This window comes from Erythrobacter sp. JB1-15 (assembly GCF_057365035.1).
The window spans coordinates 2,967,074-3,024,744 of sequence record NZ_CP200295.1 but is presented as its reverse complement, the minus strand read 5'-3'; the positions used below and the strand labels follow the sequence as shown (position 1 = coordinate 3,024,744).

Sequence of the window (57,671 nt, the reverse complement as noted above, 5' to 3'; positions counted from 1 at the left end):
CAGTGCTGCAAGTGGATTTCAAACGGACCGCGAATTACGAAGCGGTGATCGATATGATCCGCGCCGCCGGCATGGCTGATGCGGTGATCCTGATCGCTTACACCACCGAAGCGGCGCAAAAACTGCATGCGCTTGCCCCTGAAATGCTGATCTCTTTTTCGATCAGCGATGCCGATGATCTGGCCGCTGCCGCATCTGCTGGCATTCCCGCAAACCGCATTGTCGCTTTTACCGGCACACGCACGCCGAAACCCGATTTATACCGGGCCTTGGACGAGGCAGATGTTGAGGTGATCTTTGGCACTTTGGGCCGCTCGCCTGCGTCCATCGACAATGTGATCGGCCGCTTCGGAACCGATGAACGTTACGCAGAATTGGGCGAGGGCGGGGTCGATATCCTCGCCACGGACCGCCCGCGCGCAGCAGCCAAAGCGCTCGAGGCAGCCAAACGATTGCCAGTATCAGGGCGATGCGGGGTCAGCCGGTAAGACCGCCCCTGTAAACCACCGCCTTTTACGCAGCCTGTTTTTCGGTCCGTTCGGCTTCTTCGCTGGTTGCCGGACGATCGAGGAATTCGCGCATCGCGGCCACGCATTCTTCCTTGTGGCTCAGCAGGAACAGATGTCCGCCGCCTTCCATCACCACCAATTCTGAATTGGGGATCAGCATGTCGAGGAATTTGCCATTAGCGAGCGGCACAATCGCATCATCATCGCCCATCATGATGAGCGTGTCCTGTTTCATCAAAAACGGCAAAGCAGGCGCGCTTGACCAGCCCAGCATGCAGAGCAGCTGATACATATAACCGCGCGGGCTTGGGGGTTTCAGCCGCGACATATGCCCGCCTTTGCCCGAAGATTTGCCAAGCCCTTCGCCATACAGCGTTTCGAAATTGGCGATCATGAAATCGGGATCGATATAGCGGCGCGGATTGGCCATTTTGGTGAGAGCTTTGGGACTGCCCGGCATCATCAGCATGCCTGCGCTGGTCGCGATCAGCACCACGCGGCGTGTGCGGCCCGAATGCTGCATGGCAAAGTGCTGCGCCATGCCTCCGCCCCAGCTGATGCCCATGACATCAACCGTGCCAACGCCCAGTTGATCGAGCAATTGCGCCGCCGTCCAGCTCATCGTGAAGGGATTATACGGCATCAGCGGATCGGGCGATTCGCCAACGCCGGGCATGTCAAACATGATAAAGGCGCGTTCGGGCAAAGCGTCTGCCAGCGGAGCCACCGCTTCGATATTGGCGCCGATCCCGTTGAAGAACAAAATAGGCGGATGATCGCTAGATTGATCGAGCCGCCACGTAGCAGTCCGTAGCGTCCGCCCGCCAACCTCGCGCATGCTGACATGCGCATTTTTCATACCGTCTGACACGTATTCCCGTCCTTTTTCAGCGTCCCCAGCACCCCTGGCGATCCCTGCCATAAGGCCCCTTTGGGGTTGGAGAGCACCCTCGATGATCCCTAACGAGGATGCTCTCCACAAGCTGCAAACGCGTTAATCTGAGCCGGTTATATCAGACTTCTTCGACGACGTAGAGTCCCGGCGCACTTTCGAGCGGGGGATGCGCTTTGCTGCCAACAGTTTTGGGAGCGGCTTTTTTGGTGCCAGAGCGTTTCTGGATCCATTCCATCCATAACGGCCACCAGCTGCCTTTAACCTCTTCGGTGCCCTGCAGCCATTCATCAGCGGTTTCCGGCAATTTGCCGCGCTTTTTCTGGACGAAATATTTCGCCTTGGGATTGGTTGGCGGGTTCAAGATCGCCTGCATGTGGCCCGATTGGCTGAGCACATAGGTCACATCTTTTGAACCGAACAGCTGGGTTGACCGATATGTCGCTTTCCACGGCGTGATATGATCGGTCACTCCGCCAAGGATGAACAGATCTGCGGTCACATTGGTAAGGTCAATCTTGTGATCGGCCATTTCGGTGTTGCCGGGCGTGGAAAAGGCCAATTCCTCATACAACGTCAGAAAATCGCCCATCAGGCTGGCGGACAGATTGGTCGCATCCGCATTCCAGAACAACACATCGAAGGCTGGCGGGTCCATACCCAGCAGGTAGTTGTTGATGACATAATTCCAGATGAGATCATTGGGCCGCAGCCAGGCAAAGCCGCGCGCCAGATCATCGGCTTTGATAACGCCTTTCTTCGCCGCACGCTGCTTGGCGAGCTGAATGCCGTTCTGGCTGACCAGCGATCCGGCCTCGATATCGGTGGCCTTGGGATGCAGCACGCACACCATCAAAGTCAGCGTGCCCAGGATGTCGTTACCGGTCGCCGCCAGCTTGGAGGCAAGCACCGATGCGGTCTGTCCGCCCGAACACCCGGCAGATACGTTGACTGTCTTTGAACCGGTAATTTCGGACACGATCTCCAAGGCCTCTTCGCAAGAAGCGATGTAGTCGGCCATATCCCATTTGCCTTGTTCCTTGGACGGGTTGCGCCAGGAAATGACAAAGGTTTGAATGCCGTTATCAACTTGCCATTTCACCACCGATTTTTCCGGCGACAGATCGTTGATATACATCTTGTTGATCTGCGGCGGGATGGTGAGCTGCGGGGTGGCGTAAACCTCATCGGTGGTCGGTGCATAATGCACGAGCTCGTACATTTCAGTGCGGTGGACGACATTGCCTTTGGATGTCGCGATGTTTTCGCCCAGCTTAAACGGGCGCTTGTCCACCTGGCTCACCATGCCTTTGTTATGGACGATATCGTTATAGGCGTTTTGCAGACCCTTTATCAGCGACAAGCCGCCTGAATTGATGATCTGTTTTTGCGCAATTGGATTGCCTGCCAGCGTGTTGGTGGGGGCAAGGCTGTCGATTATGATGTTTGAGATGAAATTGGCGCGGTTGCGTTCCAGATCGTCCAGTTCCAGCTCTTCGATCCAGCCGCTGATCCCCTTTTGCACGGCGAGGTAATATTGCGCGCCGGCTCTGAAAAACGGATTGAACTGCCAGGCGGGGTCCATAAAGCGTTTGTCTTTGGGATGGGGGGCAAGCTCGCTTTTGCCGGTCATGATTTTGACCATGTCCTCACCCATGGTTTGAGCATGGCGCATGATCCTGCCGGGATCCGACGCGGTCTCGCGCAATAACAACGCAACCGCGCTGACAAAATCCTCACGCGCAACGCCGACCAGCGGGCCAAGCGCATTGGTGGATTGGGCTGCTTCGTTCTCCAACTTGACTGTTTCGTGCGCCATTATGTCCCCTCTGCCATTACAGGCCTGTGCGGGTGGTGATCTGTGTCACTCGCCCTTAGTTTTTATCGTGCTTGTTCTACGCAAACATCTTCTTTGTGTTCCTTGTGCCGCCCAATGCGGGCCATTTCAACCCGGTCGCTCACGGCGCACCCGCCAGCGCAGGCATGCCGATAACAGATATGCGGATAAAAGGTTCGGTCAGGATTACCGTTTCTAAATCCTTCCCCGTTATCGCTCCTCCGGCAATATTGAGTGTTACTCCTGATCAAGGCATTAGTGAACAATGGCGAGCCTGCTTTCGCGTCTTACCAAAGGATCTGAGCCGCCGGCCGAGACGGCGGACGAACCAGCTGCGTTCAACCCTATTGCGCTGAAGGATCAGGCGCGCCGTGTTGCTTTGCTTGACAGTCTTGAGACATCCGGGCTCGGGTGGTTTTGGGCGAGCGATGCCGAAGGCCGCATCACGTACATGACTCCAGCTGCGCTGGAGAAACTGGAGCTCGACGAAGACGATGTGCTTGGCCAGCAGGCCTCAGATTTGTTCGAGGAGGATAACGAGGCAGAGCGCGACGAGGCGCAGCGACCTTTGCGGTTCCTGTTTGCAGCGCGCAATTCCATTGCATCAAGCGCGGTTAAACTGACATCGGGCGACAAGGAGGCCTGGTGGGAGATATCGGGCAAACCGCATTTCGACAGCGAAGGCGAATTTGCCGGCTATCGCGGCAGCGCCAAGGATATCAGTCACGCGCACCAGAACCGGGTTGATGCCGAACGCTTGTCACAATTCGATTCGCTGACAGGCCTGTCAAACCGTCACCGCATGGCGCGCAATCTGACGTCCACTTTGACCGCGTTCAAATTGGCCAAACGCAGCTGTGCTTTGATGATGCTTGATCTGGACCGGTTCAAGCAGGTGAACGACACTTTGGGCCATCCAGCAGGCGATGAACTGCTGAAACAGGTTGCAGCCCGGATCAAACGGATCATCGGAGACAAAGGCGAAATTGGGCGTCTGGGCGGCGATGAATTTCAGATTATCCTGCATGACATGGATGATCGCGGGGATCTGGGCGATTTGGGCCAGCGGCTGATCCAGATGATTTCGCAGCCTTATTCGATCGATGGCAGCCGCGCGGTGATCGGTTCATCGGTGGGTATCGCGGTTGCGCCCTATGACGGGATTGAAACCGAAGAGCTTGTCAAAGCGGCTGACCTTGCGCTGTATGCTGCCAAAGGCGGCGGGCGCGGCCAGCACCGGTTCTACACTTCTGACTTGCAGGACAAAGCCAGCCACCGCCACCAGATCGAGGCTGATCTGCGCGATGCCACCGCAAAAGGCGAGCTGGAAATGCATTACCAGCCCATTGTCGATGCAACCACGCACGAAGTGGCGTGCATGGAAGCCCTGATGCGGTGGAATCACAGCGAGAGAGGTATGATTTCGCCTGCTGATTTCATCCCGGTTGCTGAAGAAGTGGGCCTGATCCGCGAATTGGGCGAATGGGCTCTTACCGAAGTGTGTCATCAGGTGACGATGTGGCCAAACGGGGTCAAGGCCGCAGTCAATGTCTCGGCTGTGCAATTTGCTTCGGATGATTTTGTCGAAATCGTGCGCAATGCGCTTAAAAAGACGGGCGTTAATCCGGGGCAGATCGAACTGGAAATCACCGAAAGCGTGTTTGTCGGCGATGTCGAACGCACATTGCGCGTGTTTAAGGATCTGAAAGCTTTGGGCGTGCGCCTGTCGCTTGATGATTTTGGCACAGGCTATTCCTCGCTCAGCTATCTGCGCGATGCGCCATTTGATAAAATCAAGATAGATCAGAGCTTTGTGCGCGGTTGTTCAAGCGGTTCCAACAACAATCTTGCGATCATCGCGGCGGTGGTCAGCCTTGCCAGTGTGCTCAATATGGAAACCGTTGCCGAAGGCGTGGAAACCAAGGATGAGCTGGCCGCAGTGCAAAAACAGGGTGCGACGCATTTGCAGGGCATTTTGTTTTCGCGCGCCGTGCCTCTCGAAGATGTGCTGGCGCATTTCGATAAAGGCGATCTCACCTATGTTCCGCGCGGGCCGGAACGCTACCGCGAAGAACGTCGCACCGAATTTCGCAAGATTGGCCTTATACACGGCGATCACCGCTACACCGTTTTTCTGCGCAACCTGTCGAAGACCGGCGCGAAAATCGAAGGTTTGCTTGATGTCCCGTTAGGCACAAGCGTTGTGCTTGATCTGGGCGGCGGCCAGCTGGCGGTTGCCATTGTGCGGCGTTCTGAAGGCTACAGTCAGGGCGTGGAATTTGAAAACCCGTTGATCAGCGATGGGGCGGATGGATTGTGTACCCGCCACCGGGTGTCGCCATACCAGATGGAGATGGCAGGGCGTCCGTTACAGGCGCTAAAAGACGATTCGTATTCCGGTTTGATGCATGCTCGACCGACCACGCCCAAGGCCTTTATCGAAGTGCAGCCCGCACTCAAAAAGCGGGACTGACATCAATCGTAATCACACCGCCGGGACTTTTTCGGCCTGATAGCCGGACATCCATTAAAAATCCTTGATTTAGTGCTCCGGGTTAACCGTTTTTCAAATGGGTAAGCGCCATTGACCGTGGATGACTAACCGCGCCCTTAATCCTGCCAGCGCGCCGTCCGATGACGGCGGTGTGCTTGCGCGTAAGGATGACGCGGAGATAGTGGCGAACGGTGATGGAACGCGGCCCGGTCGCCGGTCCCATGGCGATCCGTCTCAAACCAAGAATAAGTCCTCAAAAAAACGCGATTTTGGTCACCGTAAAGCCGATGACAGACGCCGCCCTGTGCGCGATCTGTCCGCGGCTTTGGACGCAAACGACCTCGATGACGGGATCGAACGCCCCGCTCACCATTTTTACCTGCCGCGCAATCCTCGCGGGATGGCGCTGTTTATCGCGCTGACCTATGTGATCGCCGCGTGCGTTACAGCAAAAGTTCCCTCGGGATTGCCGATTATTGCCGGTCTTGTGTCCGTGGGTGTGTTTGCATTCGGAGAACGTCTGGCAAGAATGGAGCGCAATGCGGGGCTTTCGCGAATGGCCCGCTTTGCTTTGCTATTTACTGGGGTGATTATCCCGCTGGTTTGTGCGGGATATGTTTTTGCAAGCTGGGTGCAATACGGGCTTGCCTGGCAATGGGCGATCGGGTCGGTCGTGTGCATCAATGCGGCATCTGCGGCTTTGTTCGGCACGCGGATTGTATCGCTGTTTTGCGCAAAGCTTGCCGTGTGGGCGGCGTTTGCCTCTGTGAGTTATACATTTGTCACGGTCACCGCATTGATCGGGGCCGCGCTGGCGCTCATTCTGGTTGCGCGGTTTGAATGGCAGGCTGCAGAAAAGCGGCGAGTGGCGATTGATGCGCGCGAACGCGTTGCCGCGCGCGCTGAAGACATTTTGCGCAGTTTTGAAGAAACCGGGCCCGGCTGGTTCTGGGAAACTGACCGGCGCGGCCTTATCAGCTATATCTCCCCGTCCGCCGCCGCCGTAATGGGCCGCACTCCTGATGAATTGCGCGGCACCCCGTTAAGCGAAATTGTCGATGCAGCCCCCGGCGCAGTGGCGGCGGAACGCAGTCTTGGCTTTCACTTGTCTGCGCGTTCTGCATTCAAGGAACTGGAACTGCGCGCCGCTGGCACGGACCGGCTGTGGGCGCTGACAGGCCGGCCCGTCTATGACAGCTTTTCAAACTTTTGCGGGTTCAGAGGGCACGGCACAGACCTCACCGAAAAACGCAGCAATGAACAAGAAGTCACCCGGCTTGCGCATTATGACAGTCTGACCGGACTGGTGAACCGCGCGCAGATGAGCGATCTGCTCGATCAGATCCTCTCCGCCCCGCAGGAACGCGAACGGGCCTGCACAGTGCTGATGCTGGATCTTGATCGGTTCAAGCAGGTCAATGATACGCTGGGCCATCCCGCAGGCGATGCTTTGCTGAAACAGGTGGCGCAGCGGCTGGAGCGGGTGCTTGATGGGATCGGGCGCTGCGGCAGACTGGGCGGCGATGAATTTCAGGTGCTGATCCCCGGCAATCAAAGCCGGGATAAACTGGGCTTTCTCGCGCGTGAAATCATCAATTCGCTATCGCAGCCATACACAATCGAAGGGCAGGGCGTGATCATTGGTGCATCGGTGGGCATCGCGCTTGCCCCTGCCGATGGCAGCACCAGCGAAGAGCTGATCCGCAATGTTGATCTGGCACTCTATGCGGCCAAGGATGCAGGGCGCGGGGTGCATCATTTTTATGACAAAACCCTGCATTCCGCTGCCGAGGAACGCGCGGAACTGGAGCAAGACCTGCGCGAGGCGATTACGCGCGGCGAATTGGAGCTGTATTACCAGCCCGTCGTCAACACATCGACCGAAAAGATCACGGGGTTTGAGGCGCTTATGCGGTGGGAGCACCCACGCCGCGGCTGGCTTTCACCTGATAAATTTATCGCCGTTGCAGAAGATGCAGGGCTGATCGATCAACTGGGTCAATGGGCGCTGCGCACGGCGTGTGAGGATCTGGCGCGCTGGCCTTCGCATATTCAATGCGCGGTCAATGTGTCGCCGCTGCAGTTTTCAAAGAAAGAACTGCCCACAATCGTCGCCAATGCGCTGGCGCATAGCGGGATATTGCCTTCGCGGCTTGAGCTTGAACTGACCGAAAGCGTGTTTCTAAACGACAGCGCAGGCACCGATGCCATGTTCAAAGCGCTCAAACGGGTCGGCGTGCGATTGGCGCTTGATGATTTTGGCACAGGCTATTCCTCGCTCGGCTATTTGAAGAAAGCGCCGTTTGATAAGATCAAGATTGACCAGAGCTTTGTGCGCGGAGCGACCGAGCCGGGCAGCCGCAATGGCGCGATCATTGCCTCGATCAACTCGTTAGCCGAAGCGCTTAACATGGACACAACGGCTGAAGGCGTTGAAACGCTTGATGAGCTGGAATTGATCCGAAAACTGGGCTGCAGCCACGTTCAGGGTTACATCTATCACAAGCCTGTCGGCATGGAGGAAGCGAGCGCACTGGTTGAGGGGACCGGCGTTGCCGCAGCCGAAGGCCCCAAATCCGCGCGCGGTCAGCGTCAGGTTCTGCTCAAACGGATATTCATCAACCACAATGGCAATCGCATGCCTGCCACTTTGCGCAATCTGTCTTCGGGCGGCGCGATGCTGGATGGCTTGTGGAATCTGCCCGAAGGCGCAACGGTGCAGATCGAATTCAGTGCCCAATCAAGCGCGCGGGCCATGGTGCGCTGGTCGGTTGAAGACCGTGCAGGAGTGGAATTCACTCTGCCGCTAAGCCGCCGCGCCGATGGGACATTTGAAGTCCTCGCAGGTGCCCGCCTCGCCGCATCCGGGTGATGGTCCCGCAAGCGCCGCCTGCCGCCCAGCAAGCGCGTTTTACGCGCGCGTAAATTTTAGTGAACACAGACGCGCCAGCATCTCGGTGTTAGCACAATAATAACCAACCGGATTTAGATATCCTTTGTCTTCGCGCCCGTGCCGGGCCGGACACACAGAAGAAGGACGTTTGCCGGTGCCCTTTAAGGGTTTCTTGTCATCCAAATCGAATGGCTCGTCATCTGGCAGCCACAAACGCGGTGGGCGCAGCAGCGCGGCCGCGCAGGATTTTGATGCGTCCAGCGTATTGTCTGACACCGAAAAACTCAGCATGCTCGATGAACTGGAACGCTCCGGCCTTGGCTGGTTCTGGGCCAGCGATGCGTCTGGTCAGCTGACATATTTGAGCGCGGCGATTGCTGAACGCATTGATGTGCCGCTATCCGATTTGCTGGGCCAAGCGATGGCGAGCACATTCGAGCCTGCCAATCGCGAAGGACGGACAAAATCGCTTCCCCTGATGCTGGGCGCGCGCAAGGCGTTTTCAGGCTTTGCTCTTCGCGCGGTCAAAAAGCCTGATGGCGCTGTGCTGCGGCTTTCGGGTCAGCCGGTTTTTGACCGGTCCGGTGAATTTGCTGGCTTTCGCGGAACAGGCGCAGACATCACCGAAGAATTCCACCGCGAAGAAGAAACCGCGCGGCTGGCAAAATTCGATTCGCTCACAGGTCTCGCCAATCGTCACCGCATGGCGCACATGATCGACACAACGCTGACGGCGTTCAAATCGGCCAAGCGCAATTGTGCGATTATGATGATGGACCTTGATCGGTTCAAACAGGTCAATGACACTCTGGGCCATGCCGCTGGTGATGAGCTGCTTAAACAGGTCGCCACCCGGCTGGGCCGCGCGATTGAGCGTGATTGCGAAATTGGCCGCTTGGGCGGTGATGAATTTCAAGTGATGATCCCCGACGTCGATGATCGCGGCGAACTGGGCGATATTGCGATGAAGATCATCGACATGCTGCGCCAGCCTTATTCGCTTGATGAAGGGCGCTGCGTCATCGGGGCCTCTGTTGGCATCGCGATTGCGCCGCATGACGGCGTGACCTGCGATGAAGTGGTCCGATCTGCCGATCTGGCGCTCTATGCGGCCAAGAATGGCGGGCGAGGGCAGTATCGTTTCTTCTCAGGCGATCTGGAAAACGAGGCATTGTTCCGCCGCCGGCTCGAAGAGGATCTGGGCGCAGCGGTGCGCGATGAGCAATTGTTTCTCGAATACCAGCCGATTGTCGACACCAAGACGCAGCAAGTGCGCACATTGGAAGCTCAGGTGGGCTGGAACCATGTGCAGCGCGGCCCGATTGTTTCCGAAGAATTCGCGCAAATCCTCGACGGGTCCAGCCAGACCACTGAGGTGGGCCTGTGGTCGATCAGAGAAGCGTGCCGCAACGCGACCAAATGGCCCGACAGCGTGCGGGTTTCGGTCAATGTAGCGCCTGCTCTCATCAATTCGCAGGACTTTGTCGAAAAAGTCGCCGATGCACTGGCGGATGCGAAATTGTCAGCCACCCGGCTTGAGCTTGAGATAAGCGAAGCGGTGTTCTTTGGCGATACCAATGCGGTTGACCGGGCGCTTGGCGCGCTGTTCAAACTGGGTGTGCGGCTGACGCTCGACGAATTCGGCAGCGGCTATTCCTCGCTCGCTTATCTGCGCCGCGCGCCGTTTGACAATATCAAGATCGATGAAGGCCTGATCGCCGAAGCCGATCGCAAAGCCGAAGATGGCCTCAAAACCGATGCCGATAATGACGGGCTTGGCCTGATCCGCGCGATTGTGGCGCTGGCGGGAGCGATGGAAATGGACACCATCGCAAACGGCATCGAAAGCGAAGCGCTGAACAAGGCGCTGGTCGAATGCGGCGTCAAATTTGTGCAAGGTCCGATTTATTCCGACCCCGTCAGCGCCAAAACGGTTGAGCGCGAACTGATCGGCGAAACCTGGAAAATCGCTCCCAGCGGCGACCGGACGAAACGCGCGCGCCGCCGCACCGTGTTCCGCAAGATTCAGGTCATTCACGATGATCACTCCTACGAAGTGACGTTGCGCAATCTGTCGCGCACCGGCGCCTTGATCGAAGGGTTGATGGATGTGCCCAAAGGCACGCAATTCGTGGTTGATCTGGGCGGCGGGCAATTGGCCGTCGCCACTGTCATCCGCACCAGCGGCGATACGCAGGGCCTCGAATTTGAACAAAGCCTTGTCGATGATGGATCAGGCGGACTTGTCACGCGCAACCGCGTCTCGCCCTATGCGCTGGCTTCTGCCGGAGCGCCCTTGGCGGCGCTGTCGCAGGGCAATTATGCTGGGATGGAAGGCGGATTGCTCGACCCATCGGCCAGCGTCCCTCAGTTTGGCTATGCCAATGCGGTGAAGACAGAAGCGGCGTAGGGTCAGGATGTATGAATCACGTGGGCGTGGTTTGAAGCAATCGGCCCTGTTGCGAGGAGCGAAAGTGCGGGAAGTGCGGCGCACTTTCTAGCTTTCGAGACGCTGCAATATGGCCGATTGGTCAAATCCCTTCAGGGACGCCAAAATGACTTCGATCTCGGCCAAAACTGCCTTTGGCAAAGGCAACCAGCCTTCCCAGCAGGCAGCTTCGCCCGATATCTTCGTCATTTTGACGCCACGCCCACGTGATTCATACATCCTGACCCTAACTCCGTATCTTCGGGGCGAGCAGACGCTGGCCCCATCCAGATCATCTGTTTTGGGTCTTGCAATATTCGCGAATGACATTGGCAATCGCCATCGCTAGATCGCAGAGCATATGACTGACCTTTCCAAAATCCGCAATTTCTCGATTATCGCGCATATCGACCACGGCAAATCCACGCTTGCTGATCGGCTGATCCAGTACACGGGCGGCCTGACCGAACGTGAGATGTCCGAACAAGTGCTCGACAATATGGACATCGAAAAAGAGCGCGGCATCACGATCAAAGCGCAAACCGTCCGCCTCAATTACACCGCGAAGGATGGCGAGACCTATCAGCTCAACCTGATGGACACGCCGGGCCATGTCGATTTCGCTTACGAGGTATCGCGCAGCCTTGCCGCGTGTGAGGGCGCTTTGCTGGTGGTCGATGCAGCGCAGGGGGTTGAGGCGCAGACGCTCGCCAATGTCTACCAATCGATCGAGCACGACCACGAAATCGTGCCCGTCATCAACAAAATCGACCTGCCTGCAGCAGAGCCCGAGCGCGTGCGCGAAGAGATTGAGGAAGTTATCGGCCTTGATGCATCCGAAGCCGTCCTGTCCTCTGCCAAATCGGGCATTGGCATCGAAGACGTGCTCGAAGCGGTCATTGCCAAAATCCCCTCTCCTACCGGTGAGCGGGACAAGCCGCTGAAAGCCTCGCTGGTCGATTCGTGGTACGATCCCTATCTCGGCGTCGTCATCCTGGTGCGCGTGATCGAAGGGGAGCTTAAAAAAGGGCTCAACATCCGGTTTATGCAGGGCGGCACGCAGCACCTTGTTGACCGGGTCGGCTGCTTCACTCCCAAGCGCACGGACCTTGATGACCTTGGGCCGGGCGAAATTGGCTTTATCACAGCGCAGATTAAAGAGGTCGAACAGGCCCGCGTCGGTGACACCATCACCACGGTGAAGGGCGGGGCGAGCGAGGCTTTGCCGGGCTATAAGGAAGTCCAGCCCGTTGTGTTCTGCGGCATGTTCCCGGTGGATGCAGCAGATTTTGAAAAACTGCGCGAAAGCATCGGCAAATTGCGCCTGAATGACGCCAGCTTCAGTTTCGAGATGGAAAGCTCAGCCGCGCTTGGTTTTGGCTTTCGCTGCGGGTTCCTTGGCCTGCTCCACCTCGAAATCATTCAGGAACGCCTGAGCCGCGAATACGATCTAGACCTGATCACCACCGCGCCGTCCGTCGTCTACCGTTTGCAGCTCAGCAAATCGAAGACGGAAGAGGCGAAGGAGATCATGCTTCACAATCCCGCCGACTGGCCCGACACCAACCGGATCGAGATGATCGAGGAGCCGTGGATCAAAGCGGTTATCTACACCCCCGATGACTATCTCGGATCGATCCTCAAACTGTGTCAGGACAGGCGCGGCATCCAGACCGACCTGACGTATGTGGGCGGGCGTGCGCAGGTGACATATGAGCTGCCTTTGAACGAGGTCGTCTTCGATTTCTACGACCGGCTGAAAAGCATCAGCCGCGGCTATGCCAGCTTTGACTATGAACAGATTGGCCTTCGCGAAGGCGATCTGGTGAAAATGAACATCCTCGTCAATGCAGAGCCCGTCGACGCGCTGTCGCTGATCGTCCATTCGGGCGTCGCGGAAGAGCGCGGCCGCGGCATGTGCGAACGGCTAAAAGACCTGATCCCGCGCCACCTCTTCAAAATCCCCGTCCAAGCCGCAATAGGCGGCAAAATCATCGCCCGAGAAACCATCGCCGCGATGCGCAAAGACGTGACCGCCAAATGCTATGGCGGCGACATTTCGCGCAAGAAAAAGCTGCTGGAGAAGCAGAAGAAGGGTAAGGCGAAGATGCGGGAATACGGAAATGTGAGTATTCCGCAAGAGGCGTTTATTGCCGCGCTGCGGATGGGGGAGGAATAAGCGAAGGCGCCTAACGCCGACGCTTTCGCAGAAAGCGACAAGTTAGAAGCCGGTGCGTGCCAGCGCATTGCGGAACGGCGTGTGGCGGCCGCGAACACGGTTTCGTTAGAATGAATGTTTCCACTCCGTGGACTATTCTGGCAAGAAGCCTAGCTCAAAAACCATCGGGCGCAGCTTTTCGGAAAGCGCGGCGTAAGCTGATTTGAATGGATCAAAATCAGTCAATTGCGTGTCGCCGTAAGCCTCGAGCGCGCGGCGAACCTGATACCAACCGGCATCGGCGCGGTTGAGTTTCAGGTCTTCGCGAATGCGGTTGGGAAAGCTGGTGGCGTGATACTTGGCCCATAGCTTGCGGCCCTCGTCGAGCACGGCCTGCGCTTCGCAAGAGAAGGGCATGCTCTCCATATAGCGCGCGAGAAAGTCGCTTTCAAACCGCGCTTTCGCGCCCACTTCGCTTTCCGTGTAGGGGATAAAGTGATTGGTGAGCGACCATGTGCGATCGTTCCACTCCAGCCCATCGGCCCCGGCTGTGAGGTTGCTGCCGTTGAACAACATCCAGACGAGGCAATCGGATTTGAACTCATCAGTGAGCGGTTCGCTGGGTTGCAGAAACTGGTCGCAATCGTTGAGCCATGTGGGTTTGATAAGCCGGCGGACCGAGAAAACGATAGCAGCCTGCCAGAGATTGTCCTCCGTTAAGTAGAGCCCCCCGCCGTTTCCTCCTGTGTAGATCGATGAGGCAACCAACGTTTCTCCTCCAGCATGCTGGAGGTCATTGTTGCTTGCATAAAGATAACCGAGTGCGCCTTCAAACTGTCGCTTCCGTCGAGGATTCTCTGATACCTTCAGCGCATTTGCGAGTGGCAGAGCACGAGGACCATTCGCTACCGGTGGATTGATCCAGACATTGAGCAGTTCTTTGTTCGGACGAGCCACATAGGTTTTCTCGCCAATGATGTTTCCTGTTTTGTCAAGAACATCAACCTCTACCTCTTCGATTGGCTCTTCGACCCTTTGATCCCAGATTAGGAAGCCAATCGGAAAATTGCCTTTCAATCCATCAAACGCTTTGCTGTGGACGACAAACCCATCAAGGAATCGCGCTTCCCAAGTCCCGCGAAACTTCTCAAAATTTGGCTTATTTATATACTTGAGCTTGCTTATCATCGCTAATTTTGAGGTCGGAAGTTCAGAATCAATTCGGACAAGAAATTGTATAAACAATTCCTTGCTCGCGTAGCCAAGGGCCATCTCTTTCATTAAGTTGTTTATGCGCGTTCGTTCGACACCTTTTTTGTTCTGGTCGCCTTTGCCTATTCCGGCTCCAGTTTCCGCATAAGGCGGATTAATCAGCACCAAGATCGGCTTCGCGCCCTTCTTCCCCTCACGCGCCGCCGCTATCGCATCCCGCAACCCCTGCGGCAGTTTGTCCGACAGGGAATAATCAATTTCGCCAAAATCGGTGATGTCGTCATTCAGATAATCGTACTGAAAAATCTCCGCACCGGCGAAAGCTGGGTTGGAGCGCATGATCGTTACGTCTTCGGGATCCAGCGTGGACATATAGACGTTGCGAAGGTTGGAGTGCTTGGCCTCCAGATTGCCCACCCCTGCGCACATATCCCACACGATGTATCGGCTCTGCCAATTCTCGCCCAAGGTCGCGGCCAGCTGGTCATAGGCTTTGTCAACGATATGCAGCGGCGTGTAATACGCGCCCTTGAACTTCTGATCGTCGATGGGAAGCAGGCTGTCGCGCCGCTCCAGCAGATAGTGCCGATATTCCTTTACCGGCGGGCGGTGGTAGATTTTCCAGAAATTGTAATAGCCACGCTCGCTGGCGAGATCGTAGGTTTCGCCGTGCAGCAGGAAGACCGGCTTTTCGCCATCATACAGTAGCCGCGCGGGCAGATTGGTCATCGCCGCGTTCTCGCCGTCGTGCATGATATCGGCGAAGAACAAAACGGCGTAATCCGCCTCGCTCGTCACGCCCAGTTCTACGCCGACCATCTCTACCCATTTATCAAACACCTGCCGCAAATTGTCGGGCGTGATTTGCGTGCGGATGATGCGGCCTTCTTTGATCGCATCCTTGGTTGCCTTGATAAATTCCTCTTCGTAACCCTCGATCTCGTAGAGGACGAAATGGCTTTCGACATAAGGCGCGATTTTGGCGGCGAGCGCTTTGTCCGCCTTGGAGCCTGATTTGGGCCAATCGATGGTCTTATCGTCCAGGATCGGCATGGCGTGCGTCGTCGCCATCAGCGCGGCTTTTTCGCGGTCAATCACGCACAAAAAGCCGGGTATCGCCTCCCCGCGCTTGCGCGCCGCGCGCACATAAACCAGCAATTGGGCAAACATCAAAAGCGGCGGGGTGGAGCCTTCTTTGGCTTCGAACCAGATTTCCGGCGTCTGGATATCAACAAGGCCTTTAAAGACGCTCTTCAGGCCGAGAGCCTTGATATAAGCGTCTTTGACGTCTTCTTCGGTTCTTGCACGTTGGAGTTCTTGATAGAGGCTCATTCCCCGTTCTATCCATGGAAGTGAATGGAATAACAAGCGACTTGAACACACAAGAACTTTAACACATTGGTCGCGATGCGTTGCGGCGCATGACCTTTGACTTGAGCTTGCTCCGCAACCGCAACCGCAACCGCAACTGCAACCGCCTGCGCTAGGCGCGGGGCTTCACTCCCAACCCTCATCCTTAAGCGAGTGCACCATCTTCGGCTCTAAAGCGGCGTCACTTTCCTCGGTGTTGACCTGCCTTTGGCGAGCGGCGTGCTATTTTCTCACGGGCAGAGCACAAAAATGAACGCCAGCCCTTCGACAAGCTCAGGGCGAGCGGGGGAGGGGTGCGGTGTGTCGTTTCGCCTTGTCTGCGAACTTGCACTCGCGCGCTCCGGCATTTTCCTACACTGCGCACAGCGTCTAAACCTGCGTGTATGCCCGCTCATCTTGCGCTCTTTAATCGCCTCAATCGATCAATCGCCGCTTTTGTGATCGATCTGATTTTTACGCTAAGACCCGTGTAACATGCGGTCCATGTGTGGCTCAGCTGCGGTGAACCGAGCCATCCGCGCAAGCGCTTGCTTGCCATCCCCGGACAAGTGCGCATCTGGCGTGCAACTTCACTTGGCGTTCACGTGCGCGCTGGCTATAGGCAAGCCATGACACGGATTACGCGCACATCGATCGCCAAAATGGCTCTTACAGGGGCCGCCATTGCCACTCTTGCTGGATGCGGGGGAGGGTCCGCGAATGAGGACGTGGCCTATGTCGCGCGGGATGTGGAATCGCTCTATGGCGAGGCTCAGCGGCGCCTAGACAAGGGCAACACGCTGGTCGCAGCCGCGCTGTTTGATGAGGTGGAACGCCAGCATCCCTATTCGCCCTGGGCCCGGCGCGCGCAGCTGATGAGCGCGTTCAGCTACTACATCGCGAGAGACTACAACAAGTCGATCCAGAACGCGCAGCGGTTCCTGTCGATACATCCGGGCAACAAGGATGCGCCCTATGCGTACTATCTGATTGCGCTGTCCTATTACGAGCAGATCTCGGATGTTAACCGCGATCAGAAGATCACAGAACAAGCGCGCACGGCTTTGCGCGAGGTGAACCGGCGCTTTCCGCAGACCGAATACGCGGCTGATGCGCGGCTGAAGCTGGACCTCGTCGCGGACCACCTGGCGGGTAAGGAGATGGAGATCGGACGGCATTACCAGCGCTCTGGCCAGTGGCTGGCCTCTGCCATCCGGTTCCGCAATGTGATCGAGAAGTTCGAGACGACCAGTCACACGCCAGAGGCTTTGTACCGGCTGACGGAGAGCAATCTGGCGCTTGGCATTCCGAATGAGGCGAAGAAATACGCTGCTGTTCTGGGGGCGAACTATCCCGGTGATGAATGGTATGAAAAAGCGTACAAGCTGGTTGAGAAGCACGCGGCAGGCGTTGAGGCAATCTGAAGGGTTACGGGGTGAGCTGGGCTCTGAGCGCTTCCACACGCTTGGCATTGGCCCCGGCATCAGAATAGCCAACCCGTGATGCGGAGCGAACTTCGACCCCTCGGCCGGATTTGCGCAATTCGAGATCATCGACGAACCCGAATGTGGGTGAGGTGAACTCGGCAGCGATGTAATCGCCTTGCTGCACAGTGATGGCGGCGCCCATGGCTTTCAAAGCTTCAGGCATGGCATCCCACGCATCAGGTGCAAAGGGATCGACTGCCTTCTCAGGCGCTGTCCCTGCCTCGCTGGAGACGCAATTGGGTTTGTCAGGGCAGGGAGCAAGCGTGCCGTCTACGAGGCCGGGGGCTGATCCGTTCTTGGAGCTTTGCCCCAGATAGATGAAACCGCCTATGCCGATTGCTACAACGATCACAGCTACAATCAGAACCGTCTTAAGCATTGTCATCCTTACCTGTAATTCTGGATATTCGCGGAAGCCAGATAGCACAAATCTGCTTCGTTGCTGAACCTTGGTCGATCACGCTTGGCGAAAACTGTGCGCAGATGCGTGACGCGGGGGAGACAAGTGGTTAGATACCATTTCTGCAATGCTCACCCGGCTTTCCATCCGCAACATCGTCCTTATCGAAGCGCTTGATCTTGATTTTGCGCGCGGGTTGGGTGTGCTTACGGGGGAAACGGGGGCGGGCAAATCCATCCTGCTTGACGCCGTGGGGCTGATCCTGGGCGACCGGGCTGAGACATCTTTGGTGCGGTCAGGCGAAGACAAGGCCTCCGTCACGGCCAGTTTCGAGTTCAGCACTCTGCCAAAACAGATCGCAGAAACTCTGGATGAGGCCGAGATTGAATGCGAGCCGGGTGAGCCTTTGCTGATCCGGCGGCAGGTCAAGGCCGATGGCGGGTCAAAAGCCTTTATCAACGACCAACCCACCAGCGCGCGCACTCTGCGCGATATCGCGCCTGCTCTGGTTGAACTGCACGGCCAGCACGATGATCGCGGGCTTGTGAACCCGCGCGGTCACCGGGTGCTGCTGGATCGGTATGCCGGTACAGATCTTGAAGGATTGTCTGCTTGCTGGGCGGCATGGGCCAAGGCCGAGGCGCAATTGTCAGAGGCGCGCCGTCAAATCGAAAAGGCGCGCGAGGACGAGGAATTGCTGCGAGCGCATCTGGCAGAGCTCGAAGCGCTTGACCCGCAAGTGGGAGAGGAACTGGAGCTAGCCGGCGCGCGCGCGGATATGCAAAAGGGCGAACGGCTCTCCGGCGATCTCGAAGAATTGCGCCATTTGTGGCAGGGTTCAGACGCGCCGCTGGCAACCTTGCGGGTGGCTGCGCGCAAGCTTGATCGCATTGCCGAAGAACACCCATTGCTTGCCGAGGCATTGGCCGCGCTTGATCGTGCTGTGATCGAAGCGGGCGAGGCAGAGGATAAGCTCCAGGACGCCGCAAGCGCGCTCCATTTTGATCCCGCGGCGCTGGATGATGCGGAAACACGCCTGTTTGAACTGCGCGCGCAGGCCCGCAAACATCGCTGCGAAGTGGATACGCTGCCCGATCTAATGGCCGAAATGCGCGGAAAACTGGATGCGATCGAAAGCGGCGGTGCTAATCTGAAAACACTCGAAGCGGCCGCTGAAAAAGCGCGCGCGGCTTATGAGGCGGCAGCGGGCAAAGCGCACAAGGCAAGGGTGAAGGGCGCCAAATTGCTCGATAAAGCGGTGGCGGCGGAACTGGCTCCGTTAAAATTGGACGCTGCGCGCTTCCTCACCGCGATTGCGCCGCTAGAGCAGGACAAATGGGGCGTAAGCGGCGCGGATGCGGTCGAATTTCTGATCTCGACCAATCCCGGCGCGGATCACGCGCCGCTTGGCAAAATCGCATCGGGGGGTGAATTGTCGCGCTTTATCCTCGCGCTTAAAGTGGCTTTGGCGGAAAAAGGCGGGGCGGCGACCATTATCTTTGATGAGATTGACCGCGGCGTGGGCGGGGCGGTGGCCTCTGCGATTGGTGAGCGGCTGGAGAGGCTTGCGGCGCAAGAAGGGCAATTGCTCGCCGTGACGCACAGTCCCCAGGTGGCCGCGCGCGGGGGGCAGCATTACCTCATTGCCAAATCGTCCAGCGGCACAGTCACCAAGACGGGCGTGGTTGAGCTCGATAGCAGCGGCAGGCAAGAAGAGATCGCCCGCATGCTATCAGGCGCTGAGGTAACACCCGAGGCGCGCGCGCAGGCGGACAGGCTGTTGGAGGGCGTTTGATGGAAATTATACTGGCTTCGCTGGCTGCATTGCTGCCTTTGGCGGCGATTGGCCTGACGACTTTGGCTGCGTTTGCTGTGATGATTGTCTTGGGCTTGCTCACGGAGATGAGCTTTAAACGGTTGTTCTTCGTGTCTTTCGGCCTGGGGTTGCTCGCGCCGATCCTGGCCGGCGCGGGGATTGCCAGCGCTATTGCCGATGGATCGTTTGACCGCGATGTGCGCGCTGATTTGGGTGACGTGATTGATCTGCCTGAGAATTTGAGCGGTGATTGGGGTGAGAAACTTTCCGAACTGCAGGACATTTCGCGTCAAGTGGAAACCGGCGATATGACCAATGAAGAAGCCAAAGCGCGCGTCGAAGAGATTTTCAGCGGGTTTGAGGACTTGCAAATCCGCTTTGATACAGACGGGAGCGATGCGGGCGATGAGGCGGCAGATGCAGGTGTGCCGCTAGAATTGCCTGAGGGCGCGGAAAGCGAAGTCGGCGGGGCGGAATGAAGGCGGGTTCTTTATCCGAAGCCGAAGCTGCCAATGAACTGATGCGTCTGGCCCGCCAGATTGCGCGGCATGACAAACTTTATCATGCGCAGGACAATCCTGAAATCACCGATCAGGAATATGACGCGCTCACTCGCCGCAATCGTGAGCTGGAAGAAGCGTTTCCGCATCTGATCCGCGATGACAGCCCGTCGCGCAAAGTGGGGCACGCTATTGCAGCTTCGCCTTTGAGCAAAGTGACGCATGAGGTTCGCATGATGAGCCTCGACAATGCCTTCAACCCAGGCGACGTGGCCGAATGGGCCGCGCGGCTCAAGCGGTTCCTCTCGCTTGCTGAGGACGCGCCTTTGGCGTTTACGGCTGAGGACAAGATTGACGGGCTTTCGTGTTCGCTGCGCTACGAAGCGGGCAAGCTTGTGCGCGCCGCCACGCGCGGGGATGGGCAGGTGGGTGAGGATGTGACGCCCAATGTGGCGCATATCGCCGATATCCCACAATCGCTCCCCGCCGGTGTGCCCGATATCTTCGAAGTGCGCGGTGAGGTGTATATGGAGCGGGGCGCTTTTGCGGCGCTCAATGAAAAAGCCGATGCGGATGAGACCAAACGCTTTGCCAATCCGCGCAATGCCGCTGCTGGATCGCTGAGGCAAAAGGATGCGAGTGTGACCGCCAAGCGCCCGCTGAGGTTCTGGGCGCACGGCTGGGGCGCTGCATCTATGGTTCCGGGGGAGACGCAGGCGCAAGTGGTAGATCAATTGGGCCGCTGGGGATTTCCGATCTCTCCCCTGTTCACCCGCGTGGAAACTGTCGAGGCGCTGATCGAGCACTACGAGGCAATCTCGGCTGTGCGGCCTGATCTTGATTACGAGATTGATGGCGTGGTGTACAAGGTCGACCGGCTCGATTGGCAGGCGCGGCTTGGCTCGGTTGGGAAAGCGCCGCGCTGGGCTATTGCGCACAAATTTCCGGCTGAACGCGCGCAAACCACTTTGGAAGCCATCGACATTCAGGTCGGGCGCACGGGCAAGCTTACCCCTGTCGGCAGGCTTTCTCCCGTGCTTGTCGGCGGGGTGACGGTTACCAATGTGACGCTGCACAATCGCGATGAGATTGAACGGCTGGGCGTGCGCCCGGGAGACCGCGTGGTGATTCAGCGCGCAGGCGATGTGATCCCGCAAGTGGTGGAAAACCTCACCCGCGATGAACCGCATGACACATACGCCTTCCCCGATGCTTGCCCCGAATGCGGCAGCGAGGCTGTGGCCGAAGAAGGCGAAGTGGATGTGCGCTGCACCGGCGGACTGATCTGTCCGGCCCAGCGCACGCAGCGGCTGGAGCATTTCGTCAGCCGCAAAGCGCTCGACATCGAAGGGTTCGGGACCAAAACCATCGCGCAATTCTTTGATCTGGGCTGGCTCGAAAGTCCGGCGGATATCTACCGTCTGAGAACGCGGCGCGAGGAGATTCTCGCGCTTGACGGGTGGCAGGATAAGTCTGTCGATAACCTGCTTGCGGCTGTGGAAGAAAAGCGTGAACCCGATGCCGCGCGCCTGCTGTTTGGCCTTGGGATCAGGCATGTCGGCGAAGTGACCGCGCGCGATTTGATGAAGCATGTCCATGAATTGCCTGCCCTTCGCATATTGGCTGAGCAGGCCTGTGCAGGCGGCGAGGATGCTTTGTCAGAGCTTACCAATATCGACGGCATCGGCCCCAGCGTGGTCACAGCTCTTGGCGATTTCTTCCATGAACCGCACAATGCCAGCGTTTGGGAAGACTTGCTGAGCGAGGTCTCTCCCCCGCGTTATGAAGTGGAAACGCTGGACTCGCCCGTCGCAGGCAAAACGGTGGTCTTCACCGGAAAGCTTGAAACCATGAGCCGCGATGAAGCCAAAGCGCAAGCCGAACGTTTGGGAGCAAAAGCAGCGGGCAGCGTGAGCGCCAAAACCGATCTGCTGGTCGCGGGGCCGGGCGCGGGGGCAAAGCTGAAGAAAGCGGCAGAGCTTGGCATTGAAACAATCGACGAGGCAGGCTGGGCCGATATTGTGAAAGCGGCGGGATGAGCCGCCGGATTGAATTCAAGCTCAAAAGCGGATTATCCGCTTACTTTGCGAAACTTGTGCACGACCTTGAATCGCCAAAACAAGTCCGGCGTTTTGGCAGTGGCTGGCTAGCTGGATTTTTCGCGTTCCTGTTTTCGATTGCGGGACTTGGGCTGGTGATTGCGCTGCGATTTCCAGAATGGTTCGCAACGCCGGAACTGGACATCGTCAAAGAATGGGCTGGCTTTCGGACTGTTGTGCACGCGGTGTTGTTGGCTAGCTATTCTCTTGCGCTGCTAAGCCTGCTTCTGCGACCGCGAAAAGTTCTGGGCGCCAGTGCTCTGGTAATAGGCATAGCTGCTGCTTTGCTAGGAGGAGCCAATGTCCAGCCCGACGAGACTCAAAGCTGGGGCGTGTTTTTCGGGCTAGATTTCTTCATCATAAACTTGCTGGTGACGGGATTTATGTTCGCACCTTTGGAACGTCTGTTTCCCCGTGACAGAAAACAGCGATTGTTTCGCCACGAATGGCGTGAGGATTTGTTCTACTTTCTCGTCAGCACAATGTTTGTGCAAATCCTTGGTTTTCTAACTCTTGCGCCCTCTAACATGATCAACGCTAACTCGAATTCATGGGATGCATTTCGTTTGTGGGTCGCTCAGCTGCCGTGGCTAGTGCAATTTGCGGTCGTACTAATTGCATCTGATTTCGCGCAATATTGGTATCATCGTCTGTTTCATAAAGTGCTGTTTTTGTGGGGCTTTCATGCGATTCATCACAGTGCCAAATCGTTGGACTGGCTTGCTGCATCGCGCATGCATTTACTCGAAGTAATCCTGCTACGAATGGTGACCAGTTTGCCACTGTTCACGCTGGGATTTAGTCCAGCGGTGATGCAGGCTTACCTGGGTTTCATTTTCGTCTGGTCATCATTGCTTCACGCCAATGTCGGCGGCAACTTTGACAGGCTGGGCCATTGGATCGCGACACCGCGTTATCATCATTGGCATCATGCGCTCGAAGACGAGGCGTTTGACAAGAACTTCGCCATCCATTTTCCCTGGATTGATAAAATGTTCGGCACGTTTTACCTCCCGAAAGGACATTGGCCGCAAGATTATGGAATTCCTGAAAATGTCCCGCGGTCCTATTTTAGCCAGCTGATCTATCCTTGGCGACGAGCGCAGAAGGACTGCGAAGATGCTTGAGCAAACTCACCCTCAAGCCTCGCGCATCGCAAGCCTCCTCCGGACGCGCGGGGAGAAAGTCGCCGTCGCCGATGGCGCAACCGGGGGGCTGATTGCAGCGAGCCTTCTCACGGTGCCCGGTGCGCTTGATTTTTTTGTGGGCGGGGGCGTGGTCTATTCGCTTCGGGCTCGCGATGTTCTGTTTGATTTGCCGCGCGGTGCTTACAAGGGGATGCGCGGGGCGAGTGAGGAATATGCGCTTCTCCAAGCGCGCGCGATCCGGGACAATTTCGGCGCTGAATGGGGGCTGGCGGAAAGCGGTTCTGTTGGCGGATCATCGCATCCCACGGGCGCTGCGGCGGGCACGAGTGTTGCGGCTTTGGCTGGGCCGAATGGCAAAGAATTCACGCAAAAACTCGAAACTCGCAGCGATGATCGTATTGCCAATATGGAGAGATTTACCCGCAATGCGCTGGGTCTGCTTGAGGCGCGGCTTTCGCCCACCTAATCCGCCTCAGGCACCCATTTCATCACTCCCCCTGATAATGGCGACCACCACCCAGTCGCAATGCCAGCTTTGGCCAATTGATCGCTGGTCCATTGGTTGCACGTATTGCCAAGGTGATAGGTGCCTTCCGCGTCGTAAAACACATCGTTGCGGTCATATCCGGCATAGGCTTTTCGCTTCTTTGCCGGTTTCATCTGCGCGGTGATTTGCGCTGCCAGCTTGCGGTATTCTGCGGGGCGCACGCGCAGCACGCGGTAATCAGGATCAGGCGCAGGGCGGACATAATGCGCAACATGTAGAACGCCATCGCCGCCGCTTAAAGCGTTGACGGCGACCGCCGGGCTCAGATCGCTCCAACTGGGGGTTTCGAGGAAGAATGCACGTTCCCCCAGCTGACGGCTACATGGGTGTAATCGCGCTCGGGATCGGCAATATCGCGTCGCGGGAAAGCGGTGCGCCAATCGTGTTCGGGCGTAACGAGCGGCATGGCGATTTCGGTGTGGATGCCATTGGTGCCGATCATGATCTCGATGCCTGTTGCTGGCTGCTCCCAATCTCCATTGCGCGGCACGGAAGATCCGATCCATGCGCTCAGAGCAAACAGGAGGGGTAAAGCGATCAATACGGCGGCTATACGTTTTGCCGCCTTTATCCCGAGCGCTCGCAATGCCTGTTCAGCCATGCACAATCCTGCGTTTTAGCCACAGGATCGCCCAATCGCCGCGCTCTAAGCGGGCCGCGGTGCGAAAGCCTGCTTTGCGATAGGCGCGGCGCACTTTGGTCTCCTGTTCGCCTGCCAGCAGACCTGCGAGCACCAAGCTGCCCTTGGGCGCGATGCTGGCGGCGAAATCAGGGGCGAGATCCACCAGGGGCCCTGCAAGGATATTGGCAATGAGCAAATCATAAGGCCCGCGCAGCGAGAGCAGCGGATCATGCATCCCATCGGCAATCACCATGGTGAGCGCGCCGGGGGCGCTGCCTATCGCGATGTCGTTAAGCGCGCTGTTCTCATGCACCACATCAGCGCAAATGGGATCGATATCGGAAGCGGTGACGCGCGCGCGGGGCCACAAATGCATTGCAGCAAAGGCAAGCAGCCCGGTGCCTGTGCCAATATCCGCGATCCTGCGTGCGGGAAGGCCAGCGCGTTTGACCGCCTCCAGCATTTCCAGACACCCTGCGGTTGTCTCGTGCTGTCCTGTGCCAAAGGCCTGCGCTGCCGGAATGGTGAAATTGATCGCATCTGCAGCAGGGGGATAATTGGGAGTATGGACGTAAAACGACCCCGCGCTGATCGGCGGCGCGCCTTGCTGGCTTAAGGTAAGCCAGTCTTCTTCTTCAAGCTTTTCCACGCCGATCCGTGGCGCTTTGCCTGCGAACAGAGCGGCGATCGCCTGTTTTTGCGCGGCGGCAGGCTTGCGCGGATAATACGCCTCCAGCACCCAGTCATCGGGTCGCTCCTCTGCAATTTCGCGGCCCGTAATCGTCAGTTCAAAATCCCATTCCTCCAGCTCGTCATGCGCTAAAAGAGCGGCCTGAACCACGCGTTTGGGTGCGTATGCGGTGAGGAGATAGGTTTGGGTCATCTGTGTTTCTCTACCGCCAATCGCTTGGAAGGGACCAGCCTATTTTCGCAGAAACGGTGGAGATGCACTCCAAATCTCACCGGACAAAGCTCGCGCCATTCGCGTCAATCACGGCGCCTGTCATGCTGGGCGGGGCATCGCAGGCGCAAAATGCGGCGATGCTCGCGATTTCTTCGGGTTCTGCCACGCGGCCAAGGGGTATATCTGATAATAGCCCATCACCGCCGCGGCTCTCCAAATAATTTCCAGCCATCGCCGTATCGGTAAAGCCTGGCGTGACAGCGAAACTCAACACGCCATCGCCAGCATAGCCGCGCGCTATTGTCTTGTGCATCGCCACCATCCCACCTTTTGCCGCAGCATAATGCCAGTGATCGGGCGAATCGCCTCGATAGGCTGCGCGGCTGCCTATATGCACCAATCGCCCGCGGACACCCTCGCCATCACGGTCTCGCGATAGCCAGTGCTTCACAGCGAAACGCGACAATTGCGCAGCAGATGTCAGATTGATGCGCAGCGTATCTTCCCACGCATCCATCCATTCAATGTCCGATCCTTTGAGCGGGTTTGCCTCAAACAGACCCGCATTGTTGATAACCGCGTCAATTTCACCGTCGGCCATCGCCAAGGCCTCTTCCCACAGGGCCTGCGCAGCAAAAGTGCTGTTGAAATCCGCCGCCAATTCCTCCGCGCCATCGCCGCGCGTGGAATGGCCGATCACCCGGCACCCGCGAGCCTCCAGCGCTTCCCTGATGGCAGCGCCGATCCCGCGGCTTGATCCGGTGACTAAAATGGCGCTCATGGCAGATCTCTATCCCCAATTTTGCAACTCGTTATCTCAATCTTTGCAAGAGAGCTATGCGCGATGCGCTTGCCTCTATCGCATGGTGCGCTAAGTGAAGAAGAAATGACAGTTACGCATTCTAAGGTTTTGACGGGATCACTATGAACAACAGACCGCTTTCGCCGCATCTTCAGATATGGCGCTGGGGGCCGCATATGCTGGTTTCCATTCTCCACCGGGCCACAGGCGATGGCATGGCGCTGGTTGGGCTGGCGCTGCTGGTGTGGTGGCTGGGCGCGATTGCGTCGGGCCCGTCGAGCTATGAATTGTTCTATGGTCTGATGACATCGCCAATGGGTTACATCGTGATGGTCGGCCTGACCTGGGCGTTTTTCACTCACATGATGAGCGGTCTGCGCCATTTCGTGCTGGATATTGGCGCGGGCTATGAATTGTCGATCAACAAGATGTGGTCGATCCTATCGCCGCTGATCGCTTTGTTCGCGACTGTTGCCGTGTGGCTCTACGTCTTTTTCGGCCAGGGGAGCTGATCCATGGGTAACGGAACCTCAATCGGGCGCGTTCGCGGGCTTGGCTCCTCTCACGAAGGCGCACATCATTGGCTGGTCCAGCGCTTTACCGCGATCAGCAATCTCGTTTTGATGAGCTGGCTTGCGGTCAGTTTTTTGATGCTGGGCGATCTGAATTACGACGCGGTGTCGGCCTGGCTTAAAAAGCCGATTGCCGCCGTGCCCATGATGCTGCTGGTTATCAGCCTTTTTTCGCATGCACGCATGGGGCTGCAAGTCCTTATCGAAGATTACGTTCACAATCCCGGCACCAAATTCGGAGCGCTCTCTGCGCTTAATCTGGCAGCCTTTGGCGGCGGCGCATTCGCACTGTTCAGCGTCGCAAGTCTCGCATTCGGAGTTCAAGGATAATGGCAAGCAAGCCGGCAAACGACGCATCAGGCCCGGACCTGAAAGGCTCTTACAAGATCATCGACCACACCTATGACGTTGTCGTCGTGGGTGCAGGCGGATCGGGCCTGCGCGCAACCATGGGCGCTGCCGAAGCAGGCCTGCGCACCGCCAACATTTCCAAGGTTTTCCCCACACGCAGCCACACAGTCGCAGCGCAAGGCGGGATCGCGGCTTCGCTTGGCAACAACACGCCCGATCACTGGACCTGGCACATGTATGACACCGTGAAAGGGTCAGACTGGCTGGGCGATCAGGACGCGATCGAATATCTCGCTCGCGAAGCGCCCCAGGCAGTTTACGAGCTGGAACATGCAGGCGTTCCGTTTTCCCGCAACGAAGATGGCACGATTTATCAGCGTCCCTTTGGCGGGCACATGCAAAATATGGGCGCAGGCCCGCCAGTGCAGCGCACCTGCGCAGCGGCTGACCGTACCGGGCATGCGATGCTTCACGCGCTCTATCAGCAGAGCCTGAAATACGATGCGGATTTCTTCATCGAATATTTCGCGCTCGACCTGATTATGGCCACTGTCGATGGCCAGCAGAAATGCGTCGGCGTGATGGCGATGTGTCTGGATGACGGGACCATCCACCGTTTCCGCGCGCAATCTGTTGTGCTGGCCACCGGCGGTTATGGCCGCTGCTACTACACCGCAACATCCGCGCACACCTGCACCGGCGATGGCGGCGGCATGGTTTTGCGCGCTGGCCTGCCCTTGCAGGATATGGAGTTCGTCCAGTTCCACCCGACCGGCATTTACGGCGCAGGCGTGCTGATTACCGAAGGCGCACGGGGCGAGGGCGGATACCTCACCAATTCCGAAGGCGAACGCTTTATGGAGCGTTACGCACCATCGGCCAAAGATCTCGCATCGCGGGACGTTGTCAGCCGCTCAATGGCGCTGGAAATGCGCGAAGGTCGCGGGCACGGGGCAGAGGGCGATCATATCCATCTGCATCTTGACCACATTGATCCCGATGTCTTGGCCGCGCGCCTGCCCGGCATTACCGAAAGCGGCAAGATTTTCGCAGGTGTTGATCTGACGCGCGAAGCTTTGCCGGTAACGCCGACGGTCCATTACAATATGGGCGGCATCCAGTGTAACTATCACGGTCAGGTTGTGACCATTGGTCCTGATGGCGATCCTGACAGCGTTGTCCCAGGCCTTTACGCCGTGGGTGAGGCGGCCTGTGTCTCTGTGCACGGCGCAAACCGTCTGGGTTCAAACTCTTTGATTGATCTGGTGGTCTTTGGCCGAGCAACTGGCCTCCACCTCAAAGAAAACACCGTCGCAGGCGCAAGCCAGCCCGAATTGCCGGGCGACAGCGCCGATTTCGCGCTAACCCGCCTCGATCACTTCCGCTATGCCAAAGGCGGTTCGCCGACGGCAGAAATCCGCTCTGATATGCAAAAAGCGATGCAGAAACACTGCGCCGTCTTCCGCGATCAGAAACTGATGGACGAAGGCGTGCAAAAGCTCGCCGATCAGAACAAGCGGATGGAAGACATCCACGTGACTGACCAATCGCTGATCTGGAATTCGGACCTGATCGAGACGCTGGAGCTCGACAATCTAATGAGCCAGGCCAATGTCACCATGGCATCTGCTGCGAACCGCAAGGAAAGTCGCGGCGCGCACGCGCATGAGGATTACCCTGACCGGAACGATGCCGAATGGATGAAGCACACCGTCGCCTGGTTCGATGGCTGGGGCGGCCGGGGTAGCAATATCCGCATGGATTACCGCCCGGTGCACGAATACACACTGACCGAAGACGCGGAATATATCGAGCCTAAGGCGCGGGTTTACTAGCGGCATATGACCCAAAGTTTTGAGAGGCTCGCCCGTTTGCCGCTAGCGCTGGTCGCTACGGCGGGAGCGGGCGTCTTTTTCTACGGGCAAACGATGCCAGCATACAGTGATGTTCACGCAGCGAGGCAATTGAAAGGCCCGGATGCCTGCGATGGTCGCGGCGTGGTCGAGGGGTGGCATGAAAGTTTGGCGGCGCTTGAGACTATGCGCAATCCGGTTATGCAGGGCGGCGCCAGTCTCGCCTTAGCAGCTATCTCTGCTTGGTTGATCTTACTGGTGTTTAGGAAAACGGATGCGAGTAAGGTCTGGACGCCCACCAACCCATTGACGTTTTTTGTTTTAGGTGCAGTTGTGCTGGCTCTCAGCTGGCAATCCTCAATGTTCAGCATCGAGCTTGACGCAGCGCGAGGTGAGTTTCCTTGGTGCGCCGATAGCATCGGCATACCGATGATGTATATGAGCACTGCTTACGTTATGCTTTTTGTCGTTTGCTCGATCGTCGCAGCCGCCATTGTATACTTCTTTCGCGATCTCCCTGTGCCATTGTTTGCGTGGGAAAAGAATCAGCGATTGCGAAGTTGGCTGATAAGCACTCCATTTTTTGTGATCGCCCTGATTATTGTTTTTCTCGCTTTGGATGGCGCGATCCTATCTACATTCTTTGGCACTCCGGCGGCGGTGCTCGCACTCTATCTAACTGAGGCGAGCCGGTCGGCACTAATCAGCAACTTGTCTTCTGATCTCGAATTCGAATGACGTACCTATCGTTCGATTTAAATTCGTCATCGCAGGTTTGGTCCCGGGCCCCGCTTTTGATGGCTTGAGCAAGACCCAACCAAAAACCTTGCACTTCGCGCCCTAACCCGCCAGCCTTGCGTCTATGATCAAAGGTGCACTTTTGGGGCTGGGCCTTGCCGCTCTGGTCGCGGTTCCTGCTATTTCGCAGTCCTCGTCAAGCAGCGATTCTGCGGATAACCCCAATCAGCCGCCTGAGCACACGGTGCCCATTCCGAATCTCGCCACGGGCAAAACGCGGTCTGAAAAGCGAAAAAGCTTTGATGCCGCCCCGCAGTTCCAGCGCGGATTTGCGGCGAAAGACCTGCTCGAACAGCGCCGCCGCCTCGACAAAGCGCTCGCTGCGATCCAGCCTCAGCGGCCCGGCGTGGTGGACGCCTATGTGGTTACCATCGCCCTCGATAGCGACCCCGTTTTTGCTCGCGAAGCGCGCGAAGCCGGGCGTGTGCTGGGCGCGCGCTTCGATGCGGGCGGGCGCACGCTGACGCTGGCAGGGCCGGATGGCACACGCGATGATCGCCCGCGCGGGTCCATCGATACGCTGCTCGTCAGCCTTGCCTCCATCGCGGAGAAAATGGACCGCGATGAAGATGTGCTGGTGATGTATACGACCAGCCATGGGCTGAAATTGGGGCTGGCTTACCATTACGGTGATGAGGGATACGGCGTGCTCAGCCCCGCCAAGCTGGCCGAGGTGCTGGCCGAATTGGGGATCGAGCGGCGCGTGCTTATCCTGTCGGCGTGTTATTCAGGCGTGTTTATTCCCGCCCTAAAAAGTGAAGACACCGCCATCCTCACCGCCTCGGCGGACACGCGCACCTCGTTTGGCTGCCGGGCGGAGAATGATTGGACATTCTTTGGCGATGCTCTGATCAATCGCGCTTTGCGCAAACCGCAGCCCCTTGGCGATGCCGCATCAGAGGCTGGGCGCACGGTGGCCGGGTGGGAGATTAGCCAGCGTCTGCTTGCATCCTTGCCCCAAACCTCGATTGGCTCTGGGGTTGCCGAGTGGCTGCCGCAGTTGGAAGAACGCATGCCGCAAACGGCCAGCGCTCCTGTCGGACGGCCCGCTGTGGGCGAATGATTACGGCGTGCTGGGCATGACTGTTTCGGCTCGCCGCGCCTCCACAATTGTGACGGGGTCCGCCAGCATCTGGCCTTTCATCCAGCCTTCGCCTTTGGCTGCATCAACCGGGCTAGCGTGAATGGCGGCCACCACATCCATTCCATCGGTGACATAGCCGAACACCGCATAGCCATGCTTCCACACTGGATCATCTGAGGCGGGCTTTGCATCAAGGCCGCTTTGATCGCCCAGCATGATGGAGAAATCACCATTGGCGGTGCCGGGTTCGCCCATCGCCATCGAAATCGCGCCTTTGGTGTGGCTGAGGCCGGTCATATTGGTTGGCTCATGCTCAATGCCGGGCAGGATGCGTTTGGGATCCCACTGCGCGCCGCCCTGGATTAAGCCATTGGGCTGGTCGCCCCATTCGATCGACATGGCGCGGTAAAAAACGACACCGTCAAATCGGTCCTCATCCACATATCGCAGGAAATTTGCGGCCGTGATGGGCGCGCGCTCGGTTTCCAGCGCGATGGTGATGTCGCCCAGCGCCGTTTCGAGCACTACCGAAGTGGTCTCGTATTGCGTCACAGGCGGCGGCGCTGTGATTGAAGGCGGGGGATTTCGTCCTGTTTGATCTCGAATTTCATCAACAGCGTGTTCTGGCAGCCATCGCGTGTTCGCTTCATGCAGTTGTTAAAATTGTCATCGGACGCGAGATAAAGATAGCGGCGGCCATTGTGTTCGCGAAAGGCGAGGCCTTCGAAATTGTCGAGCGTGAGCGGTGGTAAGAAGGTTGCGAGGTTCCGCGCTTCTTTGCCGGGCGATAATTCGACGATAGCTGCACGGTTTCCCTCACCAGATCGATAGCTGCGATAAAGCACGTAGCAGATGTCGTCGACCGAGCATGTGGCATCGACGGGCGCACCGTCATGTTCGGCCACTATATCGGGAACAGCCAGCTTGAATTGCTGTGATCCGCCCATGGATGAGAGCGAACAATTGGGGCGTTCTTCTGGTTCGCGTTCAACGCACGCAATCATGACGTCGGTGCCCACGGCCAAAGTTTCGAGGCCTGCATTCGGCCCGGCATCTTCGGTGAGCTTGATCGCAGAATTTGTGCCTGAGCGAGCATCAGTCGCCGCGGCAGGTCCATCCAGAGATGCATAGCGCCACACCCGATGATCGCGCTCGAACGCGATCAGCCACCCGCCTTCCGGATCGCGCGTTATAGCCTCTGCATCGGAGAGCTCTTTCTTCTTGAGCTCTTGGCCTTTCAGATCGCGCAGCCTTCCGATGTCTATTGCGGTGAGATCGACCAGGTCGCTGCCCGTTTCATCGGGCACAATGCGCATCCAGCGGCCATCATCGCTTACCGCCCATAGCGCGTCATCGTGCCATTCCAGCCCTGATATCCCGCCAATATCATGCTCGCCGGGATCGATTTTGATGCCGCCTTTATAGACAAGTTCGCCCACTTCCGCCGCTGCTGCATCGTCCGGGTTGAGAGGAACCTGCTCTGTCTCTGCCCAGATGTCCTGTTGCGCAAGTACATACTGGTGGGGGAGGGGTGTCAGGCAAAAGCAAAGGAAAACGAGGCTGCGGGTGATCCAGGTCATTCGGCCAAGAATATCGGCGGTTTATCGAAGAGCAAGCTTCAATCGGCCACGTTCATCCGGGCTTCATGTTTACAGACGTAGTCGGTATGACTACAGGCGTAATCAGTCAGGGGAGAGTGCTTGTGTCAAAGGCCGATCCAACTTCAAGCGCAGGCCATAATCCAGCCGGCCATATCCCGGAACGCATCAGCGAGGCTGAGCTCGCCGTGGTCGAGGTGCTCTGGGCCAAGGGCACCGCCAGCGCTGCCGATGTGTGCGCAGCGGTGTGCGAACAGCGCGGGTGGAGCCTTCCCACGGTCAAAACGCTGCTTTCCCGGCTCGTTCAGAAACAGGCGATTGAGGCAAAGCCGGATGGCCGACGCTATCTCTACACCGCGACAATCGCGCGCGAGGATTATGTTGGCGGGGAATCCAAGAAACTGGTGGACCGCCTGTTTGGCGGGAAAGCCGCGAGCCTGGTCGCCCATCTGGCAGAAACTGAAGCTCTCAGCGAAGATGATCTTACCGAGATTGAAGCTTTGCTCAAGGAGTTGAAGCAATGACCGGGTGGCTTGTAGATACGCTGGTTTGGACCGGCATTCTGATCGCCGCCGTGCTGGTCATTCGCCGCCCGGTGGCGCGCTGGTTTGGGCCGCAGATCGCCTATGCCTTGTGGGCGCTTCCGATGGCGCGATTGCTGCTGCCGCCAGTGCAATTGCCCAGCTGGCTTGCCCCTGCGCCGCCGCAAGAAAAAGGTTCGGCCATGCTGGATCAAAATGCGGCTCTGCAGGTTCTTGATAACGAAACTCGATTCCACACTCCGGTTGCGACAACTTCTGGCACTGCGGAATCGGGAGCGGCGGCGCCTGATCCTGTCACACTGATTACCCCGATTGCCGGGTTTGATGGGTCTGCGCTCATCGCCATCGCAATCGCAGTGTGGCTGATCGGTGCCGCCGCGTTCCTTTACGCCCGTTTTGCTGCCTATTTCCGCCTGCGCGCGCATCTGTTTGACGGCGCGCGCGATGTGGGGCGCGATGGCGCTGTGCGGTTCATTGAAACCCCTGCCACGCATTCGCCCGTTGCTTTTGGCGTGATCGACAAAGTGGTGGCCTTGCCCCAGGGTTTTATGGCGCAGCCTGACAGACAGGCGCGCGATCTGGCGCTGGCGCATGAACTTGCGCATCACCGCGGCCGCGATCTCAGCGTGAATATGGCGGTGCAGCTGCTGTTTGCGCTCCACTGGTTCAATCCGCTTGGCCGGTATGGCTGGCTGGCGCTGCGCCGCGATCAGGAAGCGGCGTGCGACGCGCGCGTTATGGCGCAGGCCCCGGCAGAGACCAAAGCCCATTATGCCAATGTCATTGCCAGCTTTGCCGCTGGTCCCAATGTTGCCCTCGCAGCGCCGATGGCGTGTCCTGTGCTGGGCGAAAAATCCATCATCCACCGGCTAAGGAGCCTTACTATGACCGATATGTCCCAGCGCCGCACTATTGCTGGCCGCTTTGTCTTGGGGGCTGGCGTGCTCGCTTTGCCGCTGACTGCCTCGATCAGCTATGCTGCGCCTGATGTGCCCGGTGCGCCCGGTGCGCCTGCCGTTTCGCTTGCCGAGGTCACCCCGCCAAGTGCTCCCGCAGTGTCAGTGCAGCCGCCGCAGCCGCCCATCGCTCCTGCTCCCGGTCTCGCTCCAGAGGCGCCCGCTGCTCCGATTGCACCGGATGCGCCATCCGCGACAATTCTGACGATTGATCCTGATACGGGCGAGGCGCGGGACATTTCTGCCGATGAGACGGTCACCGTCATTGTCGATGCCGCAGATGAGCAGGAGGGCGAAGGACAAGTGCACCGCACCGTCTATCGCACCAGCAATGTCAGCAGCACCCGCCGCCTGACCGATGAAGAGCGCGAGGAAATCCTCGAAGAGGTCCGCGAAAGTCTGGCTGAGGCGAAAGAGGAATTGGACGAGCTTCCCGCTGAGCTGGCTGAAACCATGGCGGAGCTTAATGAGGCCGGGCAGCATATGGGCCGCACGGTTGTAAAGATGGAATGCCATTCCTCATCGGATGATGTTGCCACAACGACTACGGATCAAAACGGGCTCACCACCACCATGATCTGTAAAAAGCGTATCATGGCAAATGCTCTCATGGGCTTAAAGGAAGCGCGCAAGGCGATCCTGAAAAGCCGCGACCTGGACAAGTCGATGCGCCGTGACATCGTGAAAGAGCTGGATAAGCAAATCCGCGAATGGGAAAATCAGTCGAGCTGACGCGGCTTATTTACACCAGTTCACATTCAATTCACTTCGTCGCTATCATTGCACGTTTCGTCTCAATTATAGGAGGACGAGGCGATGGCGTACAAAGGCGGCTCAGGCCGCAAGGAACGAAGTCCGGGTGTGAAATTGCTGTTGGCGGGATTGGTTGGCCTGGCGCTCATCATTCCGCTGGCAATGGTGTATCTGTTGGTGAGCGATCGCCAGCATCAGGCACGCATCGCGCAAAATTCGATTGAGGCGGGCTGGGCAGGCGCGCAGACGATTGCCGGGCCGATGCTGGTGGTGCCGTACACAACCACCACCCAATCATCCGAAGAGGTGGACGGCAAAACTGTCACTCGCAATTACCAGACGCGCCAGAACCTGTTCATCGCTGCACAGGCGCAGGATATCACCACCAATGTTGATCCGGAAAAGCGCAGCCGCGGGGCGATTTATGAAACGGTCGTCTATGACGCGCAAATGGCGGGCACAGCGCAGTTTGCTTTGCCCGATGATCTCGACAAGCTGGGGATTGATGCGGCCAGCCTGCTGCTGGATGAGGCTTATATCCAGCTTTCGGTAAGCGATCCCAAGGGCTTGCAAACCGATGCGCAATTGTCTGCCAATGGCGCTGCGCTTGTGCTTAATCCGGGTCTTGGCCCTGACAGCAATGGCAGCGGGGTTCACGCCTTTTTCGATTGGACAGGGGCAGAGCCGATTGCGCTTGATTTTGGCTATTCGCTGCGCGGATCAACCAATCTCAGCTTTGTCCCGCGCGGGGCGGCGACCGATTGGAATGTGACCAGCACTTGGCCGCATCCCAGCTTTACCGGCGGGTTCCTGCCGGGGGATGAAGACCGCGAGGTGAGCAAGGATGGGTTCAAAGCCAAATGGTCGGTTTCCAATCTGGCGCTGGGCCAATCGCTGGTCAGCATTGGCCAGCCCGAAGTGCCGGTTAATCCGACCTATTATGATGATGGATTTGGCAGCCGTTCCGTGCCGCCTCCGGGCGATAACATCGCCTCGATTGGCTTTATGGAGCCGGTTGACCTTTACAAACAGGTCGAGCGCGCTTTGAAATACGGGTTCCTGTTTATCGGCTTCACGTTCCTTGCGTTTTTGATGTTCGACATTGTTGCAGGCGCGCGGGTTGCTTCGGCGGAATATCTGCTGACAGGGGCAGGGCTGATCTTGTTCTTCGTCATGCTGCTCGCTTTTGCCGAGCTGGTCGGATTTGCGCTGGCCTACACGATATCAAGCGGCGCGATCATTGGCCTGCTGACCAGTTACAGCGCGGCTGTGCTGAAAAGCTGGAAGCGTGCAGGCGTGATCGGCGGAATGCTGGTGGGGCTGTATGCGGTGCTTTACGTGCTGCTCAACCTTGAAGCGTGGTCGCTGGTGATCGGTTCCATCATGCTGTTCGCAGCGCTTGCAGGGGTGATGTATGCCACGCGCAATATTGACTGGACACAGGTGCGCGCGAGCAAACCGGATGAGGAAGAGCTGGAAGCTTAACGCGGCTCATTCCGCGACAGACAAAGGGCCGGGAGCATCACCGCTTCCGGCCCTCTTTGTCATGACAGATGGGTTTAATTCTCGTCTTCGGCAGTTTCGGCTTTTGGACGTGCAGGGTATTCGCACCCGCGTTCCTGGCCCAAACCTTTCAAGAACCCGCGCCGCACCATGCCGGCCATAATCGCGGCATTCTCCTTGCGCTTGTCGCCCGCAGCACCGGACACTTCGCGCAAGATACCGCGAAATGGGATAACAGATCCGACCAGACCTTTCGCTGCTTTTCCGACAGTCAAATCGGTGTCGGCTTCTCCTGCAAGATCGTAGTCAGGTCCGAGCACTGTATCGAGCTCAGCCACTTGCGCGACAATTGCATTGCAGCTGGATAATCCTTCGGATGCATAAGGGTCTTTTGCCGCGATTAGCAGCACTTCGGGGATTTCATCAGAATTGATGTTGAGATCATTCAGCGGAGTGCGCGCAATCTCCTCGGCATCGGGATCATCGCTAACGACTTGGGCTGCCACCGGGCTGGCGAATACAGCCGCGATGGCAAATCCCACGGGGGCGACCCATCTGGGCGCATTTCTATGGTTGAAAATATACGTCGCAAGCGTTTGCATTGCCGCTCTCCATTCCGCGTTGCAGAGCCTCTCGGCGCTGTTGGCTGGTGCCATGTGTGAAACCTTCAGGATTGATCCGTTGGCCCGCATTGCGCTGCAAGGTGTCATCCCCAATCGCGCTGGCTGCGGCCAGACCTTCCTGCATATCGCCCGGCTCAATCCGGTCAGCGTTAAGGCCCGCCCACACGCCTGCATAGCAATCCGCCTGCAATTCCATGCGCACTTGAAGGCGGTTGGATTGCGAAGGGTTCTGCCGCTGCGCGCTGCGCACCTGATTGGCAAGACCGCGCACATTCTGGATATGGTGGCCATATTCATGCGCCAGCACATAAAGCCGCGCAAAATCCCCGCGCGTGCCCGACATTTGCGCCAGCTGATCGTAGAACGAGACATCGATGTAAATGCCCATATCGGCCGGGCAGTAAAACGGACCCGACGCAGATGTCGCCCCGCCGCAGCCTTGCGTCATCACCTGGCCATTGCGGTAGAGGTCTAGGAAGGGCTGTTCAAACTGCACGCCAGACCGCGCAAAGATCGGCTCCCATGTCTCGTTCAGATTGGTGAGAGCTGAGCATGCCTCCATCGCATAGGGGCCGCTATTGCAGACTTCTTCTTCGCTCAAATCGCTGCCGGCCGTGCTGACCGGGTCTGATTGCTGCTGCATCCCGCCGATTGTGCCGATGGTCTGCATCGGATCAACGCCAAACACCAAAGCAGCAATGATCGCGATGACGATTGTGCCGCAGCCAACGCCGCCCGCGCGTCCCATGCGCCTGCCGCCGCCATCAGAGGAGCGCACTTTTATCTTTGATGTATCAAACCTGTTCAGCCGCATTGTGCATCCTCCCCGCGACGCATTGATCCTTTATTGCATCGCAGTGTGCGTCAAATTCGCTGGACACACACGGCGACCCGCGCAATTGCTGTGCATCAATGGAACACGATAAGGGGGTTGGCAATGCTGCTTGAAGGCAAGAAGGCTTTGATCACGGGGTCGACCTCGGGAATTGGCTTGGCGATGGCGCGCGCGCTTAAGGCAGAAGGGGCCAGCGTCATCCTCAACGGTTTGGGCGACCGTGATGAAATTGCCGCCCTGCAGGATGAACTGGGCGCAGATTTTAACGGTGCCAACCTGATGGATAAGGCCGCGATTGAAGCGATGATGGCGGATATCGGCCCGCTTGATATCCTCATCAACAATGCCGGTATGCAGCATGTCAGCCCGGTGGAGGATTTTCCGGCAGACAAATGGGACGCAGTGATCGCGCTTAACCTGACGGCGGTGTTCCACACAACGCGGTGCGCGGTGCCGGGGATGAAAGAGAAAGGCTGGGGCCGGATCATCAACACCGCCAGCGCCCATTCACTCACCGCATCGCCGTTCAAAAGCGCGTATAACGCATCCAAACATGCGGTGGCAGGCTTTACCAAAACCATCGCGCTGGAACTGGCGCAAACGGGCGTGACTGCCAATTGCATTTCACCCGGCTATGTTTGGACCCCGCTGATCGAGGGGCAAATCCCCGATACGATGGAGGCGCGCGGTCTTAGCCGGGAAGAGGTTATCAACGATGTCCTGCTCGCCAAACAGCCGACCAAGAAATTTGTTCAACCCCATGAAGTGGGCGCGCTTGCGGTGTTTTTGTGCCGCGAGGAAGCGGGCAATGTGACAGGCGCCAATTGGAGCATTGACGGGGGCTGGACTGCCGAATGATGCACGCGCTGCGCTTGTTTGGCCTTGCAATGGCGGCCGCTGCGATGGCGGCGTGTTCCGGCGGGCCGATTGCTTCTGCTTCTTCATCAGAGCGTGCGCGCATTGCGGATGCGATGATGCGCGATATCGAAGTGCTTGCCAGCGATGATTTTGGCGGGCGCAAGCCGGGCACTTTGGGCGGTGAACGCACGGTTGCTTATATCACGCAGCAGATGGAGGCTGCGGGGCTGACATCGGGCACCAATGATCCCGGCAGCGAATGGCGCGCACCGGTCCCGCTCGTCAGTACAACGCCTTTTACCAGCAAAGTCGCGGTCCGATACGGCAATCGCGAAATCGCGTTTGACACCAAGGACGCGGTCGCTTTCACCGCGTCGCGCCGCGAATTGGTCGAACGGGCAGAGGCCGTGTTTGTCGGCCAATTGGGTTATGAAGCGCCCGCAGACATAATTGCAGGCAAAGTCGTCATTATGCTGGATGGAGTGAGCGCTGAAAATCCTGGCGGCACAGCGCGCACTGGCTCTGACAGGCGCGCAGAGCTGTTTGCCAAGGGGCCAGCGGCGATCATCACAGTGGTTGAGAACAGCGCGGAGATTGCTGGGCTGAAGACCGCGTTTGGCAATGAACGCATTGTGCTTGCGAGCGAGGAAACCCGTTCGCTAAGCGCCTATGTCACGCATGATGCACTGGGCGCTGCACTCAATCGAAAAAGCTGGGACCGGCTTGTTGGAGCGGCCATGCGGGATGATTTTGCACCCCGCATCCTGAACGCGCAGGCAACGATTGAGGCGACATCGGACAGGCGCGAATTTACAAGCTACAATGTCATCGGAAAACTGGCAGGCACAAACCCTGATGCAGGCGCGGTGCTGATGTTGGCGCATTGGGATCATCTGGGCGAATGCGGCGGCGCAGATGCTCCTGATGCTATTTGTAACGGCGCGGTGGATAACGCCAGCGGGATTGCCGCCATGCTCGAAGTATCGCGCCGTCTGGCTGCCACTGGCCCGCATGACCGCGATATCTATGTGCTGGCGACCAGCGCGGAAGAAGCCGGATTGCTGGGCGCGAAATCCTTTGCTGAAACACCGCCTGTGCCGCTTTCCTCGATCCTAGCCGCGTTTAATTTTGACACCACCGCGCTTGCGCCTCAGGGCAGCCCGGTTGGCTTTATTGGCGATGGGCGAACCGTGATTGATCGCCCGGTTAAAGATATTCTGCGCCAAGCGGGGCGAAAGCTGGGCGATCCCGAAGTGGCGAACCAGTTTGTCCAGCGCCAGGATGGCTGGGCGCTGCTGAAAAAGGACGTGCCCGCAGTGCTGATATCAACCACATTCGGTTCGCGCGCGATCCTGGGGCCGTATCTGGACGGCGATTACCATGCTCCCTCAGATGAAATTGCAGGGTTAGAGCTGGGCGGGGCAGTGGATGATGTGCTGCTGCATGCCGAATTGCTGCGCCATTTTGCCGATACGCGCGGTTATCAACCCTAGCGCGGCGATGAACATTGCAGGACGGGGCAGTCCATCGTAAGCGGAGGCGCACGATTCGCCTCTCCCACAGAAAGCCCCGTGCACATGGAAATCCCTCTCGGCCTTACCTTTGATGATGTTCTGCTTCGCCCTGCGGAAAGCAACGTCCTGCCATCCATGGCCAATACAAGGACGCAGCTGACGCGTTCTATCGCGCTCAATATCCCCGTCCTATCATCGGCAATGGATACAGTGACAGAGGCCGATATGGGCATTGTTATGGCGCAATTGGGCGGCATTGGCGTGCTTCACCGCAATCTGGACGTGCCCGAACAATGCGCCGCGGTGCGCGCGGTCAAACGGTTTGAAAGCGGGATGGTGGTCAATCCGATCACTATCGGCCCCGAAGCGGTTCTGGGCGAGGCGCAGGCATTGATGGATCAGCACAAGATCAGCGGCATTCCCGTCACAGATAAAGGCGGCAAGCTGGTTGGTATCCTCACCAATCGCGATGTCCGCTTTGCAGAAAATCCCGCGCAGCCCGTGCGCGAATTGATGACGACGGATAATCTGGCCACTGTGCCTTTGGGCACCAGTCAGGAAGATGCGCGCCGCTTGCTGCATGGCCGGCGGATTGAAAAGCTGCTGGTGGTGGATGATGATTACAAATGCATCGGACTCATCACAGTGAAAGACATCGAAAAGGCGGTCAATTACCCGCATGCGACCAAGGATGAGGCAGGCCGTTTGCGCGTGGCTGCAGCAACGACTGTGGGCGATAAAGGTTTTGAGCGGACCGAGGCGCTTATCGATGCCGAGGTGGATGTCGTCATCATCGACACCGCGCATGGCCATAATGCTGACGTGTCCAAAGCAGTTGAGCGGGCCAAATCCCTTTCCAATTCGGTTCAGGTGATCGCCGGCAATGTCGCCACCGCAGAAGCAACCCGGGCGCTGATTGATGCAGGCGCGGATGCGATCAAAGTGGGCATTGGCCCCGGCTCCATTTGCACCACGCGCGTCGTCGCAGGCGTCGGCGTGCCTCAGCTCACCGCCGTCATGGAAAGCGCCGAGGAAGCGGCGAAATCGGGCGTTCCGGTGATCGCAGATGGCGGGCTTCGCACATCGGGTGATGCGGCCAAGGCGCTTGCCGCGGGCGCATCGAGCGTCATGGTCGGATCGATGCTCGCAGGCACGGCGGAAAGCCCCGGTGAGGTATTCCTTTATCAAGGACGCTCGTACAAATCCTATCGCGGCATGGGCAGCGTAGGCGCGATGGCGCGCGGCAGCGCGGACCGGTATTTCCAGCAGGATGTCTCCGCCATGAAACTGGTGCCCGAAGGGATCGAGGGACAAGTGCCTTTCAAAGGGCCTGCCGCCGATGTCATCCACCAGCTTGTCGGCGGGGTGAAAGCCGCGATGGGTTATACCGGATCTGCGACCATTGCCGATTTGCAGCAACGCGCAAAGTTTGTTCGCATCACCAATGCCGGGCTGTCGGAAAGCCATGTGCACGATGTGGCGATCACGCGCGAAGCGCCGAATTATCCGACGCGCTGATGAAACCTGCAGCCCGCGTGCAGGCGGCGATTGAACTGCTCGACCAAATCATCGCAGCCGCCGAAACCAAAGGCGCGCCTGCAGACCGGCTGATCGCGCAATATTTCAAAGAGCGCCGCTATGCAGGCTCCAAGGATCGCCGGGCGGTGCGCGAACTTGTCTACCGCGCGGTCCGCCTGTGCGGTCCGGTGCCGCAAACGGGGCGCACAGCAATGCTGGCGGTCGCAGGCGAGGATGAGGTGGTTGCCGCCCTGTTTGATGGATCACCCTATGGCCCCGCAGCGATAGGCGAGCATGAAACGCCCGCGCGCACCGGGCTTGCCCCGCAATGGCAGGCGGAAGCTTTGGCCAAATCGGATATGAAGGATGACGCGGCGCTCGCTTTGCTGGACCGCGCTCCGCTCGACATCCGCGTGAACGCGCTGAAAGCGGACCGGGAAACTCTCGAACTGCCGGTCACGGGCGAACCGCTCGCCGCGCCGCAGGGTGTGCGCTTTCCCTTTGGCACGCAGGTGGAGCAATGGGACGCGTACAAATCAGGCGCGATAGAGATACAGGACCACGCCAGCCAGCTTGTGTGCGAAGCTGTGCCAGCTCAGGCCGGAGACACCGTGCTTGATCTGTGCGCAGGGGCAGGGGGCAAAACGCTGGGTCTCGCCGCGCGGTTTGGCAATGCGATCAGTTTGATTGCAGCCGATACGGACAAGCGCCGTCTGGGCAATCTTGCCCCGCGAAGCGCGAAAGCAGGCGCGGGAGTGGATCACACCGTGCTGCTCGATCCGGGTAAGGAGATGGCGGCGCTTGAAGCATTTGTGGGCGCTCCCGATCATGTGCTGGTTGATGCGCCGTGTTCGGGCACGGGCACTTGGCGGCGCAATCCGGAAAGCCGCTGGCGGCTTACTCCGAATGAGCTTTCCCGCTTGAACACCTTGCAGGCCCATGTGCTTGATCTGGCGGCGGCATGTGTAAAGCCGGGCGGCGCGATCACTTATGCAGTGTGCTCTGTGCTCGATGCAGAAGGCGCTGATCAGATCGCCGCGTTTCTTAAACGGCACGAAGGTTGGCGCAGCGAAGCGGTCAGCCTGCCGCTTGGCACCAAACGCGGCGAAGGATTGCGCCTTGATCCGTTCCGCGACGGCACGGATGGGTTTTTTATCGCCATTTTACGAGGGCCATGTTAGCCATTCATGGTATGGATGATGTGCCCCCATCCCGGTCCAATGAATTGAAGGATATCCTGATGCGTTTTGCGCCCGCTGCTGCCGCTTTGTCTTTGTGTTTTGCTGTCACCGCCAGTGTGACAGCAGCGCAGGATAACGAACCGGATGCGCGCGCGCTTGCACTGGTGGCGCAGGGTCAGGCTTTGCTAAAAGCGGGCGATACTCAGGCCGCGATTGACGCATACGAGGCCGCTTTGGCGGTTGATCCGGGATACACGCCGATCTTCCTCGAACTCGCAGAAGCCGCGCGCTCTGATGGCCTTCAGGGCAAAGCGATCACCTATTACCGCGAGGCACTGGCCCGCGATCCGGGCAATTTTGCCGCGATTTCGGGTGAGGGGGAAGCCTTGGTCGAAAAAGGCGCGGTGGACAAAGCGCGGCGCAATCTGGCGCAATTGCAAAGCCTGTGCGGCGATACATGCCCCGAAACCCGCGCGCTCGAAAACACTATCGCCAAAGGACCGCCGGCCCGTCTGGCAGCGGAAACGGCAGAGGATCAGCCGTCCACCAATTGATGCGCGGCATTCAGATCAGCGGCGCAAATTCGTCCACGATCTGCTGATACACTTCGCGTTTGAACGGGACGATCAGACCGGGCAATTCGTGCGGGCTTACCCAGCGATGCGCGCCAAATTCAGCCGGTTCATGCGCGTTGAGGTTAATGTCAGCATCACTGCCGGTAAAGCGGCCGAGGAACCAATATTGCTCCTGACCGCGATATTTGCCTTTCCACAATTTGCCCATCAATTCAGGCGGCAAATCATAACGCAGCACCTTTGATGCAGGCGCGATTATTTCGACCAGATCAGCGGTAACGCCGGTTTCCTCCTCCAGTTCGCGCAAGGCAGCGGTCTCAGGGTCTTCGCCCGGATCAATGCCCCCTTGCGGCATCTGCCATTTGCCATGCGCGCGTTTTTCAAGCCGCTGTCCGACCAGCACGTGGCCATCGGCATTCACCAGCATAAACCCCGCGCATGGGCGGTAAGGCAGATCGTTCATGGCTTGGCTCCCAGCAGGAAATTCATCGCGGCGATCACGCGTTCCAGATCGCCTTGCGCGGATGGCACTGCGCCTCTGATATTGGTGAAGGAATGGGTGACGCCCTGCATCTCAAGGAAGATGCAATCCGCCCCCGCATTCGCCAAAGCGCTCGCGTAATCGCGCCCGGAATCGCGAATAGGATCAAGGCTGGCGGTCACAACCACGCTGGGCGGCGCGCCTGTGTGATCGCCCAGTATGGGAAACCCGCGCGGGTCTGCCCTGTCTGCCTGATAGGCGGCATCGAAAAACTCAACCGCCGCTTTGGTGAGGATGAACCCTTCGGCAAATTCTTCCAAGCTGGCAGATCCCCGCGCATCGCTGGCGAGGGGAAACAGCGGCACTTGCAGCACCACGGGCACATCTGCGGGATTGGCGGCAAGCAATTGGCCCACCGCAATGGTCGCGGTGCCGCCCGCGCTATCGCCGATAGTGATGATCCCGGTCGCCTCTCTGTCCAAAGCACCGGGCGAAGAGGCAATCCACCGCGCCGCCGCCTCGCAATCGTCAATCGCGGCGGGAAAGGGAGCCTCTGGCGCGCAGCGATAATCGACCGCCACCAAAGGCAAATCCATCAAAGCGGCAATTTCGGTGCACAGCGCATGGTGCGTTTCTAAATCGCCGATGACGAAACCGCCGCCGTGAAAAAACGTCATGACGGGAGAGGGGCCGCGATCCGCTTGCGCATCGTATAAACGCAGCGGAATATCGCCTGCGGGGCCGGGGCAGCTTAAATCCTTTATCACTGCCAATTCCCGCGCGGGCCTGTCCGCCATGCCGTGCAGCGCGCGGTAGGATGCGCGCGCTTCCTCCAGCGTCATATCCGCAATCGGCGGGCTGCCAGCTGCGGCCAGCGCATCCAGAAACGCTTTCATATCAGGGCGGATAAACGGGGTATGGGTCAAAGGCTTGCCTTTCAATTCTTTGACGCGGCTATGCACGAGGGCTAGCGGATTTCAAATGGATAACCTCACGCACAGCCTTGCGGGCGCTTTGATTGGCCAGATGGGCCTTAAGACAAAAACGGGTCTTGCCATGCCCGCGCTGATCATTGGTGCAAACCTGCCCGATGTCGATGCTGCGTGTTTTTTCTGGCTGGAAGGGACAGAGCATCTGGGTTTCCGCCGGGGGATTACGCACGGCCCGCCTGCATGGGTGTTGCTGCCACTGATTTTGGCGGGGCTCTTGTGGTGGTTTGACCGTTGGCAGGAAAAGCGCGGGAAACGGCCCGAAGGCCGACTGCCGGTCAATTTCAAATGGCTTTACCTCCTCAGCTTTGTCGGGTGCCTGTCGCACCCGGCGCTCGACTGGCTGAATGTGTACGGGATCAGGCTGCTAGAGCCGTTTTCCTCGCAGTGGTTTTATGGCGATACGCTGTTCATCATTGATGTGTGGCTCTGGGCGCTTTTGGGCTTTTCGGTCTGGTGGAGCCTGCGCAAAGAAAAACGCGGGCGCGAATGGAAACGGCCTGCGTGGGTCGCTGCAACTGCGGCGCTGGCTTATATTGCGATGAATGGGGCATTTTCGGGCGCAATTCATGCATCCGCAAACTCGCCTCGAAATTATGGTCCCGGCACTCAAGTGATTGTCAGCCCAGTTCCGTTCGCGTTCTGGCAGCGCGAAATCTTCACTAAGCCACCGGAGGACAGTTGGCAGGGCACGCTTTATACCCTTGGTGGCTCTGATCACGAGGATGCGCCGCTTAGCGATAGCTATTGCGTTCTGCCCGATCTGACCGAAGAACGCGCCGCCAATTCCCAGCTCGATGCGTTTCTGTTTTGGAGCCGCGCGCCCTTTGCTGTGCGCGCTGACGACGGTTCGATAATTCTTTACGATGCCCGCTTTTACGACCCGCGCGCACGGGACCGGTTCTCCATCGCGGTGCCCGGTGCCGAATGTGTGGAACTTCCGCCGGGTTAATTCGCTCCTTCACTAAATCCGTTCGCCCTGAGCTTGTCGAAGGGCTGTACTTCACTTCGAGTGCTGCGCCAGAAGACAGAACGGGGCTTCGGCAGGCTCAGCCCGAACGGGAAATGGAATGTCTCAAACCCAAATCGTCTGGCTGCGGCGTGATCTGCGTATCGCCGACAATCCCGCTCTATATGAAGCCGCCAAGCTTGGCCCTGTTATCGCGGTCTATGTGCTCGACGATGAGGCGGCCAAAACCCACGCCTATGGCGGGGCATCGCGCTGGTGGCTGCACCACTCGCTTGAGAGTTTGCAGGCGAGCTTTGCCAAGCGGCATGCGCGCATCATCCTGCGCAAAGGCGATGCGGTAGAGCACCTCACACAAATCGCCGAGGAAACGGGCGCGGTCACCATTCACGCCAATCGCCATTACGAACCATGGTGGCGCAAAGCGCAAAAGGCGTTGAGTGAAGCCTGCGATCTCAAACTCTATGATGGCAATTACCTTGCCCCTCCCGGCACGGTGACGACAGGGTCGGGCGGACAATACAAGATCTACACCCCGTTCAGCCGCGCGGTGCGCGCGCAATTTCCGCCGCGCGATGAAGTGCCTGAGCCTGAAACGCTGTCTTCGCCTGACAGCTGGCCAGCCTCCGATAATCTGGATGACTGGAACCTGCTTCCGGTAAAGCCCGATTGGGCAGGCGGCCTGCGCGAGGCATGGGACGTGGGCGAAGAGGCCGCTTATGCGCAGCTTAACAGGTGGGAGGCGGAGGTTGATGGCTATGAAGAGCAGCGCAATCTGCCATCTGTCAAAGGCGTATCGCGCCTGTCGCCGCATTTGCATTTCGGCGAGATTTCGCCGGTGCAAATCTGGCATCACTTCAAACACAAACGCTCCGATGGCTGGCGCATTTATGAAAGCGAGCTGATCTGGCGCGATTATGCGCAGAACGCGATTGCGCAATTCCCCCTCTATGCCCGCGAAAATTACCGCGAGGATTTTGACAAACTCAACTGGCGCGATCCGCATTCCGACAAACAGGCTGCGCGCGATTTGAAAGCGTGGCAAGAGGGCCGTACAGGTTACCCAATCGTTGATGCAGGCATGCGCGAGCTCTACCAGACGGGATGGATGCACAACCGGGTGCGGATGATAACGGCAAGCTTCTTAATCAAACATCTGCTGATCGATTGGCGCGAGGGCGAGAAGTGGTTTTGGGACACGCTGTGTGATGCGGATTACGCGTCCAATTCGACCAATTGGCAATGGACCGCAGGCACGGGCGTCGACAGCAATATGTTCGTGCGGATCATGGCTCCCTTATCGCAATCGGAAAAGTTTGATTGCGCCGCCTATATCCGCGAATTTGTGCCGGAACTGAGCGGGCTGGATGAACCCTATATCCATGATCCTGAAGAGCATGGCTGCCTGCCCAAAGCCTATCCCGCCAAGATCATCGGCCACAAGGCCGCGCGGACACGGGCGCTGGATGCGTATAAAGCCATGAAAGAAGGCGGATAGCCGCCCGCCAGCGCTTGCCCCGCATGCATGGCAGCGCCTATGCTTTGCGCGATGAATGCGCCTGAATTGCCAGCAAAGATGAGAGGGGATGCGCTGATAAGCGCAGGCGAACGCTTTGGCGCATCGCCCGGATGGCTTGCGCGGCTAATCGCGCCCGGTTTTACCGCGATGGTGGACCGCGTGGATGCGGGGCTGGAACGCGGATCAATCCTGGCGCATCTGCCCGATGGCACATCGCGGATGCTAGGCGGCGCGCGCGCGGCTTTGATGCGGAGATGACACTAAAGGATTGGCGGTCCTTGTTGCGGCTTGCGACAGGCGGGTCGATTGGTTGGTATCAGGGATATGAGGCGGGCGAATGGGACTGCGCTGATCTTACCACTTTGTTTGCGGTGATGGGCGACAATGCGCGCACGCTTGGCAGCACCGCGCGATCATCCGGGCCCTTCAAATGGGCCGCCAGCGCGGCGCACAGGCTGAACCGCAACAGCCGGCAGGGCTCTCAGCGCAATATCGCGGCGCATTACGATCTGGGCAATGATTTCTATGCCGCCTGGCTTGACCCCGGCATGACCTATTCAAGCGGGCTTGCGCTGAGCGGTATGGGTGAAGATGGGCTAGAGGCATCGCAAAAGCGCAAAAATGCTGCAATCCTTGACCGGCTTGACCTGCAGCCGCATCACACAGCGCTCGAAATTGGGTGCGGGTGGGGCGCATTGGCGTGTGAGCTTGATGCACGCGCCGCCGCGGCCACCGCAATCAGCCTGTCGGATGAACAATTGGACTGGGCCCGCCGCCGCACCAGCAATGTCAATTGGCAGCGGCTCGATTACCGCGACTGTGATGGCGCATTTGACGCGATTGCCAGCGTTGAAATGGTCGAAGCTTTGGGCCGCGAAAACTGGCCGCATTTTCTCGATTGCCTTGCGCGAAATCTGAAACCGGGCGGCAGAGCGGCGATCCAGTATATCTCCATGGCCGATGACCTGTTCGAAACCTATGCCAGCACGGTCGATTTCATTCAGGCTTATATCTTCCCCGGCGGGCTGCTGATCAAATCATCCGAATTTCGCGGCCTTGCTGAGGCGCGCGGGCTTGAATGGCGCGATCAAACCGATTTTGGCGCAGATTACGCCGCCACTTTGCGCATCTGGCGCGAAAGGTTTGACGCTGCGGCCGATCAATCGCGCCTGCCCAAAGGTTTTGACGATCGGTTTGTACGGCTCTGGCGATATTACCTTGCCTATTGCGAAGCGGGCTTTCTCACAGGTAACGTTAATGTGCACCAAGTGACTTTGATTAAACCTGTAGAGTTGAACGAATAAACACAAAGGGGATGAGGGCATGACACGCACACGATTGGCCGCGCAGCTGTTGTTAAGCGCTTCGGCGGCATTGGCGATGACGGCATGCGCTCCGTCTTATCAGGGGGCAGGAACAGGGGCGCAGACCGCGCCGCTTGGGGCGGTTGAATTGACCCAGCCGCCTGTCCTTGATCCTGCTCAGCAGCAGGTGCTCTTTTGGGATGATGCCACCCGTTCGGCCCGGTTCCGCGATATGGAAAGCTGGTTTGCCGGCCACGAAGTGCCCGCTGCCACCACCACGCGCGCTTTGCCGCAAGGCGCTCCGCTGAGCGATGATCTTCAGGCTGATCTGGCAAAGCTGATGGCTGACACCAATGCCGCTGGCATTATGGTGCTGCAGGACGGCAAGGTCCGGTACGAACAATACGGCCTTGGCCTTGGTAAAGCGGACCGGTGGACCAGTTTCTCGGTCGCGAAAAGCTTCACTTCAACTTTGCTTGCTGCGGCCATTTCGGATGGGTTTATTGGCGGCCTTGATGATTCTGTGACGCAATATATCCCCGAATTAACAGGGTCTTCCTATGACGGTGTGACCGTCGGCCAATTGGTAACGATGACCAGCGGTGTCGACTGGAACGAGGATTACACCGACCCTGAAAGCGACGTCGCGCAGCTGAATAAGTTTGTGACCGAATATGGCGAAGATGCGATTGTTGCGCAGATGAAAGAGCTGGGCAGGGCCAATCCGCCGGGGGAGAAATTCTCTTATTCTACAGGCGAGACAAACCTGATCGGCCTGCTGATTGAAAACGCCATCGGACTGCCCATGGCCGAGTATGCGCAAACCAAGATTGTCGAACCTGCCGGATTTGAAGGCGGGATGTTCTGGATGGTCGATCCGCGCGGCGGCAATATTGGCGGGTGCTGCCTGTCTTTGCGCCTGTCCGATTATGCCCGCATGGGCCAGTTCGCGCTGGAAGGCGGTAAAGGCCAGTCAGGTGAGCAGATCGTTCCCGAAGGTTGGTTTGGTGAGGCTGGCTCTGCCAAGGTCCAATTTGGCGGCGGGTTTGGGTATGGTTATCAATGGTGGACCTATCCCGGCAACAATTACGGCGCGCAGGGAATTTTCGGTCAGGCAATCACCGTTATACCCGGCACCAACACCGTCATCGCGATTGTGAGCAATTGGCCTAAGGCAACATCGAACGCTTATCGCGGGCAGGCGGGCGCGATTATCGCGAAACTGGCAGTGCCGGGCGGCGGTTAAGCCGGGAAGCGGACCGGGCGTTTAAGATCGCCCAGTTCGCCTTGCATCAAATGGCTTTTCGGGGCGCGTTCAGATTGCTGTATCGTTGCAGGATGTTGTCATGCACGATGGGGCTGAGCAGCTCTTCGAACGCGCAGCCGACAATGCAATTGTCCCACCACACAACTTCTGCCTGAAGCGATTCGAGCCCCGGCAGTGTCAGCCAGCATTTCTGGCCTTCGTGCATGCGGTTGATCGACGCGGCGGAAAAGCCCGAGATCGACAGATCATGCACCACGCTTTGAAATGCGCGCCCGCCAGAGGCCCGCAAAGTCGCAGGGATCGTCAGTTTTGTACGCGGCGCGCAGCGGTCTTCTTGTGCTGCGACGGCATAAGGTTCTTTTTCAATCGGCATCGTGCGGTACTCGGGTCCAATCAGCGGGAGGTCTCTTCGCCCTTGGTCAAACTACGTAGTGCAGCAGAGCGGCCTTCCAACCCGTCACTGAAAATGGTTACCACCAAGTAAATTTGGCCCCCGTGAAGGATGCGTTTTGCGATCAGCCGTCGATGCGTTCGCGATGACCCGTTGCAAATCCTTCGCTCGCCAGCTCCGCAATCCGCGCGGCCACCACTTCTGGCGATTTGACCGATTGCGCATCTTCGCCCGGATAGGCGCGTGCGCGCATGCCGGTGCGGGTTGCGCCGGGATCGATAATGGCGACTTTCAGCGGCGAGAGTTTTTCAACCTCTGCGCCGTAAGTTTCGAGCAGATTGTCAAACGCAGCCTTGGTCGATCCATAGGCCGACCAGAACGGGCGAGGGGACGCGCCGACAGAGCTGGTTAACCCGATGACTTTGCCCGCCTTCGCGCGCCGCATCAACGGATCAAACGCTGCCAGCATCGCCTGAGTTGAGACCATATTGGTCATCACGGCTGTGGTGAATTGTTTGGGATCAATCTGCGAAAGCGGTGTAAGCTCTGGCAGATAAGCCGCTGAAAGAACGAGTATATCAAGGCTTTCCCAGCGCCCGCCAATGGCGCCGGCCAGGCGTGATACGGCGTCCGCTTCGGTCAGATCGACAGGCGCGATGGTGGATGTGCCGCCTTCTTCATGGATGGCATCCTCGATCAGCTCTAATGCTTTCACTTTGCGCGCCACCAATATGACATGCGCGCCCGCTTTCGCCAAAGCTTTCGCTGTGGCCGCGCCAATGCCCTGGCTTGCGCCGGTGACCAGCGCGGTCTGGCCGGATAAGGGTTTGGAATCAGTCATGTATCAGGCCTTTAAGCAGCTTTTGGATCAGCAAAAGGGAGCTCATCGCTGCCTTCCTCTTTCGCCCGCAAATCGGTGAGGCTGGTGGGGTAATCCCCGGTAAAGCACGCATCGCAAAATTGCGGGCAAGCTTTGTCGCGCCCTTTCGCGCCGACTGCGCGGTAAAGGCCATCAATGGAGATAAACGCCAGGCTGTCTGCCTGAATATATTCGCGCATAGGCTCCAATTGCATCCGCGCGGCGAGCAGTTTTTCGCGTTCGGGCGTGTCCACGCCGTAAAAGCAGGAATGCGCCGTGGGCGGGCTGGCGACGCGGAAATGCACTTCGCTTGCGCCTGCCTCGCGCATCATTTCAACGATTTTAAGGCTGGTTGTCCCGCGCACAATGGAATCGTCAATCAGAACGATCCGCTTGCCTTCGACCAAAGAGCGATTGGCGTTGTGTTTACGCTTTACACCTGCATGGCGCGCGCTGTCCGATGGCTGGATGAATGTGCGCCCGACATAGTGCGATCGGATAATGCCAAGCTCAAATGGCACGCCGGAACTTTGTGCATAGCCGATGGCCGCTGGCACGCCGCTATCGGGAACAGGCACGACCAGATCGACATCGCAGGGCGCTTCTTGCGCTAATTCAGCGCCGATGGCTTTGCGCGCTTCATAAACTGAATGGCCTGCAAAGAAGCTGTCAGGACGGCTGAAATAGACATGCTCAAAAATGCACGGGCGCGCGGGCGGTTTGGTGAAGGGGTGGACGCTTTTCACTTCGCCATCAAAGCCCACTTGCAACAATTCGCCTGGCTCAACTTCGCGGATGAATTCGCCGCCTGCCACATCAAACGCGACCGTTTCTGATGCAAAGACGATGGCATCGCCCATTTTGCCCATCACCAGCGGGCGAATGCCCAAAGGATCGCGGCAGGCGATCATCCCTTCGGGTGTCATCACGATCAGCGCATAGGCGCCCTCGACCAACCGAAGGGCATCAATCAGCCGGTCCGCGATGGTGGGATAGCGCGATGTGGCGACCAGATGGATGATAACTTCGGTGTCAGAGGTTGATTGAAAGATCGAACCCTTGCCGACCAGATCCTTGCGCAGCATTTTCGCGTTGGAGATATTGCCGTTATGCGCCACGGCAAATCCGCCGCTTGCCAGCTCTGCATAAAGCGGCTGCACATTGCGCAGGCCTGATCCGCCTGTGGTCGAATAGCGCACATGGCCCGCTGCCATTGTGCCCGGTAACTCGGCGATGGCTTCGGGTGTTGAGAAGTTTTCCGCCACATGGCCAAGCCCGCGGCGCGAGAAAAACTCTTTGCCATCAAAGCTCGTCAGCCCCACCGCTTCTTGTCCGCGATGTTGCAAAGCATGGAGGCCCAGAGCGGTCGCCGCGGCTGCATCGGCGGCGTTGATAACGCCGAAAACGCCGCATTCCTCCCGAAGCTTATCGCCGTCGAGATCGAGCCACGGGTGGGTTAGATTGCCTGGAAATGGGCCTGCGACTTTATCGGTATTATTGGGCATCACCAGAAGTCCGCTGCGCTGCGTGCTGGGGAGCAGGATCAATGGCGATGTTACGATACAATTACAAGCTTCGTGATGGCGCACATGCCGGGTTTCTCAATGCGGGAATTTCGCGTGCGCATTTTTACACACAATAGCGGCAAGGGCAGCGATTGCGAGGCGGCGAGCCTGCGCCTACAGCGGCGGTTCATATCCACCCTTGCACATGCGCGAGCGCACCTATGCTCACACCTTTTGAAAGAATGATTGCCAAGCGCTATTTATGGCCGGGCAAAGGAGAGGCGTTTATCGCGCTCGTCGCCGGGATTTCTGTGGGCGTGGTGATGCTGTCGGTGGCCATGCTGGTGATCGTGATGAGCGTGATGAACGGGTTCCGCTCTGAAATGATTGACCGGTTCGCAGGCGTAAACGGCCATGCCGTGGTGCAGGCGTTTGGCGGCAGGCTGGATAATTGGGAAAGCGTGCTCGAAGATGTGCGCGGCACCGAAGGCGTGATCAAAGCATCCCCGCTGATCGAACAGCCTTTGCTGGCGAGCTTTAATGGCAGGGTGAACCAGATTTTCGTACGCGGGCACACCGCGCAGGACATTGCCGAGCTAGAAGATAAGGTGATGCTGGGCAGCATGGCCAGCCTTGAACCGGGCGAAAGCCGCGTTGCCATAGGCACCCAATTGGCCAGCAATCTGGGCGTGCGCGTGGGCGATTCGATAACGATCATCAACCCGCAAGGGCGCAGCACTCCGTTTGGCACGTCCATCCGGCAGGTCGCTTACGAAGTGGGCGCTATCTTTGAGATTGGCCTTTACGATTTTGACGAAACCTTCGTCATCATGCCGATGTCTGATGCGCAGACCCTGCTGCTGCTTGATGATACGGTGGGCCTGATCGAAGTGACGGTGACCGATCCCAACAATGTCGCAGAGATATTGGAACCGGTTCAGCAAAGCCTGACGGGAAGGGCGCAGATTGCCGATTGGAAAACGATCAACTCAACCATTTTTGAGGCCTTGGAAGTTGAGCGTGTGGCGATGTTCTTTGCATTGTCTTTCATGGTGTTGGTTGCGTCTTTTAACATTCTGTCGAGCCTTGTGATGCTGGTACGCGCCAAAACGCGCGATATTGCGATTATGCGGACAATGGGCGCGACGCGGCGGTCTTTGCTCAAGATTTTTGTAACGACCGGCACGACAATCGGCACGCTGGGAACGGTGGCGGGATTGGCGCTGGGGTTCCTCGTCCTCTATTTCCGCAATCCGATTGTTGAATTCATCGCCTTTGTGACCGGCCAGCAATTGTGGGATCCCAAAGTGCGCTTTTTGACAGAGCTTCCTTCCAAAACCGATCCTTGGGAGATTGCGGGCATTGTCACTCTCGCGATTGTGCTGAGTTTTCTGGCGACGCTTTACCCCGCATTGAAAGCGGCGAACACCGATCCGGTTCAGGTGCTGCGTTATGAATAACCAGAACGCCCCTATCGCCAGCTTGCGAGCGCTTCAGCGCAGCTTTGAGCAAGGCGGCCAGCGCATCGAAGTGCTGCGCGGTGTAGATCTGGATATTATGCCGGGCGAAATTGTCGCGCTGCTTGGCCCATCGGGTTCGGGCAAATCGACCATGCTGCAAGCGGTCGGCCTGCTCGAAGGCGGCTTTGAAGGCAGCATCCGCATTGCCGGCGAAGCGGCTGAAAGCATGCCGCCCGATCAGCGCACCCGTTTGCGGCGCGAACATCTGGGCTTTGTCTATCAGTTCCACCATCTGCTGCCCGATTTCGACGCGAGCGAGAATGTGGTCATGCCGCAAATGATTTTCGGCACTTCGCGTGAGGAAGCGCAGGGGCGCGCGCAGCATTTGCTTTCCAGCCTTGGGCTTGGCCACCGGCTGACGCACCGGCCCAATCAATTGTCTGGCGGTGAACAGCAACGCGTCGCCGTGGCGCGCGCGCTCGCTAATCGGCCAACATTGGTGCTGGCGGATGAGCCGACGGGCAATCTGGATGAACACACCGCCGACACAGTGCTGGGCCAATTTTTAGAACTAGTCCGCGGCGAAGGCAGCGCAGCACTGGTCGCAACGCACAATGAGAGGCTAGCCGCGCGGATGGACCGTGTGGTGCGCCTGCACGAAGGGGTGCTTGAATAGCCCTTGCCGCTCCCCATTTGCGGGAGAGCAGCAAAGGATAGTTCTATGCCCACGATCGCAGATTTTACCGTCACCACCAATCGCGGTGAAAGCCTCGATCTTGCCGAGAAGAAGGGCAAGGTTCTGCTGGTGGTGAACACCGCCTCGAAATGCGGCTTTACCCCGCAATATGATGGGCTTGAGGCGCTTTATCAGCAGTTCAAGGATGCCGATTTCGAAGTGCTCGGTTTTCCCTGCAACCAGTTTGGCGGTCAGGAACCCGGCAATGCGGATGAAATCGCGGAATTTTGCAAAGTCAATTTCGGCGTTACATTCCCGCTGATGGAAAAGGTGGAGGTCAACGGATCAGGCGCATCGCCTTTGTTTGACTGGATGAAGAAAGAAGCCCCCGGCGCATTGGGCACGCGCTCGATCAAGTGGAATTTCACCAAATTCCTCATCAACCGGGAAGGCGAAGTGGTCAAACGGTACGGATCAGGCGACACCCCTGCGCGCATCGCAAAGGATATTGAAAAGCTTATTTAGCGTCTTGGGGGCAGGCAAGCTTACTTCCAATGCCACCTGAGCGGCTTGGTCGCCTCGCGAACCAGCAAACCTTTTGCTTCCAGATCAAGCTGCACCGTTTTTGCCCACCATCCGCAGGTCTTTCCGCCTGGAAACAAGTCTTCGCTCAAATGCGGCTTAACCGCCTCGCGGGTTTCATTCTGTGTAAGGCCGGGGGAGGCTTTGGGCAGCGATTTTTCTAATGCTGCGCGCATATCATTGTATTTGGGTGCATTTACGCGGGTCGTTCTGCCCGGCGTGTTCACATTTTCAACTTCGATCATGTCAGTCATTTGGTCCTCCCGTCTGTGCAATATAGCTTGCCCCCAGCTTTTCCCCAAGAGGTGCGGGCGCGCGGTTGAATGTCGCGCGGCCTTGCGTAGTTTCGCATGATGCCTTTCGCCCCGTTCGTTCCCCTTCGCGTCCTGTCGTCCTATTCCATGCTTGAAAGCATGGCGGACCCCAAGGCGATCGCGAAGCTCGCAAAAGAGCGCGATTTTCCCGCCATTGCCATATGTGACCGCAATGGCCTTTACGGCGCGGTGATGTTTGCAGGCGCGTGCAAAAGCGAAGGTGTGCAGCCGATCATCGGCACATTGCTGGGCGTTGCGCGTGATGGGTCCGAAGGCAAGCTCGTTGATTACCTGCCGCTTTATGCCCAAACCTCCAGCGGGTATGACAATCTGTGCCACCTCGTTTCCAAAGCGCATCTGGAGCGCCCGCTGGAATTTGATCCGCATGTTGTTTGGGATGATCTGACCGGGCACACAGACGGCCTGATCGCGCTGACGGGCGCGGGTGAGGGCGCGCTCACCCGGCTTTTGGCCGAAGGGCAGGGGGATGCAGGCGAGCAGGTGGCAGACCGGTTGCAATCGCTGTTCCCAGGCAGGCTCTACATCGAACTCGCTCGCCACGGCGATCCGGCCTGTGCAGCGGCGGAAGAAGCCCTGATCGACATGGCATATGCCCGCGACATTCCGCTGGTCGCGACCAATCCTGCCAGTTTTGCCGAACCACATATGCATAAAGCGCATGATGCGATGCTGTGCATTGCCGGGTCCACTTATGTCGATAACGAAGACCGCGCCCGGTCCAATGCGCAAGGGTTTGTCAAATCCGCCCATATGATGCGCGATCTGTTTATCGACGTGCCCGAGGCGATCCAGAACACGCTCACCATTGCCAAACGCTGCGCCTACGCGCCGCCTTACCGCGATCCGATCCTGCCAAGCTTGGCTGGCGATCTGGAAGGCGAGGCGAAAATGCTGGCCGACCTATCTCGTAAAGGGCTTGAAGCGCGGCTCGAACCGTACGGCGCAATGAGCGAGGAGGCGCGAAAGGAATATTTCGACCGCCTCGATTATGAAATCGGCATCATCGTCAATATGGGCTTTCCGGGCTATTTCCTGATCGTTGCTGACTTCATCCAATGGGCCAAGGATAATGGCATCCCCGTGGGACCGGGGCGGGGGTCTGGTGCGGGATCAATCGTCGCATGGGCGCTGACGATTACTGACCTTGATCCAATTGATCTGGGGCTGCTGTTTGAACGCTTCCTCAATCCCGAACGCGTGTCCATGCCGGATTTCGATATCGATTTCTGCGAAACGCGCCGGGGCGAGGTTATCCGCTATGTTCAGCAGAAATATGGTGCCGATCACGTCGCGCAGATCATCACCTTTGGTAAGCTGAAAGCGCGCGCCGTCTTGCGCGATTGCGGGCGGATTTTGCAGATGAGCTATGGCCAGGTCGATAGGCTGTGCAAAATGGTGCCCAACCACCCGACCGATCCGTGGACGCTGCCGCGCGCGCTCAATGGAGCGAGCGATTTCAAGGCGGAATACACCAATGATAACGAGGTAAAGCGCCTCGTTGATCTGGCCATGCAGCTCGAAGGCTTGCCGCGCAATTCCTCCACGCACGCAGCCGGCGTTGTGATTGGCGACAGACCGCTGGCGCAATTGGTGCCGCTATACCGCGATCCGCGTTCGGATATGCCGGTCACGCAGTTCGATATGAAACATGTCGAATCATCGGGGCTCGTGAAGTTCGACTTTCTGGGGCTGAAGACGCTTTCGGTGCTGCGCAAAGCGGTGGACTTGCTCGAAGAGCGCGGGATCACGATTGATCTGGGCACATTGCCGCTTGATGATGTGGCCGTTTACGATCTTATGCAGGCGGGTAACACGGTCGGCGTGTTCCAGCTGGAATCTGAAGGGATGCGGCGCACGCTGAAAGCGGTGAAGCCGTCCAATTTCGGCGATATTATCGCGCTCGTCTCGCTCTATCGTCCCGGGCCGATGGATAACATCCCGCTGTTCGGCCAGCGCAAAGCGGGCGAAGTGCCGATCGAATACCCTCATCCTAAACTCGAAGGCATTCTGGCCGAAACCTACGGCATCTTTGTCTATCAGGAACAGGTGATGCAGGCCGCGCAAATCCTCGCGGGATATTCGCTGGGCGATGCCGATTTGTTGCGCCGCGCGATGGGCAAAAAG

46 protein-coding genes and 3 pseudogenes (2 of these 49 running past the window's edge) are annotated in these 57,671 nt (G+C 58.0%); 32 read left to right on the top strand and 17 right to left on the bottom strand.

Annotated elements, in window-relative coordinates; genetic code table 11:
• On the top strand, window positions 1-488 hold the 3' portion of the coding sequence (locus tag AC0V6L_RS14565) for a glycerophosphodiester phosphodiesterase family protein (RefSeq protein ID WP_486154890.1). It extends 472 nt beyond the left edge of the window; 488 of the gene's 960 nt are visible here — the last part of the coding sequence; the start codon falls outside the window, past its left edge; the stop codon is at window positions 486-488.
• A gap of 25 nt (window positions 489-513) precedes the next feature.
• Here AC0V6L_RS14565 and AC0V6L_RS14560 read toward each other — a convergent pair whose 3' ends face one another.
• Both AC0V6L_RS14560 and AC0V6L_RS14555 read right to left on the bottom strand, forming a co-directional pair.
• Window positions 514-1,380, bottom strand: a complete 867-nt coding sequence (locus AC0V6L_RS14560) for an alpha/beta fold hydrolase (RefSeq protein WP_486154889.1) — start codon at window positions 1,378-1,380, stop codon at window positions 514-516.
• Between the two features lie 142 nt (window positions 1,381-1,522).
• Window positions 1,523-3,220: a PHA/PHB synthase family protein gene (locus AC0V6L_RS14555; protein WP_486154888.1), complete on the bottom strand. Its 1,698-nt coding sequence runs from the start codon at window positions 3,218-3,220 to the stop codon at window positions 1,523-1,525.
• Window positions 3,221-3,503: 283 nt separating this feature from the next.
• On the opposite strand from AC0V6L_RS14555, the gene AC0V6L_RS14550 reads away from it, so the two are divergent.
• The 4 genes from AC0V6L_RS14550 (at window position 3,504) to lepA (ending at window position 13,232) form a co-directional block, all read left to right on the top strand.
• Window positions 3,504-5,711, top strand: coding sequence for a putative bifunctional diguanylate cyclase/phosphodiesterase (locus AC0V6L_RS14550; protein WP_486154887.1), 2,208 nt, complete (start codon window positions 3,504-3,506; stop codon window positions 5,709-5,711).
• A gap of 121 nt (window positions 5,712-5,832) precedes the next feature.
• Complete coding sequence (locus tag AC0V6L_RS14545) at window positions 5,833-8,604, top strand: EAL domain-containing protein (RefSeq protein ID WP_486154886.1); 2,772 nt, start codon at window positions 5,833-5,835, stop codon at window positions 8,602-8,604.
• Window positions 8,605-8,779: 175 nt separating this feature from the next.
• The gene (locus tag AC0V6L_RS14540; protein ID WP_486154885.1) at window positions 8,780-11,035 is read left to right on the top strand and encodes a putative bifunctional diguanylate cyclase/phosphodiesterase; all 2,256 of its coding nucleotides are present in this window, start codon (window positions 8,780-8,782) and stop codon (window positions 11,033-11,035) included.
• A 379-nt stretch (window positions 11,036-11,414) separates the two neighbouring features.
• The gene (lepA, locus tag AC0V6L_RS14535) at window positions 11,415-13,232 is read left to right on the top strand and encodes a translation elongation factor 4 (protein ID WP_486146515.1); all 1,818 of its coding nucleotides are present in this window, start codon (window positions 11,415-11,417) and stop codon (window positions 13,230-13,232) included.
• 132 nt (window positions 13,233-13,364) lie between these two features.
• Here the strand turns inward: lepA and AC0V6L_RS14530 are convergent, their stop codons facing one another.
• On the bottom strand, window positions 13,365-15,755 hold the full coding sequence (locus AC0V6L_RS14530; RefSeq protein ID WP_486154884.1) for a hypothetical protein: 2,391 nt from the start codon (window positions 15,753-15,755) through the stop codon (window positions 13,365-13,367).
• A 647-nt stretch (window positions 15,756-16,402) separates the two neighbouring features.
• On the opposite strand from AC0V6L_RS14530, the gene AC0V6L_RS14525 reads away from it, so the two are divergent.
• Entirely contained in the window at window positions 16,403-17,197 is a 795-nt protein-coding gene (locus tag AC0V6L_RS14525) for an outer membrane protein assembly factor BamD (protein WP_486154883.1), read from the top strand.
• A gap of 4 nt (window positions 17,198-17,201) precedes the next feature.
• On the opposite strand, the gene AC0V6L_RS14520 is transcribed toward AC0V6L_RS14525, so the two are convergent.
• A complete protein-coding gene (locus AC0V6L_RS14520) occupies window positions 17,202-17,639 on the bottom strand; it encodes a DUF1499 domain-containing protein (RefSeq protein ID WP_486154882.1) in 438 nt (145 codons plus the stop codon).
• Between the two features lie 148 nt (window positions 17,640-17,787).
• On the opposite strand from AC0V6L_RS14520, the gene recN reads away from it, so the two are divergent.
• Genes recN through AC0V6L_RS14495 form a run of 5 tightly spaced genes read left to right on the top strand, consistent with a single transcriptional unit; the run spans window position 17,788 to window position 23,689 of the window.
• The gene (gene recN, locus AC0V6L_RS14515; RefSeq protein WP_486154881.1) at window positions 17,788-19,455 is read left to right on the top strand and encodes a DNA repair protein RecN; all 1,668 of its coding nucleotides are present in this window, start codon (window positions 17,788-17,790) and stop codon (window positions 19,453-19,455) included.
• A complete protein-coding gene (locus AC0V6L_RS14510; protein ID WP_486154880.1) occupies window positions 19,455-19,955 on the top strand; it encodes a hypothetical protein in 501 nt (166 codons plus the stop codon). Before recN ends, AC0V6L_RS14510 begins: the two co-directional genes overlap by 1 nt.
• Entirely contained in the window at window positions 19,952-22,015 is a 2,064-nt protein-coding gene (gene ligA, locus AC0V6L_RS14505; RefSeq protein ID WP_486154879.1) for an NAD-dependent DNA ligase LigA, read from the top strand. Before AC0V6L_RS14510 ends, ligA begins: the two co-directional genes overlap by 4 nt.
• Window positions 22,012-23,202, top strand: a complete 1,191-nt coding sequence (locus AC0V6L_RS14500) for a sterol desaturase family protein (protein WP_486154878.1) — start codon at window positions 22,012-22,014, stop codon at window positions 23,200-23,202. Before ligA ends, AC0V6L_RS14500 begins: the two co-directional genes overlap by 4 nt.
• Window positions 23,195-23,689 (top strand): CinA family protein, encoded by a 495-nt coding sequence (locus AC0V6L_RS14495; RefSeq protein WP_486154877.1) that lies wholly within the window; start codon window positions 23,195-23,197, stop codon window positions 23,687-23,689. Before AC0V6L_RS14500 ends, AC0V6L_RS14495 begins: the two co-directional genes overlap by 8 nt.
• Here the strand turns inward: AC0V6L_RS14495 and AC0V6L_RS14490 are convergent.
• The 3 genes and pseudogenes from AC0V6L_RS14490 to AC0V6L_RS14480 all read right to left on the bottom strand — a co-directional run bounded on the left by AC0V6L_RS14490 (window position 23,686) and on the right by AC0V6L_RS14480 (window position 26,077).
• Window positions 23,686-24,176, bottom strand: a pseudogene (locus AC0V6L_RS14490) (DUF2459 domain-containing protein). The gene AC0V6L_RS14495 and the pseudogene AC0V6L_RS14490 sit on opposite strands and share 4 nt — an antisense overlap.
• Before the next feature lie 187 nt (window positions 24,177-24,363).
• Window positions 24,364-25,275 (bottom strand): 50S ribosomal protein L11 methyltransferase, encoded by a 912-nt coding sequence (locus tag AC0V6L_RS14485; RefSeq protein ID WP_486154876.1) that lies wholly within the window; start codon window positions 25,273-25,275, stop codon window positions 24,364-24,366.
• A 76-nt stretch (window positions 25,276-25,351) separates the two neighbouring features.
• A complete protein-coding gene (locus tag AC0V6L_RS14480) occupies window positions 25,352-26,077 on the bottom strand; it encodes an SDR family NAD(P)-dependent oxidoreductase (RefSeq protein WP_486154875.1) in 726 nt (241 codons plus the stop codon).
• A 143-nt stretch (window positions 26,078-26,220) separates the two neighbouring features.
• On the opposite strand from AC0V6L_RS14480, the gene sdhC reads away from it, so the two are divergent.
• The 5 genes from sdhC to AC0V6L_RS14455 all read left to right on the top strand — a co-directional run bounded on the left by sdhC (window position 26,221) and on the right by AC0V6L_RS14455 (window position 30,735).
• Window positions 26,221-26,610, top strand: a complete 390-nt coding sequence (sdhC, locus tag AC0V6L_RS14475) for a succinate dehydrogenase, cytochrome b556 subunit (protein ID WP_486146489.1) — start codon at window positions 26,221-26,223, stop codon at window positions 26,608-26,610.
• A 3-nt stretch (window positions 26,611-26,613) separates the two neighbouring features.
• Window positions 26,614-27,000 (top strand): succinate dehydrogenase, hydrophobic membrane anchor protein, encoded by a 387-nt coding sequence (gene sdhD / locus AC0V6L_RS14470; protein WP_486146487.1) that lies wholly within the window; start codon window positions 26,614-26,616, stop codon window positions 26,998-27,000.
• 38 nt (window positions 27,001-27,038) lie between these two features.
• Window positions 27,039-28,856, top strand: coding sequence for a succinate dehydrogenase flavoprotein subunit (gene sdhA / locus AC0V6L_RS14465; protein ID WP_486155157.1), 1,818 nt, complete (start codon window positions 27,039-27,041; stop codon window positions 28,854-28,856).
• Between the two features lie 6 nt (window positions 28,857-28,862).
• Complete coding sequence (locus AC0V6L_RS14460) at window positions 28,863-29,612, top strand: hypothetical protein (RefSeq protein ID WP_486154874.1); 750 nt, start codon at window positions 28,863-28,865, stop codon at window positions 29,610-29,612.
• Window positions 29,613-29,736: 124 nt separating this feature from the next.
• Window positions 29,737-30,735 carry a C13 family peptidase gene (locus AC0V6L_RS14455; RefSeq protein WP_486154873.1) on the top strand — a complete coding sequence of 333 codons (999 nt, stop codon included), beginning with the start codon at window positions 29,737-29,739 and terminating at the stop codon, window positions 30,733-30,735.
• On the opposite strand, the gene AC0V6L_RS14450 is transcribed toward AC0V6L_RS14455, so the two are convergent.
• Together AC0V6L_RS14450 and AC0V6L_RS14445 are read right to left on the bottom strand one after the other, a co-directional pair.
• The gene (locus AC0V6L_RS14450; protein WP_486154872.1) at window positions 30,736-31,308 is read right to left on the bottom strand and encodes a peptidylprolyl isomerase; all 573 of its coding nucleotides are present in this window, start codon (window positions 31,306-31,308) and stop codon (window positions 30,736-30,738) included. It abuts the gene before it with no gap.
• On the bottom strand, window positions 31,305-32,336 hold the full coding sequence (locus AC0V6L_RS14445) for an esterase-like activity of phytase family protein (RefSeq protein ID WP_486154871.1): 1,032 nt from the start codon (window positions 32,334-32,336) through the stop codon (window positions 31,305-31,307). Before AC0V6L_RS14445 ends, AC0V6L_RS14450 begins: the two co-directional genes overlap by 4 nt.
• Window positions 32,337-32,422: 86 nt before the next feature.
• Here AC0V6L_RS14445 and AC0V6L_RS14440 point away from each other — a divergent pair, with 86 nt between their 5' ends.
• The 3 genes from AC0V6L_RS14440 (at window position 32,423) to creD (ending at window position 36,090) form a co-directional block, all read left to right on the top strand.
• A complete protein-coding gene (locus AC0V6L_RS14440) occupies window positions 32,423-32,878 on the top strand; it encodes a BlaI/MecI/CopY family transcriptional regulator (protein ID WP_486154870.1) in 456 nt (151 codons plus the stop codon).
• Window positions 32,875-34,584 carry a M56 family metallopeptidase gene (locus tag AC0V6L_RS14435; protein WP_486154869.1) on the top strand — a complete coding sequence of 570 codons (1,710 nt, stop codon included), beginning with the start codon at window positions 32,875-32,877 and terminating at the stop codon, window positions 34,582-34,584. Before AC0V6L_RS14440 ends, AC0V6L_RS14435 begins: the two co-directional genes overlap by 4 nt.
• Before the next feature lie 84 nt (window positions 34,585-34,668).
• Window positions 34,669-36,090 carry a cell envelope integrity protein CreD gene (creD, locus tag AC0V6L_RS14430; RefSeq protein ID WP_486154868.1) on the top strand — a complete coding sequence of 474 codons (1,422 nt, stop codon included), beginning with the start codon at window positions 34,669-34,671 and terminating at the stop codon, window positions 36,088-36,090.
• A gap of 74 nt (window positions 36,091-36,164) precedes the next feature.
• On the opposite strand, the gene AC0V6L_RS14425 is transcribed toward creD, so the two are convergent.
• Window positions 36,165-36,650 (bottom strand): hypothetical protein, encoded by a 486-nt coding sequence (locus tag AC0V6L_RS14425; RefSeq protein ID WP_486154866.1) that lies wholly within the window; start codon window positions 36,648-36,650, stop codon window positions 36,165-36,167.
• Between the two features lie 25 nt (window positions 36,651-36,675).
• Window positions 36,676-37,545, bottom strand: coding sequence for a KPN_02809 family neutral zinc metallopeptidase (gene ypfJ / locus AC0V6L_RS14420; RefSeq protein WP_486154865.1), 870 nt, complete (start codon window positions 37,543-37,545; stop codon window positions 36,676-36,678).
• 123 nt (window positions 37,546-37,668) lie between these two features.
• Here ypfJ and AC0V6L_RS14415 point away from each other — a divergent pair, with 123 nt between their 5' ends.
• The 5 genes from AC0V6L_RS14415 to AC0V6L_RS14395 all read left to right on the top strand — a co-directional run bounded on the left by AC0V6L_RS14415 (window position 37,669) and on the right by AC0V6L_RS14395 (window position 43,191).
• Complete coding sequence (locus tag AC0V6L_RS14415) at window positions 37,669-38,424, top strand: 3-hydroxybutyrate dehydrogenase (RefSeq protein WP_486154864.1); 756 nt, start codon at window positions 37,669-37,671, stop codon at window positions 38,422-38,424.
• On the top strand, window positions 38,421-39,917 hold the full coding sequence (locus AC0V6L_RS14410) for a M20/M25/M40 family metallo-hydrolase (RefSeq protein WP_486154863.1): 1,497 nt from the start codon (window positions 38,421-38,423) through the stop codon (window positions 39,915-39,917). The genes AC0V6L_RS14415 and AC0V6L_RS14410 overlap by 4 nt, the downstream gene beginning before the upstream one ends.
• 84 nt (window positions 39,918-40,001) lie before the next feature.
• Window positions 40,002-41,456 (top strand): IMP dehydrogenase, encoded by a 1,455-nt coding sequence (gene guaB, locus AC0V6L_RS14405; protein WP_486154862.1) that lies wholly within the window; start codon window positions 40,002-40,004, stop codon window positions 41,454-41,456.
• Window positions 41,456-42,637: an RsmB/NOP family class I SAM-dependent RNA methyltransferase gene (locus AC0V6L_RS14400; protein ID WP_486154861.1), complete on the top strand. Its 1,182-nt coding sequence runs from the start codon at window positions 41,456-41,458 to the stop codon at window positions 42,635-42,637. The genes guaB and AC0V6L_RS14400 overlap by 1 nt, the downstream gene beginning before the upstream one ends.
• The gene (locus AC0V6L_RS14395; protein ID WP_486154860.1) at window positions 42,631-43,191 is read left to right on the top strand and encodes a tetratricopeptide repeat protein; all 561 of its coding nucleotides are present in this window, start codon (window positions 42,631-42,633) and stop codon (window positions 43,189-43,191) included. Before AC0V6L_RS14400 ends, AC0V6L_RS14395 begins: the two co-directional genes overlap by 7 nt.
• A gap of 10 nt (window positions 43,192-43,201) precedes the next feature.
• On the opposite strand, the gene AC0V6L_RS14390 is transcribed toward AC0V6L_RS14395, so the two are convergent.
• Both AC0V6L_RS14390 and AC0V6L_RS14385 read right to left on the bottom strand, forming a co-directional pair.
• Entirely contained in the window at window positions 43,202-43,675 is a 474-nt protein-coding gene (locus AC0V6L_RS14390) for an RNA pyrophosphohydrolase (RefSeq protein WP_486154859.1), read from the bottom strand.
• Window positions 43,672-44,589, bottom strand: coding sequence for an alpha/beta hydrolase (locus AC0V6L_RS14385; RefSeq protein WP_486155156.1), 918 nt, complete (start codon window positions 44,587-44,589; stop codon window positions 43,672-43,674). Before AC0V6L_RS14385 ends, AC0V6L_RS14390 begins: the two co-directional genes overlap by 4 nt.
• An 85-nt stretch (window positions 44,590-44,674) precedes the next feature.
• On the opposite strand from AC0V6L_RS14385, the gene AC0V6L_RS14380 reads away from it, so the two are divergent.
• The 4 genes and pseudogenes from AC0V6L_RS14380 (at window position 44,675) to AC0V6L_RS14365 (ending at window position 49,718) form a co-directional block, all read left to right on the top strand.
• A complete protein-coding gene (locus AC0V6L_RS14380) occupies window positions 44,675-45,634 on the top strand; it encodes a metal-dependent hydrolase (RefSeq protein WP_486154858.1) in 960 nt (319 codons plus the stop codon).
• Between the two features lie 118 nt (window positions 45,635-45,752).
• A complete protein-coding gene (locus AC0V6L_RS14375) occupies window positions 45,753-47,147 on the top strand; it encodes a cryptochrome/photolyase family protein (protein WP_486154857.1) in 1,395 nt (464 codons plus the stop codon).
• Window positions 47,148-47,198: 51 nt separating this feature from the next.
• Window positions 47,199-48,472: pseudogene (locus AC0V6L_RS14370) on the top strand (class I SAM-dependent methyltransferase).
• 19 nt (window positions 48,473-48,491) lie between these two features.
• Window positions 48,492-49,718, top strand: coding sequence for a serine hydrolase domain-containing protein (locus AC0V6L_RS14365; RefSeq protein WP_486154856.1), 1,227 nt, complete (start codon window positions 48,492-48,494; stop codon window positions 49,716-49,718).
• 46 nt (window positions 49,719-49,764) lie between these two features.
• On the opposite strand, the gene AC0V6L_RS14360 is transcribed toward AC0V6L_RS14365, so the two are convergent.
• From AC0V6L_RS14360 to purF, 3 genes are all read right to left on the bottom strand, one after another.
• Window positions 49,765-50,112, bottom strand: coding sequence for a PilZ domain-containing protein (locus AC0V6L_RS14360; protein ID WP_486146447.1), 348 nt, complete (start codon window positions 50,110-50,112; stop codon window positions 49,765-49,767).
• 142 nt (window positions 50,113-50,254) lie between these two features.
• Window positions 50,255-50,971, bottom strand: coding sequence for an SDR family NAD(P)-dependent oxidoreductase (locus tag AC0V6L_RS14355; protein WP_486154855.1), 717 nt, complete (start codon window positions 50,969-50,971; stop codon window positions 50,255-50,257).
• Between the two features lie 11 nt (window positions 50,972-50,982).
• Window positions 50,983-52,494, bottom strand: a complete 1,512-nt coding sequence (purF, locus tag AC0V6L_RS14350) for an amidophosphoribosyltransferase (RefSeq protein WP_486154854.1) — start codon at window positions 52,492-52,494, stop codon at window positions 50,983-50,985.
• 221 nt (window positions 52,495-52,715) lie between these two features.
• On the opposite strand from purF, the gene AC0V6L_RS14345 reads away from it, so the two are divergent.
• From AC0V6L_RS14345 to AC0V6L_RS14335, 3 genes are read left to right on the top strand one after another with little or no spacing between them, the layout of a single operon-like run.
• Entirely contained in the window at window positions 52,716-53,954 is a 1,239-nt protein-coding gene (locus AC0V6L_RS14345; RefSeq protein ID WP_486154853.1) for a lipoprotein-releasing ABC transporter permease subunit, read from the top strand.
• The gene (locus tag AC0V6L_RS14340; protein ID WP_486154852.1) at window positions 53,947-54,630 is read left to right on the top strand and encodes an ABC transporter ATP-binding protein; all 684 of its coding nucleotides are present in this window, start codon (window positions 53,947-53,949) and stop codon (window positions 54,628-54,630) included. Before AC0V6L_RS14345 ends, AC0V6L_RS14340 begins: the two co-directional genes overlap by 8 nt.
• Before the next feature lie 45 nt (window positions 54,631-54,675).
• Window positions 54,676-55,155, top strand: coding sequence for a glutathione peroxidase (locus AC0V6L_RS14335; protein WP_486154851.1), 480 nt, complete (start codon window positions 54,676-54,678; stop codon window positions 55,153-55,155).
• Between the two features lie 20 nt (window positions 55,156-55,175).
• Here AC0V6L_RS14335 and AC0V6L_RS14330 read toward each other — a convergent pair whose 3' ends face one another.
• Complete coding sequence (locus AC0V6L_RS14330) at window positions 55,176-55,466, bottom strand: DUF6958 family protein (protein ID WP_486154849.1); 291 nt, start codon at window positions 55,464-55,466, stop codon at window positions 55,176-55,178.
• 99 nt (window positions 55,467-55,565) lie between these two features.
• Here AC0V6L_RS14330 and dnaE point away from each other — a divergent pair.
• A pseudogene (dnaE, locus tag AC0V6L_RS14325) lies at window positions 55,566-57,671 on the top strand (DNA polymerase III subunit alpha) (it continues 1,394 nt past the right edge of the window).

What these genes read in the sequence shown, in the direction of transcription:
- sdhD (WP_486146487.1), top strand. Translation starts at nt 26,614, where the DNA reads ATGGGTAACGGAACCTCAATCGGGCGCGTTCGCGGGCTTGGCTCCTCT.
- AC0V6L_RS14435 (WP_486154869.1), top strand. Translation starts at nt 32,875, where the DNA reads ATGACCGGGTGGCTTGTAGATACGCTGGTTTGGACCGGCATTCTGATC.
- AC0V6L_RS14555 (WP_486154888.1), bottom strand. Translation starts at nt 3,220, where the DNA reads ATGGCGCACGAAACAGTCAAGTTGGAGAACGAAGCAGCCCAATCCACC.
- AC0V6L_RS14445 (WP_486154871.1), bottom strand. Translation starts at nt 32,336, where the DNA reads ATGACCTGGATCACCCGCAGCCTCGTTTTCCTTTGCTTTTGCCTGACA.
- AC0V6L_RS14485 (WP_486154876.1), bottom strand. Translation starts at nt 25,275, where the DNA reads ATGACCCAAACCTATCTCCTCACCGCATACGCACCCAAACGCGTGGTT.
- creD (WP_486154868.1), top strand. Translation starts at nt 34,669, where the DNA reads ATGGCGTACAAAGGCGGCTCAGGCCGCAAGGAACGAAGTCCGGGTGTG.
- AC0V6L_RS14335 (WP_486154851.1), top strand. Translation starts at nt 54,676, where the DNA reads ATGCCCACGATCGCAGATTTTACCGTCACCACCAATCGCGGTGAAAGC.
- AC0V6L_RS14390 (WP_486154859.1), bottom strand. Translation starts at nt 43,675, where the DNA reads ATGAACGATCTGCCTTACCGCCCATGCGCGGGGTTTATGCTGGTGAAT.
- AC0V6L_RS14330 (WP_486154849.1), bottom strand. Translation starts at nt 55,466, where the DNA reads ATGACTGACATGATCGAAGTTGAAAATGTGAACACGCCGGGCAGAACG.
- ligA (WP_486154879.1), top strand. Translation starts at nt 19,952, where the DNA reads ATGAAGGCGGGTTCTTTATCCGAAGCCGAAGCTGCCAATGAACTGATG.
- AC0V6L_RS14495 (WP_486154877.1), top strand. Translation starts at nt 23,195, where the DNA reads ATGCTTGAGCAAACTCACCCTCAAGCCTCGCGCATCGCAAGCCTCCTC.
- AC0V6L_RS14415 (WP_486154864.1), top strand. Translation starts at nt 37,669, where the DNA reads ATGCTGCTTGAAGGCAAGAAGGCTTTGATCACGGGGTCGACCTCGGGA.
- guaB (WP_486154862.1), top strand. Translation starts at nt 40,002, where the DNA reads ATGGAAATCCCTCTCGGCCTTACCTTTGATGATGTTCTGCTTCGCCCT.
- AC0V6L_RS14520 (WP_486154882.1), bottom strand. Translation starts at nt 17,639, where the DNA reads ATGCTTAAGACGGTTCTGATTGTAGCTGTGATCGTTGTAGCAATCGGC.
- AC0V6L_RS14375 (WP_486154857.1), top strand. Translation starts at nt 45,753, where the DNA reads ATGTCTCAAACCCAAATCGTCTGGCTGCGGCGTGATCTGCGTATCGCC.
- AC0V6L_RS14380 (WP_486154858.1), top strand. Translation starts at nt 44,675, where the DNA reads ATGGATAACCTCACGCACAGCCTTGCGGGCGCTTTGATTGGCCAGATG.
- lepA (WP_486146515.1), top strand. Translation starts at nt 11,415, where the DNA reads ATGACTGACCTTTCCAAAATCCGCAATTTCTCGATTATCGCGCATATC.
- AC0V6L_RS14385 (WP_486155156.1), bottom strand. Translation starts at nt 44,589, where the DNA reads ATGAAAGCGTTTCTGGATGCGCTGGCCGCAGCTGGCAGCCCGCCGATT.
- AC0V6L_RS14455 (WP_486154873.1), top strand. Translation starts at nt 29,737, where the DNA reads ATGATCAAAGGTGCACTTTTGGGGCTGGGCCTTGCCGCTCTGGTCGCG.
- AC0V6L_RS14395 (WP_486154860.1), top strand. Translation starts at nt 42,631, where the DNA reads ATGTTAGCCATTCATGGTATGGATGATGTGCCCCCATCCCGGTCCAAT.
- AC0V6L_RS14400 (WP_486154861.1), top strand. Translation starts at nt 41,456, where the DNA reads ATGAAACCTGCAGCCCGCGTGCAGGCGGCGATTGAACTGCTCGACCAA.
- purF (WP_486154854.1), bottom strand. Translation starts at nt 52,494, where the DNA reads ATGCCCAATAATACCGATAAAGTCGCAGGCCCATTTCCAGGCAATCTA.
- AC0V6L_RS14365 (WP_486154856.1), top strand. Translation starts at nt 48,492, where the DNA reads ATGACACGCACACGATTGGCCGCGCAGCTGTTGTTAAGCGCTTCGGCG.
- AC0V6L_RS14460 (WP_486154874.1), top strand. Translation starts at nt 28,863, where the DNA reads ATGACCCAAAGTTTTGAGAGGCTCGCCCGTTTGCCGCTAGCGCTGGTC.
- AC0V6L_RS14355 (WP_486154855.1), bottom strand. Translation starts at nt 50,971, where the DNA reads ATGACTGATTCCAAACCCTTATCCGGCCAGACCGCGCTGGTCACCGGC.
- AC0V6L_RS14410 (WP_486154863.1), top strand. Translation starts at nt 38,421, where the DNA reads ATGATGCACGCGCTGCGCTTGTTTGGCCTTGCAATGGCGGCCGCTGCG.
- sdhC (WP_486146489.1), top strand. Translation starts at nt 26,221, where the DNA reads ATGAACAACAGACCGCTTTCGCCGCATCTTCAGATATGGCGCTGGGGG.
- AC0V6L_RS14480 (WP_486154875.1), bottom strand. Translation starts at nt 26,077, where the DNA reads ATGAGCGCCATTTTAGTCACCGGATCAAGCCGCGGGATCGGCGCTGCC.
- AC0V6L_RS14440 (WP_486154870.1), top strand. Translation starts at nt 32,423, where the DNA reads ATGACTACAGGCGTAATCAGTCAGGGGAGAGTGCTTGTGTCAAAGGCC.
- AC0V6L_RS14340 (WP_486154852.1), top strand. Translation starts at nt 53,947, where the DNA reads ATGAATAACCAGAACGCCCCTATCGCCAGCTTGCGAGCGCTTCAGCGC.
- recN (WP_486154881.1), top strand. Translation starts at nt 17,788, where the DNA reads ATGCTCACCCGGCTTTCCATCCGCAACATCGTCCTTATCGAAGCGCTT.
- AC0V6L_RS14345 (WP_486154853.1), top strand. Translation starts at nt 52,716, where the DNA reads ATGCTCACACCTTTTGAAAGAATGATTGCCAAGCGCTATTTATGGCCG.
- AC0V6L_RS14510 (WP_486154880.1), top strand. Translation starts at nt 19,455, where the DNA reads ATGGAAATTATACTGGCTTCGCTGGCTGCATTGCTGCCTTTGGCGGCG.
- AC0V6L_RS14550 (WP_486154887.1), top strand. Translation starts at nt 3,504, where the DNA reads ATGGCGAGCCTGCTTTCGCGTCTTACCAAAGGATCTGAGCCGCCGGCC.
- ypfJ (WP_486154865.1), bottom strand. Translation starts at nt 37,545, where the DNA reads ATGCGGCTGAACAGGTTTGATACATCAAAGATAAAAGTGCGCTCCTCT.
- AC0V6L_RS14500 (WP_486154878.1), top strand. Translation starts at nt 22,012, where the DNA reads ATGAGCCGCCGGATTGAATTCAAGCTCAAAAGCGGATTATCCGCTTAC.
- AC0V6L_RS14530 (WP_486154884.1), bottom strand. Translation starts at nt 15,755, where the DNA reads ATGAGCCTCTATCAAGAACTCCAACGTGCAAGAACCGAAGAAGACGTC.
- AC0V6L_RS14360 (WP_486146447.1), bottom strand. Translation starts at nt 50,112, where the DNA reads ATGCCGATTGAAAAAGAACCTTATGCCGTCGCAGCACAAGAAGACCGC.
- AC0V6L_RS14525 (WP_486154883.1), top strand. Translation starts at nt 16,403, where the DNA reads ATGACACGGATTACGCGCACATCGATCGCCAAAATGGCTCTTACAGGG.
- AC0V6L_RS14545 (WP_486154886.1), top strand. Translation starts at nt 5,833, where the DNA reads ATGACTAACCGCGCCCTTAATCCTGCCAGCGCGCCGTCCGATGACGGC.